Consider the following 57,360-nt stretch of genomic DNA (forward strand, 5'->3'; position numbering starts at 1 on the left):
CATGAAATATTCAAAAGCAACAAATTATGCTTTGCATACGATGCTTCATCTTGTAAGCACTGCTCCTGAGCAGCTGGTTAGTGTACACCAACTTGCAGAATTGCAGAAGGTATCACCAACCTATCTGTCCAAAATATTGACGAAATTGGTTAAGGCGGGCATGATCGAATCGACTTCTGGCGCCAATGGTGGCTACCGGCTTAGTCGTAAAAATCCGGATCCTTCCTTCTTGGAGATCATTCATGCGATTGAAGGTCAGGCATCCTTGTTCGAATGTTCCCAGAATCATAACGCAGGCTGTTTGATCCAGCAGGTGATGGTGCAGGCGGAAGAAGAGATGGAAAGTTTTTTGAACAATAAAAAAATGTCAGAACTGGCTTCCCAGATGAAGGGTGCACATTCCCTGTAACTTGCACTAGAAGTGATCTTTCCCCAACCTCGCGAGAGGTAAGGAAAGATTTTTTTGTATCGTTGTACCTACTAGAACCCGAATGGTACAATAAGGAAGGTATAGTATGCATACATACATGATCCTAATCTTACATCACATTTTACATCTCTGGAGGGACAACACATGAGCCAATCAACGATCACAGGACTGGAACAATTGCTCGCGCTTGAAAACATTAGGAACACCAAGGCGCGTTATTGCCGCTATATTGATACGAAGAAGTGGGATACTTTGGGCGATGTGTTTGCTCCGGATGCAGTGGCCGATTTCAGCACAGAGGGCAATCCAATTCCGGTATTAACAGGCCGTGATACGATCGTACAAGTATTCCGTGATCTGGTGGATGTTGCCGTAACCGTGCATCATGTTCATAGCGCCGAAGTTGAATTTGTATCTGAGAACGAAGCAAAGGTCATCTCCCCAATGGAAGATTGGGTCACGTTCCCGGAGGGCAATGAGAACAAATCCTTCCACGGATTTGGGCACTACCACGAGACTTTTGTCAAAATCGACGGCCAGTGGTACATCAAACATACAAGTCTGAAACGTCTTCGTTTGGACCTGTTTGAATAGTATAATCAGTATAGAAGAATATAGAAGTTGATCAACCGTAAAATAATAGCCCCGAGGAGCGTGATGAACGCGTCCTTGGGGCTGTTTTGTGTTAGTGGGATAGGGCAGCTGACACATGCACAGAAAAATGGGATAGAAAAAAGCCAGGTTCAGAACCCGAGGGTCCCTTCCTGACTTCTTTTGGTTAAATATAATGTTAAATCCGGTTACTTGTTTTCGTGACTTTCCGTGACTGCATTCTTAGATACACCTGAGAGAAAATAACCGATGCGACTGCGACCACAGTCATGCCCCAGAAAATATTGGTGTACGCTGAGGATAACGGCATGTTTTGCATCGCCGTTAATGCTACGCCAGTAACAGCAACGCTGAAGGCACCACTGAAGAACTGACTGAGTTGGAACAGTCCCATACCTGCGCCCACCTGATCCATGGTCAGATTGCCAGACAATTCATTGGAGACGCTGGTGGTTAGGGAAGAGAAGCCAACGCTGAGCAGGACATAGACAGCCATAATGGCGTAGATGTTATTGTCTGCAAATAAGGCGAACAATCCGGCAGCGGCCAGTAGCAACCATGGTGCAAACTTCAGCAGCAACGTATTGCCATGTCGGTCAATCATACGGCCGATCCGGTTGGACAGCAGCATTGACACGACTGCACCCGGGAAGATGACGAGTCCTGATTGAGCAGGGGTCAGTCCATATAGATGCGCCAAAATTTGAGGTAACAGGAACAACGTCGAGAAGTTATTGATGTACGATACAATCCCCAGCGAGCTGAGCATCATATATTTTTTGTCTTTGAACAAAGCAGGTTGAACAAATGGATCTGCCGCGCGCCGAATTCGGAGCCAGAACAGAAGCAGTGCCGCAGCACCGATAACAAGCGTGTACCACTGACGGGAAGTCAGGAATAACAGCACACCTGTAGTACCGATGGCGAGAAGCACGGCACCCAGCAGGTCAAATGAACCTTTTTGCGGTGTTTCCCGCGGAAGCAGTTTGAAGAATACAGGAATCAAGAATAACGTTAATCCCGTAACGATAAACAGGTCATGCCATCCCAGAAATTGTGTAATACTTCCGCCGATGACGGGACCAAGTCCAAGCCCCAGTGAACTGGCGGACATGATGACAGCCATCGATTTACCCCGGCGATCATTTGGAATGTAACGGGTAATCAGCACAATGGCAAGTCCAGGAACAGAAGCAGCCCCCGCAGCCTGAATCAGACGTGCAATAAGCAAAATGATGAAGTGGTTACTAAAGAACCCGAGAACGGATGCTGCACCAAGTAACGTAAGCCCGGTCGTGAATAATGTACGAATGGGTATGAAATCCGATAGACGTGAGAACGTAATCGAGGAGATGGCAAATACAATGGAATATCCTGTAACAATCCAGGAAGAAGCGACGGATGTAAGCATAAATTCGGCTGCAATTTTGGGCAGGGCCAGATTAAACATCATTGTATTCATAACAACGAGTACAACGGTGAAGCCAAGCAAGCTTACAATTAATCCTTCTTGTATTCCGGTCCGTTCCCCTGATGATGCGGTTGCGGTGTTGTTCATAAAAACCTCCTAAAGTGATGTGTATTTCGCAACATTTCAGAAACGGTGTGTAACATTTGCAAAATGTAGTATGATGTCAATCCCGTGCCTGACAGCAGGGGTTACATAACGAAATCATTAAAGTTCGATTGGTATCGAACATTAGAAATATATCATGGATGTGTGTTAAAATACAATGGATAGTCTGAGAAAAGGGGACTACAGTATGAAAATTTTACATCATCCACAGGTGTCAGATATTGAACTTTCCTCCGTATTGTATGCGTTAAGCGACCCGACCCGTCTTGGGATTGTTGTGGAAGCAGCGAGAAGCGGGGAACAGCCGTGCAGTCATTTTCATGCACCTGTTGTGAAGTCAACGAGGTCACACCACATTCGAACCCTGCGGGAAGCCGGAGTTATTCGGGTCAGAGTGCAAGGCACCCAGCATTTTCTCACTCTGCGGTCCGATGATCTGGAAATGCGCTTTCCAGGACTCCTGCAACCGTTATTGCAGGCCGCATCTCAGTCGAGCACAGATCCTTCCTAAATGTTGTCCTTTCTTCAGGTCGAAGAGGGGACATTTTTATTTTCTGAAACACCTCTAATACTGCTGCGACATTCTGTGTCGTACCATGCCCTCTATAATAACGGTGAACACACAAACCATATCGAAAAGAGGTTCACTACCATTGGCAAAAACCAAAAGAGGACGCATCTTGTGGAGTCTTCCTTCCAGAGGCCGGGGAACATGCCCGGTATGCAGCAGTACCCGAATTAAATTGTTGTATACGCGAACGAAAACAGACGGTACAAGTTTGGAGGTATGCAAGAAATGCTTCAAAGCTGTGCAATCCAGAGTGGATATGGCACACGTCTGACATATCAGGCCTGTTCTTCGGAACAGGCCATGTCTTTTGATATAATAAGTGAATTAGGACCGGAAGAGATCGGGGACGGGAAGATGAGTAATATGCATCGGATTCACTGGTTTGACGAACAGATTCGGGGTGGACGTTTTCCTAACAGCAGCTGGCTTGCTCGTGAATTTGAGATTTCTCGTCGTCAGGCTCAGCGTGATATTGAATATATGGCAAACTCCCTGCGCGCCCCCTTGGTATATATGGCGAAATATCGGGGCTATTGTTACGAGGATCAGACCTTTCGATTGCCCCATTTATATATGACAGAAGAAGAGCAGCGTGTGCTGAAATATTTGGCACATCGTTACCGGCATTATGATTATGATCAATCGGACGCGGTGAAACGTGTAGCGCATTTACTGGAGCGTTTTACGCTGGAGGAACAACAGATGGGAAGTAATGAACTTCCAGTGTTTTCGGCGCAACCGAAGCAGCTGCAATCCTTTGAATTATTGTCCCATGCCATAACTGACTTGCGCAGAGTGCATATTCATTACAGGGATCACGATGGAGAACGGCAGTTTTCCTTGTGTCCATTAAAGATGATATCCCAGTTTAACGCCGATTACGTGGTGGGTTATGAAGCAGATCCTGTTCAGCAAGTGGCGATTCGCTTGGAGGGCATTGTTCATGTATCGATCTTGGATGAGAGATTTGAGTACAGGTCAGATGCCCTCCTAGGTGGATGGGAAGAACCACTGCCTGTGCGTAAACCGTTTGTAGCTGAGATTCGCTTGAAGGAATTGCAGCAAATGGACCTATGGCAAGGGTATCGTATCCAGGCTAGGCACGATCAGATTTATTCGATTGAATTTTATGACACGGACGCTTTCTTGCAGCATTTGTTTATTAGCGAATGGGAAGAACTTTTGTCTCCTGGGTGGCTTAGACGCAAGCTTCAGCAAAGAGCAGAAGGGTTGATCCACAGGCTTGGAACATAGAGTGAGTCTGTAAACAGGCAACAAACGAGCAGATGCAGAGCAAGCTGCTGTTTCTCGTAAATACATCAGGAAAACCACCATGGAGAGGAGCTTTTTCTTTGGCTGAAGTCGTGTTAAATAACCTCATCATGAAGCGGGAGTCCAAATCGTACGTGGATAGTCTGCATGCGATACTAACCCATACAGGCCAGTTTCAAGGTTCCAAGGTTGTACTTGCCGGATATACGGGCATGGCTTTCAAGCTGTCGGTGCATCGCAGACTACTTCCCATGTCGGTTACAGCGTATGGACAATGGGGGGAAGCACATCGTCCGGGGGTCGATAACCTGGGAATATTTACGATCTGGGATGGGGGACGTACACGTCATTCCACGTTTGGTTATTACCAGCAGGATGCAGTGAATTGGGTGAGACGGAGTATTGATGAAGGAACTGGTGTGATTTACTGGATTCCTGAGTTCGGTGTTATTCATGGATATGATGACAGTGACCGCATCTTTTATGTGCAGGACGGATGGAGCAAGGAACCGCAGATTTTGTTGTATGACAATTTTGGCTTAAACTTTACCGGATTTTGGTATTGTCAGGTGTTTGGTGATCAGGTCCGCATCCCTGAACAGCAGATGCTGCTGGAATCCCTGAGACTGGCGATTGAGGATTGGGATCTTCCCTATCGTCTGTTACCTGATCAGAATATTGCTTCAGGTAGAAAGGCATATGATGTGTGGGTGCAGGCCCTGCGGAGTGGGGATTTCGATGAATCCGGTGCAGGCTATATCTTGGAATCCTTCTGCCATTCGCGAACCGAAATAAGGATGTATTTGCAGGGTGTTCGAGAGATATGGAACGAACTGGACCATGCTTGTGCATGTTATGAACAGCTTGGGACGTTAATTGACCAAATGAAAGGATATATGGTTCAGCAGGAGAATAGACGTGTCTTGCGACCAGACACCACAGAAGATTTAGCACAGGTACTCGTGAAGGCGAAAGCATTGGAAGAGCAGGCTATTGATTATTTTCGAGTGATATCCAGGAAGTATCCTGACCGTAAAAGGTCCACTATACCACGGTGGGGAGCACATTCAGCACGATAGAATGAGGGAGGAAGGAGTGACGGATGATGGCAGCCAAAGTATTGCAGGACTTGATTCGCTTCCCGCAAGCCCCAACCTTTGCTGATGCACACCTATCATGGAACGGTGTGGGTTCGTATACAGATGCGATGTACCGCATTATATTGCACACACGGTGGATGGATTTCCCGCGCCACATGATTGCAGGTATGACGGCAAGTGCATTCCGATTAGTGGTGGATCGGCGTCTGACCGCAGAATCAATCTCGGCATACAACTGGATGGCAGAGAACTTTGTGGCGGCTGATTTTCTTGGCGTAACAACGGGACAACATGGTGGATTTTCATTTGAACCGACTTTTCCGCTCTATCAGAAGCAGGCAGTGCTTGACATCAAGGCGTCCATTGACCGGGGAATGAGGTGCGATTCTCTGGCATGATCAATTTGTCATTGCTGCCGGATATGATGAGGAGGAGCAGGTGCTGTTTATTGGAGAAAGTGAAGGACATGAAGTCATTCGTCTGCCCTATGATTCATTTGGCAGGAACAGTACACCATACTGGTACTATCAGGTGCTGGAATCTCATGAATCTGTGGATCTATGGGAAGTTTGCAAGGAATCATTAATCCAGGCCGTGTACAAATGGGAAACCCATGACTATATGCTGCCACCCCAAGATTACGCCTGTGGGGCGGCTGCGTATACGGTTATGGCTGCTACTTTGCAGTCTGGAACATATGACACAGAACAAGCGGTAACTGTACTGCGCTATTATGCCAGATCAAGACTGGACATTGCCTCTTATGTTGCAGGGCTGGAGTACCTATCAGCTCGGATGGTTTATGTCATGCGTGAGTATGCATTGCTCGCAGAACTGTATTCGGAGATTGTTGATGTAGTTAATGATTCAATCTCATGGAATACGAAGGAACCAGATTGTGTGCAAAGGGTAATTGAGCTTATCCGGAAGGCAGGGGCTACGGAACAACGTGCCATTGATGCCATTAAACATGCCTTTCCAGAGACGATAGGCAATCGTTTTAAGGATGTTGGATTAAGATGAACGGAGCATGATAGAGAAAATTGAAAAACTCAGCAGGAATAAAACCGGACAAGCCGCAGCCGATCCGGTTTATTTGTATTGAACATATATGCACATCAACTCATGTGATCCACGCTAATAATAACTTTTACAAGAAAAATAACCAAAATTTTAATTTTGGGGTAATCCAAATCCCCTCTTGTTCCGAATATTATATTAGATGGTCTTTTTTGGATGATGATATTCAAGGACAACAGGGGGCGGGAGTATGGTACATAATCCGGAAACCATTCAGGAATGTATCGAACATGCACGGCAAAGGCTCTACCAGATTGCTGATCAATATGCAGAACTATGGCATCCGGAGGTTATTCGTCAATCCATGGTGCTGGATGAATTGATTAATGAATATAACAACGCTATTCGCGGCAGAAAAATTTCAAAACAACTGAAATCATGAGCTATAGAATGCACTTATAGAACGAAAAAGAATCCCATAACGGGATTCCGTGTGTTTGCCTTACTCTTTTACCGCCCCGAGCACAATTCCCTTTACGAAGAAACGCTGCAAGAACGGATATACGAGCAGAATCGGCAGAGCGCCAATAAAGATCTGAGCCGCGTTCACCGTACGTTGAGACATGTTCTGGAGCTGCGTTGCATCCACGTTCATGTTGGAGAAATCCTGCTGTACGATTATGGTCTGCATTAACGTGGCGAGTGGATATTTGGAAGCATCATTCATATAGATCAGCCCGTCGAACCAGGAATTCCACTGACCTACCATCGTGAATAAAGAGATCGTCGCAATTGCTGGCATGGATACAGGCAGATAAATTTTGAACAGGGTCGTGATATGATTGGCCCCATCAATGAATGCGGCTTCTTCCAGCTCTTTTGGAACATTGCGGAAAAAGTTCATCATGAGAATCAGGTTCCAGACAGCCACCGCCCCCGGCAAAATGAGAGCCCACATCGTATTAATCAGTCCAAGCTTCTGGATCAAGATATAAGACGGAATTAATCCCCCGCTGAACAGCATCGTGAAGATGAAAAACCACGCATATAATGAACGTCCCTTGAAGTGCAGACTTTCCTTGGATAACGGATAAGCCGTCAGGAAGACAAGTGTCATACTGAGCAGTGTGCCCAGAACCGTACGCTGGACTGAAATCCAGAGTGCACTGAGAAAGTTACTGTTACCAAATGTTTTGGTGTAGGCGTCCACCGTAAAATCAATCGGCCAAAGTGTCACCAGATTGGCGGATGCTGCCGCCTTACCACTGAAGGAAACCGCCAGAATATGGACCAGCGGCAGGATGCACAGGATGGAGACGGCCGCGATGAATATCAGGTTGAAACCATTGAATATACGGTACCCGGTTGTTTTGTGATACACCTTGATTCCTCCTTAATGCATTATGCTAACCCTTTTAGAAAATACGATAATTGGCGATTTTGTACGCCATCCGGTACGCAGAGATGACCAGGAACATCGCGACAAATGATTTGAATAGTCCAACAGCGGTCGCAAAGCTCATTTTGCCATTCAGAATTCCCATCCGGTAGACAAAGGTATCGATAATATCGCCTTTCTCATATACCAGCGGATTGTACAGGTTAAAGATCTGGTCAAAGCCTGCATTCAGGATATTGCCCAGTGATAACGTACCCACTACGATAATCATCGGCACAAGTGCAGGCAGGGTAATATGCAGTGTCTGTCTGAGTCGTGTTGCTCCATCTACCTCCGAAGCCTCGTACAGTGCCGGGTTAATGCCCGCAAGTGCTGCCAGAAATACAATCGTTCCGAATCCAAACTCCTTCCATACATCACTGACAACCACCGTTACACGGAACCAGTCGCCATCCCCTAGAAAGAAAATTGGTTCAACACCAGCCGCCGCTAACACCTGGTTTACCAGCCCACCTTCCGGTGATAACATATCGAGCAGAATGCCGCCCAGGACAACCCAGGACAGGAAATGGGGCAGATAAACCAAGGTCTGTGAGAAACGTTTGAACGTGGAGTTCCGAACCTCATTCAGTAAAATGGCGAACACCACAGGGGCGATAAGTCCGGCCACAATTTTCATTGAAGCGATCAGTACCGTGTTCCAGATGACCTGAACGCTGTCGGGATATTCGAACATGAACCGGAAGTTGTCCCAGCCCACCCATTTGGAGCCAGTGAATCCCAGCCACGGTTTGAAATCCTGAAAAGCAATAATAATGCCGCCCATAGGCACATAGGCGAACAGTAAAGTGAGCAGTACAGCAGGCAGCAGCATCAGATGCAGCGGCCATGTACGTTTGAAATTCCAGCGGGTACGTTTGCGTGGATGGGGTGTCATTTTTCGCACCGGCGTATTGGTTGTTAACGGTTGTTCCATAGCCATCAGGTCCCTCCTTTATCTCGTCCAGCTCCGGCATGATGAGGCGAGCAAGCCTCTGCGCAGAGTGGAGCAACTGAATTATAGCAATGGAAAAGGGTGGACTATAGAACAACATTTCAATGCGGATGTTGAAATATTAACTTGTTGATGGAAACAGAGAATTACAAGTTGCAGGAAAGCGGGCGAATATAAAATCATATAGAAATGTAAGGGTTTTCAATATAAAATAGGACTTCGGTGTAGAACGACTTCAAATTCAGGGACAGGGTGAAACGATGAAATTCACAGTATTTGCGAAAACGGTCATTCTCTTAATCTGCCTGCTCGTACCCATTCTGCTGCTCTATACGTATGCGAACCAGGCAAATGTGGACATGGTCGTTGAAGAGAAACAACAGTCGAGTCTGAACCAGTTCAATTATTTCAGTTCCCAGGTGGATAAAAATATCGAGCAGCTCTCGCTGTATGGCCTGACATTGCTGCGAGATCCGAGTATCCTGCACTACCGGTACATGACGGACTCAACCAGCCAATATGAGAAAAACAGCATCTATCTGGATATTCTCGACAAATTATCATTGTACCAGTCCACCAGCCGCTGGAAGAACGATATTACCATTGTGCTGCCACAAGCGGAACTTGTGTTATCCACCATGTCCAGCCGGACGGTCTACGATGAAAAGATGTTGACGTTCCCGCAACCTGGCCAATGGCAGCTGGAGCAGGGGAGTTTCACCTACTTTTTCACGGATAACTACGAGTGGAATGAAAAACCGGTGAACACAGGCGTGCGAACGGTGATGGAGATTAATTTTGACCCGATGAACGTGGTCGCCATGCTGGATGATTTCAAAGAAACGCAGGGAGGAGATCCTTTCTTGCTAGTACCAGGTAATGATCCGTTGCTGAACCGTACGGCGGACCACGAACTGGTCGAAGCGATTATGCGTGATATCCCCTTTAACGGGCCGGAGAGAGAAGGAAATCATCAGCTGGAGGTGGGCGGTAAACAATATCTGGTCAGTTACGTGCACTCCAAACAACTGCAAGCAGTATACGTGAACCCGGTGGTATTGGATGATTTGTTAACCCCGATGGACAAGAGCCGAAATATGTTTATTACCTCCATATTGTTACTGCTCGTGCTCAGTATCGGGGCCGCACTGCTTTTGTATCGAAAAGTTCAGGTGCCCATCCATCGTTTGATGAGAGGGTTGCAACAGATTCGCAAAGGGCAGCTGTCCACACGGATTCCGGTCGATCACTCTCGTGACGAATTCGCGTATCTCACCCAGAGTTTCAACCATATGGCGGAGCAGATTCAGGAATTGATCGAGAAGGTATACGAGGAACGTATTCGCTCACGGGAAGCGACATTGAAACATCTGCAATCACAGATCAACCCACATTTCCTGTACAACTGCCTGTTTTATATCAAAAATATGACCCAGCTTGGCAACCGTGAAGCGGTTATTGCCATGTCGCTAAGTCTGGGAGACTACTATCGCTACATTACGCGGGGCGAGAATGACATGACAACAGTTGAAGAAGAGATCCGGCTGCTGAACCATTATCTGTCCATTCAACAGATGCGGACCAACCGGCTGACTTACGAGATTGCCGTACCGCAGCAACTGATGCAGCTCCACATTCCGCGGCTGCTCATTCAACCCATCGTAGAGAATGCAGTGATCCACGGCATCGAACCGATGGAAGGCAGTGGGCATGTCGTCGTAACGGGGATGGCGGTACCCGAACATATAGAGGGTCGCAAATATACAAGATATAGCCTGTTTGTTGACAATGACGGTGTCACGCTAACAGCGGAAGAGATTGCCGAATTGGAACGGGAGATCAATGAACCGATGGGTGAGGAGATTGGAACAGGGACGTGGAATGTGCACCAGCGTCTCGTTACGCGATATGGGCTGTCGTCCGGGCTTCATTTTGGAGCGATTCCTTATGGTGGACTTAGTGTAGAAATTCGATGGTTTGAGGAGGAACAACCGCATGATGAATCTGATGGTCGTGGATGATGAACATTCCGCAGTAGAGTCGATCGCTGTCTCCATACCGTGGAGAGAACACGGGATTGGTCAAGTATTCAAAGCTTATTCAGTCAAAGAGGCACTGGAACATATGGCATCACATCAGGTCCATATTATTATCACGGATATCCGCATGCCGGGTCTGTCCGGTCTGGATCTGGTCAGTCACATCCGGCAAAAGTGGGAACAGACCAAATGTATTATTTTATCGGGGCATGCTTCCTTCGATTATGCGAAGCAGGCGCTCAAACATGGGACAGTCAGTTATCTGCTCAAACCGGTTCGGGATGAGGAACTGATCGAATCCGTGCAGCAGGCCGCTGTGCAGATTCGGCTGGAGGGAGAGAAACAGTTGCTGCATCAGCGGGCCATGTATTCGGTAAGGGAACATCTGCCCGAGAGGCGTGCCGAGCTGATGAAGGATGTACTGTTAGGACATAAATTTGCGGATGCTGAACTCGAAGGCAAGCTGGAGCAATTGGAGATTGGGTTCCGCCCACAGGATAAAATGCAACTGCTGCTCATTCGTTATGATGACCATCAACCCACACATAGAGCATTTCGACTGATGAAGTACGCCATCTCAAATGTGGTGGAAGAGATCTACGGCAGTACTTATCATCTCTGCCATACGGATGACGCCTATGATGATCTGGTCTTTATGGCCAGCCCCAAACAAACCCAAGCCGAACCGGAAGTGCTAATGGGACGACTTGGAGAACGGTTGCTTCACAGTGTGAGGCAGTATCTGAACGCGACCATTTCCCTGTCCGTTAGTCGTATGGGGCGTTTCCCAGATCAGGTGCCTCAGCTATATCATCAAGCCGTCAGTGCGCTTCGCAAGCAGGCCGAGGCAGGCAAAGGACTACATCTGAATGCGGCGGCAGGAACCAATGGGGCCACGTTGAAGTCTCTTGCAGCGCTGTATGAACCGCCGGGTCTGACGACGTTACTGGAAGCCGGACGCATGGAGGATGCACACCGTAAGATTGATCAGATCTTTGCCGAACTTTCGAACAGTGTGTTTCCGGAACATGTGTATGTGGCTTTTCATTATTTGGCGGCGGCATTCTCATATATGGCTCACCGGGAAGGAAGACAGTTAGCCGAAGTGCTTGGCGAGCAGTACCAGCAGCTGCTCAAGGATGGTTATGGCATCTCGCTGCGTAGTCTGGAAACGTGGACTCGGTCTGTGATGCAGCAGTGGGCCGAGAGCACCAGCGATGCGGGACAGGATGCCGGATCCACGCTGATCAGGCAGGTGCAGCAATGGATTGACCATCATCTGGGGGAGGATTTATCGTTGCAGGTCATTGCCGGAGAGGTGCATCTGCACCCGGTATATCTGTCAAAAATGTATAAACAATCCACAGGGGAAGGCATTAGTGATTACATTATCCGTTCCAGAATGGAACGTGCAGTTCATTTGCTGAAACATACGGCGATGAAGATCTATGAAGTCGGTCAGGAAGTGGGGTACAATAACACGCCTTATTTCATTCAGGTGTTCCGCAAACATTATGGACTGACCCCGCAGGATTTTCGGAACGGTTAACAAATCGATATGAACATTGAAATTGTGATATATGTTTGCCTCCCCGGCTGCACTATCCTTTTCATGTAAGGTGCATTTGGCACATAAGGGTATCCAAGTTACCTGAGGAGGGGTTAGTTCATGTATAGAAAAATGATGACAGCATTGCTCGCAATCACGATGGTTGCCGTAACGGCATGTAGTTCGGGGGCCAAGGAAGAACCGGCGAAGGAAGCCGCTGCACCACTTGCTCTGCAAGACGGGAAATATGAACCGGCGGTACAGATGAGTTATTTGCGGGCCTGGAATGATGACACGAAGTTCAAGAATGGGGAAACGGCACAGAACAATGTGCATACGAAATGGGCCAAGGAACGACTTGGCATCGATCTGACCACGCCATGGGCTGTATCGGTGACCAATGATGCATTTTATACGAAATTACGCTTGTCTCTGTCTGCTAACGAAGAACTGCCGGATATCGTATCCATTCGGGGAGACTACAATCTGGTCCGGGAATTAATTGAGTCCGGCAAATTTGCGAATGCAGGCGAGCTATTTGACAAGTATGCTTCGGACACATGGAAACAGGCATCCGAATCTGCACCGGAAGAATGGTATCCATACATGTATGAGGGCGAGCGTTATGGCATTCCAATCTTCGATTATGCGTACAACGGCGATTCGGTCATGTTTATCCGGGAAGACTGGCTGAAGAAGCTGGGACTGGAAGAACCAAAAACCATGGATGAGCTGGTTACGGTCATGGATGCTTTTACAAATCAGGACCCGGATGGGAACGGCAAGAAAGATACGTATGGTCTGACCGTGGGCATGAAAAATGCGCTCAATACCTGGATGACGGAATCCGGCTGGATCTTCGGCATGTACAACACCATGCCTGGACAGTGGAATGATGCCGGAGACGGAACACTGCAATATGGCTCCATTCAGCCAGGTGTGAAGGAAGGCCTTGCGACAATGAAAGATTGGTTGTCCAAAGGTTACCTGCCCAAAGAAGCAGGCGTCTATGACGAGATCAAGGCAGCAGAATTGTTCACCGCAGGTAAAGCAGGCATTATCGTGGGGCCACACTGGATGCCAAACTGGCCGATTGATGATGTGAAGAAAAATGTGGACGGTGCCACGTACAAGGCCATTGCCTTACCTACAGGACCAACAGGCGAGAGCCACCAACATGGTTCTGGTGCAAGCAATGGGGTGGTGCTGATTAACAAAGACATGGCGAACCCGGAGATTTTCTTCACATATCAGAATTATCTGTTCGACAACTTTGCTAATCCGGAAGTGGGCAGCGAGTTCGAACATGGCTTCGCGCAAGGATACGACTATGACATCGTGGATGGAAAAGTTGTTGGTGAAGCTGAAGTGAAGGACGGCGTATCACCCCTCAAATATACAATTACGTATGATGGTGCCCGAATTCCGAATCTGATGATGGATACACTGGCGGAACTTGCGAAGGGCAAAGAGCCTGAGACTCCTTTTGAGAAAAATACGAAAATTGCCAACAAACCCGAAGTATTTGCAGCCGCTGAAGTGGTCGTTGCGAATAAAGATAATGCGATCAAGAACAAGTTCACGGGAGCTCCAACCGAGACAATGAAAATGAAGAAGGACGCGATCGACAAGCTGGAGAAGGATACGTTCAGCAAGATCATCTATGGTCAGGTGGGCATTGAGGAATTTGATGCGTTTGTGACAAAGTGGAAATCCATGGGCGGCGATGATATTACCGCCGAAGTAAACGAGTGGTATAAAACAGTTAATTAATTTACAAAGCAGGGTAGACTGATGAATTCATCAGTCTACCCTGCTTTTTTTGTCTCGAATAACATTTATGGAACAATAGAGCCTTTGGAGTTATAACTAACAATCTATATCATACATGATCGATTATGACTCGCAGCGGACAAAAGTTACTTGTTTTCCTAAAATCACATTCTCCACCTTCCATCCGGCATTTAACCAGGATAGTGCCTGTGTATGATTCATGGAATTATTCACCCACCATTGTTCACGATTATACGCTGTAGGGGGTAACGTAAATCCGAGAATCTCCTCAAGCTCTGCATATGTAAGGGTGATTGAAACTTGATTCAAATAGTTTTCCAAGGGGAAGTATTTGCTGTAGCTCATTTAGTCGGACCTCCTGAAAAGGAATACAATGATTATACAACGTGGGGATGACGATAGCGAGGGCATGCCGAAAGCATACATAGATATGAAAAAAAAGGAATCCGTAGATCTCTCTTACTAGCGAACAACCGTGCGTAAGCCTTATTGTTCCGATTGTACTTGAGAGAGTAAAATAATAGGTAATATACGAACATCAATACGTATTTATAACATAGATGTCCCGGATTGATCCGGGATTCATAGAGGTTCAAGTCGGTTCAAGTGTGGTTGATGAACACATAAGATGCATGGGAAGGCAGGAGATTAGATGAGCACACTTTATGACCAGGCGATGGAAGAGATGATTACGACGATTCATGAATGGTTTGATGAACAGGAAAAACGGGATGACTTGGAAAGTGTTGTGAAGCGAACTACACTGCAAATGGGTATTTTTAATGATATTGTACTGGATTACAAACCTGGACGGACCACGGTAGACAGCCTGGATCTGGGTTTGGATGATGATGTGAAATCAAAGCAGGCAGGAGCCTTTACCGAGGAACAGGTACGTAACGAGATTGGGCCTAAGCTTGTAGAGGTTGTTCAGGGAAGATTGGACAAGCTGGCAGATACTCCGTTGATTGACTACCGCTTCACCTTGCGAGGGAAATTCCCAACAACCGAAGGCAAGCTGCAACTGAATTTATTTGAATGGATAAACGAAGAGAAAAGACAGCTGCTCCTTGAGCGTATTCATACCTATGTAGACAGGAAGCTGGAGAACAGTACATATCCAACGAAGCCATTGGAATCCTTTTTTTTGACGAGTCATCTGCTCGATCCAAAGCTGTTCCCGGAGTTGGATGTAGCATGGACCATCAGGCAGTATGACCGGATTCAAGAGTTGAATCAGGGTCGTCCGGATGCACTTGCGGAACATCGTGGTGAGATTACTCGTGCAGTGACGTCATGGGCGGAGAATCAGTTTTTGCCACAGTATTATGATGTACAGTCTTCGCCTTATCGTACCAATGAATATTCACTTAAGCCCGGAGTAACGCTTCAATCGAATATTGAAACACAGACAGGTCAACATTTGGACGAGCATGGGGAGCAGCAAACAACTGGGACTCAACCAATCGATCTGCTGTTATACGCGGCGGTCATGATTCTACGTTTTGAGCCGAGTTATAGCAAACCCAAAGGTGTGACTTTTCTGGAACTCGCGAAGCAGCTTGGTAGCAAACGTGCCGCACACATGGTGACAGAAGGTAGCGGTACGTATGCGAAGGACGTTATTTATGTGAAGACGGAAGAAGTAGAATGCAAAGCAAATGATGTATTTGCTCTGATGACCATTCACATTCGTAAGGAAGTGCCGGGTACCTATCAACAGGCACTTACCTTTATCACTCATTTATTGAAACAGGGCTTTCCGAAAAGTTATAAGATCAAGCTCAAGTCCAGCGTAAAACAGTATTTGCCGATCAAAGGACTCGCGAAGTCGGATACGCACCGATTCTTTGCCAATGCACTGGAGTACCCGGAGCTACATCCACTGATGGAAGAATATGCACGTGAGGCGATCCAGGAGTTTGAATTTTACGAAGATACCGAGGGAGAGAAAAGCTGTATGCCGGGCAGTTATGCAACCTTTGGGCTGGGGCTTGTGGATGAGCGGTATTTCCCGCTGGTTGAATATTACATGGGCGAAGTGGATGATGAGCATCAGTTGATTCAGGATAAGTTCATTGCGGTATTTGTAGAAAAACAGGGTGTAACGGCTCAATCCATACCTGCGTTAGTCGCCAGCTTGCGTCGTTCGACGGATAGTCTGAAGCTCAAGATTCAGCCCGAACTGGAGAATGAGGAAATACTCGAACGGCTGGTTAGACAGATTCAAGAACTTGAGTATTATGAAGCGGAACGTATACTTTACCCGATCTTTGGCAAAGTGGAGAAGCTCACAACGCTCGCTGGCAAAGCGGAAGGAAGACGGAAGGAATTATTGCTGAAACTGTTGCAGGCCGCAGGGAAATAAAAATGTAAACAAGACAAGTGAGATTGTGCTGTGTAAGTAAAGCATTTTAGAGAAGTGAAAGTGTATAAGGAAGGGTGGGTGAAGTCGTGGAAGCGTTGAGTCGAGACATGTGGCAGGGGTTGAATACTCAGGACAAAGAGGCATGGATGCATAAGCTTGTTCGTCAGTTACCAGTTGGTATGGTATATGAGGGTCTCGAGACATTTGAACGATTCGGTCAGCGGATGGAGACAGGTGTATTTACGGAGGAGGGGCTGAGATTTGTGTTTGTGCCTGGGGATCAGGTAACACTCGGCTGGGAACGTTGGCAGCATGGTATGAACGAAGAGACATCAGCCGACCTGCATGAAACGATCAGTGAGTATGGTGTGGAGGACGTGGATTCGTTTCTGGCGAGTCAAATGTCACCTGTGAGAGAAGTTACTATTGCGCCGATGCTTGTTGAATGCGAACTGATCTCGCTTGGCTGGATTGAAGTGTCCGAGGAGGAAGCATTTGCACAGGAAAATCCTGATTTCCCGTCAGCACTGGAGCAGTTTAAGCAATCGGAAATACGTGAATATGAATTGCATCAACAATTTCGTCTGATTCGCCACAGTGAGAATGAAGTCCAAATCCTGTGGTTCAACGAAGGAATAGAGTTGGAAGACGTTGTGAGGGAGGAAGCCGCGGCGGGTTTTGGTTTACTAACCGAAGACGAATGGGAGTATATTTATGGCGGCGGTTGTCGCACGTTATTTCCCTGGGGTGACAGCTTCGACTATACGATGAGATTGAAGTACTTTGGAAGTCTGGAAAGCGTGGGTGAGATTATGGATGAGTCGGAAGATCTAGACTCTACACTGGTTGAAGAAAAGGATGATCGTCCTTATGATCTGGAACTGCCAAATTTCTTCGGAGTGCAATTTGCTGGTGATCCCTACAAGGTTGAGCTTACACGTGATTCGGCTGGGGATGTGATGCCCAAAGGCGGAGACAGCGGTAGCCTGATATGTGGTGGTACAGGACCGCTTGTTGGTTTCTTGCCTGCTGCTGCGGTCTATTATCGAGACGTTAATGCCAGTGAACTCGATTGGGAGGATTTGATGGATGCGATGGTCTATCGCAGGGTTGTTCGTTTGGCTGAACTGGCATTGTAGTCATGACGAAACGTATCTATCAAGGAAGATCTATAATGGCGAACAATAAACGTTCAAAACCGTATGATGATTCACCTTATGTTATCTATGCGGTAGATGGTATTCGGCTGAGTGCAGGCATACTTGTCCTGTTTTTTCTTAACGTATTTCTGCTTATTCCCGTGTTCAGTGTCCCGTTCCAATCGCTGTATGCGTATATTCTCGTGCCACCGCTAGCCTTTATGAATATATGGGCGATTGCCCTGATTGCTGCCCCACGCAGACTCCAACTAAATTATGTATTGTTCCGAGGCGTATTTGGCATCGTTTGTTCTGTGGGATTTATGGTGATTATACAGAAGTTTGCCTACGGGACACTTGGTCTGTCGACACCTTGGTACGCCATTGGATCATTTGCCGTATATGGTTTTGCCTTGTTCCAGTACGTGAAGTTTCGTTTGCGTAAGCTGCAGCACCCCCCTCAGCGTAAAAAAGGGGATAAGAGCACGGATGTACCTGTTGCCACATTAACGATGATTACGGGCGGAGCATATCTTCTGGCCAATATTTCACTGGCCTTTGTTACACAGCAGACTGTGGCTGTTGTGCTAATGTGTATATACATTATGCTGGCTATTGTGGTGTTCCATTTTATCATGGACTTGCATCGGTATTACTGGCTTCGCCAGGTCATGAACAAGGCAGAGAGTTAATTGCAGATTAGGGACAGACGAACAGGAAGAGGTCTTTGCAGCAGAGCTTGAGCATACGTAACACACACCAAATCAGCCCCAGCTCATAGAGCGGGACCGAAATGATGTTTGTTTATTTTTGTTTATTTCACTTTTTGTACGGATACCGCCATTTGCTCCAGTTGAGTGTGAGTCAATTGGTTATTTGGCGAGCTGATGGTTACATAACGATCGTCCAGCTTGAATGTGAGCATATCCGTTTGATCCGGTGTATACCATTTGGCTGATACGCCATTAGGCAGTTTTACCGTTTTGCCATCATAGCTGAACGAGTAGTCTTTAGGGGATACCGTGACATTCATACGATTGAAAACAAAGTTTACACCATCACCGCCTGCACCTACGCTTTTGAACGTATCTCCAGCAACCATATGTTGTGGGGCATAAGCAGTGGTGAATCCGTCAAACTTCGCAAATGCCTTACGCATGTTATCCAATTGTTGTTTGCTATAGTTCACATCAGCGAATGCAGTGGTCCCTTGATCGTTGCTGCCAGTTGCCTTTTGAACAGAGACAGCGACTTGTTGCAACTGAGTTTGGCTCAGCTTATGATCCGGGGAGCTAAGGGTAACGTAGCGATCATCCAGTTGGAAGGTGAGCATGCCCGTTTGATCGGGTGTGTACCACTTGGCGATAACGCCATTGGACAGTTTAACGTCTTTGCTCATATAACCGTCCGAATAATCTCTTGGAGATACATCCACTTTCATATGGTTGAAAACAAAGCTGACGCCGTCGCCACCTGCACCTACACTTTTAAACGTGTCACCTGCGATCATCTGCTGAGGGGCATAAGCTGTTTCAAACCCATCGAATTGTGCAAAAGCTTTTTGAATTGCCGCTTTTTGTGCAGCGCTATACGTTACATTCGTCAGGGCTGATGGATTGGTTGTTGCTTGGCCAATAATGACCTGTCCTTTTTTGCTGTCATAGGATACAGGTACATGCAGGGCATCGGCAAGCGCACGTACAGGCAGATAAGTAGAGTTGTTATAGGTAATTGGAGCCAGTTTTTTGCCATTGCCATCGGTTGGTGAGTAAGCCGCGCCATCAACATTTAAGCTGATTCCATGGTTAAGGTATGCCGAGATCTTCTCCAGCTGCGTTCCGGCAAATACGCCAGTCGCTCCTGTTAATGTCATGCCCAGTACCATCATCGTTGCTACGGATTTCTTCATGTTTTTTTTCATCATATATCTCTCCTTCAAGTTGGGGTTTGGTTTAATTTAATGGGCTCGCTGTCCCTTATGGCTTTATATTAAACCCCGAACATATCCAGAATAATTCTGAATTATCTCCAACTTGTAAACATGTGTGTATATACAGGAGAATGTTGAATGAAAACGGAAGCTGCTAGGCGTGTTCGAACGTGCCGAATTGAATAACTTTAATTGAAGAGATAGAGGATTAGTCCGCCAAAACCAAGTACAATCGCACCAACATATACATAGGAAAGTTTACTGAGGTTTTGCTTTGTGCGGCGGTCATATTCGGGGTTGCTGGTCTGATTGGCTTTGGAATTTCCGATAATCATGGTAGCAATACCTCCAAACAAGGCGATACCTACAATTAAAACATAAGGCAACCAGGTCATGAATGGACCTCCTTCGCGAATAATATGATATGTCCTTATTGTACTTCAGGATAACCTTTGATGTAAGCTTTAGTTGAGAAAATAAGGTAAATGAAGTATCTGTCTTACAGTATGTATGTAGTCTTGGATCGGAAAGATCACTATAATTTTATATTTTTTTAATTCAAAAAAAACCTGATACATCAGGCGTTTGCAGCTTTCTTCACTGAAGGCTGTAATTTTTTTTGCCCACAGAGTGATCCAGATTAGAGAACCCTGCGTTACACCCTATGAAGACGACGACAAGGAAAGAAATTATACACAAAACATAATCGAGGAGTGAACACGTAATGAAAATGAAAATGAAGAAGTTTATCGCACCTGTACTTAGCTTGACACTGTTGATGCCGGGAATCGCTGGAGCAACTTCCGCCCCACAGACACCAATGACAATGATGAAAGCATCCGTAAATACACCTGCGGCTGACTTGAGAGCAAACCTGGACCACCTGCTGTCCGAGCACTTTGCACTCGCAGTAACGGCAATGGCAAAAGCATATGACGGAGCAAAAGATGCAGATGCAGCCTACAAAGCACTCGACCAGAATGCACTGGAAATGCAACCAGCGATTGCTTCCCTATATGGTGAGGCAGGTGCCAAAGAATTCGAACGCATCTTCCGCGCTCATAACAAATACACAGATGATCTGGTGAAAGCAACCAAAATGGGCAACCAGGCTGGGATCAAACAAGCACAGGCCAACATCAACGGTTTCGTGGATGAGTTCTCCACGTTCCTTAGCACAGCTACCGAAGGCAAATTGCCAAAAGCAGCAGCCAAACAGGCGCTGAAAGTACATGAAGATCTCGTGCAAAAAGTATTTGATGAGTATGTAGCTGGAGATTACGCTGATGCATACAAGGCTTATCGTGAAGGTTTCAAAGAAATGTTCGACGTAAGTAAGGCACTTTCCACAGCAATTACTACACAAATGCCTGAGAAATTCCAAAATACCAAAGCGGATACAAAAGCAGCTGATCTGAGATCTGCACTCAACCACTTGGCTTCTGAGCACTTTGCGCTTTCGGCTCTGCAAATGCAAGAGGAATATGATGGTCGTACATCCGCTTCCAACACACTGATTACAGCTGAAGCTGGAAACACAGCTGACTTCAAAGCAGCGATTGCTTCCGTTTACGGTAACGATGGTGCCAATGCTTTCGAGAAAATTTGGGTAACGAATCACGTTAATGCGCAAAGCGACTATGTAAAAGCCGTTAAAAACAACGATGCTACCGCTCGTGCAGCAGTAGAGAAACGTATTGATGGTTTTACAACAGAGTTCGCTACATTCCTGGATTCAGCAACAGCTGGCAATCTGCCAAAAGCAGCAGGACAACAAGCGCTGACAACACATGAAAATCAAGTGCAAAACGTATTGGATCAATATGCAGCAGGTAATTATGGTGCTTCTTACACAACGAATCGTGAAGGCTTCAAAGTGATGTTTGGTGTAGGTCAAGCCTTGGGTAACGCAATTGTGACTCAATTTAACGACAAATTCCAAGAGCCAGCAACACCTGCACCAGAAATGACAACAGTATGGATGCAACTGAACAGCAAAATGCTGAAAATTAACGACAAAACAACCAACATGGACACCACACCAGTACTTTGGAAAAACACAACCTACATTCCATTGCGTTTCTTGAGTGAAGGTATTGGCGCAAAAGTGAAATGGGACAAAAAAGCACAACAAGTAACGGTAATGGCTGGCGATGATACCCTTGAATTCTGGGTGAACAACAACGTTATGGAAGTGAACGGCGTGAAGAAAAACGTGGGTGCAACGGTATTTGTAAACAAAGATGGACGTACTCAAGTACCTCTGCGTTTCATTGCTGAACTTCTGAACTGGGACGTGAAATGGGCACAAAAAGATGGTTCCATTACGTTGACCAAATCCATGTAATAAGAAGAGTTTAATACGAATGAATTAAAAAGAAGCTGCCCCATACGGCAGCTTCTTTTTGTTATCCTAAGGAAGTTATTGTATTGCGATACATAATTTTATGCACAGGATGACGTACCGTTTGATGTCCATTTTTAATACCTTTGCCAACTGCGATCAGCATGACATCCAAGTATCTATCGGAAATATTCAGGCTGGCTTTTAATTGAGCGGAATCATAACCTGACATCGTGATGGTTTCGAAACCAGCCTCATTAGCGAGTAGAATGAATGACATGGATGCTAGGCTTACATCTCGGGTTAACTCCACCTTGAGCTCTTCATCCGATTTATTTGCATAGTATTGTATTGCCGCATTCGCCAGATAATCTCGGAGTGATGCATCAAAATAGCCCGACTGAAAGCCTTCTTCGTGAATGTTGATGATGTTATCTTGCTCAAATGCCTGATAATCCCCCAACATGACTATCAATGCTGAAGCATCCATCACCTGTTGTTGATTAAAAGCTATAGGCAGCAATGTGCTCCGCAAGTCGGGATCATCAATAATTAGGTACCGGGTGGCTTGAATATTATTCCCATTCGGTGACTTGCTTGCAGATTCAATGAGCGATGTCAGAATCACTGGGCTTATCGTATAATTTGAATCAAAATGACGAACGGAACGTCGTTTTTCCAAAATGGTTTGTACACTCACAAAATCATCTCCATCGTTGTTATTTAGAGCTCCCTTGAATTATAGTAGGCAATAACAAATACGAAAATAACGCACAAAAAGGTGGTATAGCCACTTTAAAGTATCTATTGAGGAGGGACGGCACATTGGTTAAATATAATACCGGAATAAATATTTTCATGGATATCGCTGGGGGGAAGTGGAAGTGTCTTATCCTTTTTTTTCTGAGCCAACAATCGGTGCGAACCAAGGAATTCTATGAACTGATACCTGGAATCACACAAAAGGTCTTAACAGACCAATTGAAACAGTTGGAGAGCGATGGCCTCGTTCATAGGGAAATATTCAAGGAAGTCCCGCCAAAAGTAGAATATAGTTTAACTGATCTGGGACGATCCTTCGTTCCGGTCTTGAACACGATGTGCGACTGGGGCAATACGTACGCAAGGACCAAAGGTATGGAGCAGGATGGACATATTCAATGTGACCATGAATGAACCCAAAAGTTCAAATATTTGGTATAATCATCGAGTAATGACCTACATAACAGCTGGAATAGCCGATGGAGTCTAGAATGATGTATGATCATTTGGTATAAGCAAAATGAAGAGGGGGACAGAGGAATGAGTACATCATCAAAATCGGAGCGTCCAGCGAGAAATGTGGATACCCGGTTATTTGTGGCTTGGGCCGTTTCCGTTATTGCAACAGGGGGGAGTCTCTATTTCAGTGAGATCAAGGGATATCTTCCATGTGATCTATGCTGGTACCAGCGTATATTCATGTATCCACTAACCATCTTGCTGGGCATTGCCTACTTTAAGGATGACGTGGGCATCACGAAATACGTACTCCCACTTAGTTTTGTGGGTGGTGGCATTTCGTTATATCATGTAACAATCCAGCGTATTTTTTCGGCTACAGGTAATGCCGTAGCTTGTGGCAAGGTTCCGTGTTATACCGACTATTTGAACTGGTTTGGTTTCATCACCATTCCACTACTCGCACTGATTGCCTTTATTATCATCATCGTAATGCTGTGGGGTATCGGCAAAACACCAAAATCTTCTTTATAAGAAAGGACAGATGGTGATGAGTGGACAAGCTCGTTGGTTCATGCCCTTCATTGTTCTGGTACTCCTGACAGTGGGATGCTCTTATGAGGAACAGTCACAATCGGGCGAGATGCCAGAGATGATCAAAGTTAAACTTGTCGTTCCAGAGAAGGCTTCTCTTCATAAACCAATACAGTTGCAGGTGAAGCTTACACAGGGAGATACACCGTTAAGCCATGCCGACCACGTGCAATTTCAGGTCTGGAATGAGCTTGATGATCCGCCTTCTGTATCTCCAGAAAAAGGTATGATGACAGCGGACGAACTGGAGAATCAGGGGGCTATTACTGCCAATGAGACAGAGGAAGGGCTATATGAAATCCAGCATACCTTTGAAGAACCAGGCACGTATGTGGTACAGGTCCATGTTACGCACGGAGCTATGCATAGCATGCCGAGAGCGAGAATTGTAGCGGAATGAAAGAGCGGGCAGATACCGCGGATTGGTTCAGGGTTAGCAATAGGTTTATAATAATATCTGTATGAAGAATGTTGTAGGAAAAGAGGCTGTTATGGCAACAATTCATGATGTTGCACTCAGGGCAGGAGTTTCTGTAACTACCGTCTCGCGTGTATTAAACAACCGGGGATATATCAGTCAGAAGACTCGGGACAAAGTGTATCAAACCATGGACGAACTGAACTATCGACCCAACGAAATTGCCCGTTCTCTTCTGCGTAAACAATCCAATGTTATAGGCTTGATTATTCCCGATGTATCCCATCCGTTTTTTGGAGAACTGGCTAACTATGTTGAGTACCATGCATACCAGAATGGATTTAAAATTATGTTATGCAATTCCCACATGGACCCTTCCAAAGAGCGTGAATATGTGGAAATGCTCAAGGGTAATCGCGTGGATGGCATTATTATGGGAAGTCATACACTTGAAGTCGATGAGTATATGAATTTGCATTCCCCAATCGTGACCTTTGATCGTAAGATCGGTGAAGACATCCCTTTTATCTCATCTGATAACTATCAGGGAGGGGTTATGGCTGCTGAATTGCTGCTCTCGAAGAACAGACGGAATCTGGCACATATCTGCGGTAATTTGGAATTGCAAATGCTGTCCAATCGCCGGACGACAGGTTTCGTTGATACATTGCAGGCTCATGGAGTCAAGCCGGTCATGATTCATGAAACCGATCTGAATGTGTTTGATCAGCATCAGTATACGGAATTGGTGGATAAGCTGCTTGCACAACACCCGGAGGTGGATGGGCTCTTTGTAACGAGTGATCTGATGGCGGTGCATGCGCTGAGGCAGATCATGTTAGGTGGGCGCAAGGTACCTGACGATATCGCTATTGTAGGTTATGATGACAGTCGTGCGGCGTCGTATACGGTGCCTGGCATAACAACGATCAGGCAGCCGGTGGAGGCCATGGCTAAGCTGGCGATTGATCTGATTCGGCGCCAGCTCGCGGAAGAGAAGATCGGAATGGAGCATATTTTGCCAGTTACCTTAGTGGAGAGAGAGACGACCTGATACAGGTCGTTTTTTCCTGTTTGTCCTTTTGCCACGAAAAAAACAAGGCACAATATTTTTTTTGAATGGTATGTCAAACGATTGACATGTCAAACCTTTGACATTATAATTCGATTTGTAAGCGTTTCCTTTTAAACTACTGATCGGGGGCCATAACAAGATGAAAAGAGAACAGAGATGGATGATGAAATTATCGGTATTGTCTTTGATTATGATGCTTGTATTGTCGGCATGTGGAAGTAAAGCAGCGACGGAGTCCAACTCCTCCTCAGAGGGGAGCAGCAGTGAGAGTGTCAAAATCACCTTGCTCAATTCCAAGTCGGAAATTAACAGTCAGCTGGAGCAAGCGGCTAAAGACTTCCATGCCGAAAATCCAAATGTCACACTTGAAATTGTACCTGTAGGAAGTGGACAGTCTCCGTTTGAAAAAGCGTCTGCTTTGTATGCTTCCGGCAGCCCTACAACGATGATGATGCTGGATACAGGGGATGTCGAGAAATTCAAGGATCGTGTTCTGGATCTCACATCCGAGTCTTGGATGAAGGACGCTGTGGAGAATAGCACAGCGGCTACAACGTTTGATGGCAAAAATTATGCCTTCCCTTTCTCTATTGAAGGATATGGATTCATCTATAACCAGAATGTTTTGGATCAGGCGGTAGGTGGGACATTCGATCCAAAGTCTGTACAGACCACTGCACAGCTTGATGAGCTGTTCCAAAAGATCGCTGCTACTGGAAAATCACCTTTGATTGTATCTCCGATGGATTGGTCACTTGGTGCGCATTATCTGGGGCTTGCATATGGTGGGCAGTCGCCGGACCGTGCGAAGGTGGATCAATTCATTACGGATCTGAAGGCAGGTCAAGTGGACCTTGCTTCCAACACCGTGTTTAATGGCTTGTTAGATACATTTGATCTGATGAAAACCTACAATATTGACAAGGCTTCTCCCCTGTCCGGAACTTATGAGCGTGGACCTGAGGTGCTTGGCAAGGGTGAGGTTGGCATCTGGTTCCAGGGCAACTGGGCATGGCCGCAAATTTCAAGCTTTGATACAGCAGATGGAAAATACGGCTTCCTGCCGGTACCTGTAAGCAATAATGCGGATGATTTCGGTAATACGCAAATCTCTGCTGCCGTATCCAAACGAATATTGCTGGATAAGGAAAAGAGCACACCAGCGCAGCAGGAAGCTGCGAAGAAATTTTTGGAGTGGATTGTTTATAACGAAAAAGGTCAGGATTTCCTGGTGAATCAAGCCAGTATTATTCCGGCATTCAGCAACATCACACTGGAGCCAACCGATCCGCTTGGCAAGTCCATTAGTGAATACATCAAGGCAGGCAAAATCGAGGAATCAATGAGTACACTTCCTGCGGATCACTGGTCCAAACTGGGTGCATCCATGCAGAAATACTTGGCTGACGTCATTGACCGTGCCGGACTTGCCAGCGAAATTCAGGCATACTGGAGCAACGTGAAATAAAGGAATTAATTTTAGCCCTGAGCAGCACATAGAGAGAGACTTGCGGTACGCCGGAGATGATGAATGTACAGCTTCCACACGAGGTCTGTTCGACTTGTTTCCGGCATAACCGTTAGGCTAATTATTTGGATAGAGTGGAGGTTGACAATGCTGACCGAAAAAGGATTATGGACACGTCTGCGAACCCGCCTGATCTTTACTGGCCCGACATTATTTGCGTTTGCTACAGTGATGATTATTCCATTTCTGTATGGTATTTATTTGACGTTTACGAACTGGGATGGCATTGCCATCGATCAAAACTTTGTTGGCTGGGATAATTATATTGGTGTGTTCAAGGACACCGTGTTCTGGAAATCATTCGGGATGACGCTGGAGTACGTATTTATTACCGTTGTGCTCACCAATGCAGTTGCTTTCCTGCTCGCTTACGCTGTAACCCGGGGAATGAAGGCGCAGGGCTGGTTTCGGGCCGGATTTTTCCTGCCGAATCTGGTGGGTGGAATCGTGCTTGGTTTCATCTGGCAGTTTATTTTTAATCAGGTACTCGTCTTTGCGGGACAAAAAATGAACCTCACTCTGTTTTCCACCTCCTGGCTGGCTGACCCGGACAAAGCGTTCTGGGCACTCATTGTGGTGACCGTTTGGCAGTATGCCGGCTATATGATGGTTATCTACATTGCAGGACTGATGAATGTGCCGAAGGATGTTATGGAAGCAGCCAGCATAGATGGGGCAAGTAATCGCAAAATGCTGGCGCGCATTATATTGCCACTGATGGTTCCTTCGTTTATTGTCTGCATCTTTTTGTCACTGCAACGGGGTTTCATGGTGTATGATCTGAACGTCTCCCTGACCAGTGGCGGGCCCTTCAAGAGCACCGAGATGGTATCCATGCATGTCTATGAGCAGGCCTTTCTTGCTCGTGACTACGGATTGGGGCAGGCAGAAGCCTTTGTGCTGTTTATCCTTGTAGCCGCCATTACACTGCTCCAGGTTTATTTCAGCAAAAAACTGGAGGTCGAGGCATGATGGCTGGACAATCGCGCATTCTCAACTGGATAAAGTTTAGTGCATTAATCGTTGTAATGATTTTGTTTGTATTTCCGTTTGTACTTCTCATCGTCAATTCGTTCAAGGCTAACCAGGCAATTACTTCCGATCCGCTAGGGTTACCAAGCTCCTTTCAATTCGATAATTATGTCAATGCGTTTGACAAAATGGGATATGTATCCGCCTTCAGCAATTCGTTGCTCATAACCATTGCAGGTGTATTACTGATTGCTCTTTTTGCGGCGATGACAGCCCATTACTTTGTTCGTCACAATAGCAAGGTGAATCAGTATCTCTTTTTCCTGATGGTAGCTGCGATGATTATTCCGTTTCAGGCTATTATGATTCCGCTGGTTAAAATATATGGCTCGCTCAGCCTGCTGGATAACAAGTGGTCGCTGATCTACATGTATATTGGCTTTGGCAGTCCGCTCGCCGTATTTATCTATCATGGCTTTATCAAAAGTATACCCCTGGAGCTTGAAGAAGCGGCTCTAATGGATGGCTGCGGCAGAGTGCAAACCTTTTTTCGCATTGTACTGCCGGTGTTACTGCCAACAACCGTGACAATTAGCGTGCTGAATGTATTGTGGATATGGAATGATTTTCTGCTGCCTTCCCTGGTGTTGACTTCATCCGAGCAGCGTACGCTGCCGTTGTCCACGTTTTATTTTTATGGGACATACACAGTCGATTACGGTCCATTGATGGCTGGTCTGGTGCTGACACTACTGCCTGTATTGATCGTTTATCTGTTTGCGCAGAAGTACATTATTCAGGGGGTCATGCAAGGGGCTATCAAATAAGTTCAGTTGGGTGATATAGAGAGAGACAGGAGTTGAAGGGCATATGAATGAGGAACGATACGAGAAACAGGAAATAGACACAAGGCAAGAGACAGACCTTGGACTGACGAGTTCTTCGGCTCAAACGAAGGAGAGTTATACACTCGCCCGGGCCAACACATATATCAAGGAGCATCGACATCAGGTTGATCCAACCTATCGAATGGCCTATCATTTGATGCCCGAGGTGGGCTGGATGAATGATCCCAACGGCTTCATATACTTCGGTGGGATGTACCATATGTTCTATCAGCATTATCCCTACGAGCCGGTATGGGGGCCGATGCACTGGGGACATGCGGTGAGCCGTGATTTGGTTACGTGGTCTTATCTGCCTGTTGCACTGGCACCCGATCAGAGCTACGACAGTGGAGGCTGTTTCTCCGGAAGTGCAATCGTGCAGGATGGCAAGTTGGTGCTGATGTACACGGGGCATGTGGTGACTGGACCCGACAAGGATAACGATTACTTGCAGACACAGAATATCGCTGTCTCGGACAATGGAATTGATTTTGTCAAAAGCGCGATGAATCCGGTCATTCGACTGGATCAAATCCCAGCGCATACCAGTCCCAAGGACTTCCGTGATCCAAAAGTGTTTGAACGAAACGGTGTGTACTATTGCGTCCTCGGATCGAATGATGCTGCGGGCAAAGGTGTCATTCTGTTATACCGTTCAACGGACTTGCAGGATTGGAGTTATGTTAACATTATGGCCCAGAGTGACGGGACGCTTGGCGACAATTGGGAATGTCCCGATCTGTTCACACTGGATGGCCGAGATGTGCTGATCATGTCTCCGCAGCGCATGCCTGCTCAGGGAGATAACTATCGCAACTTGCATTCGACCGTTTATATGATGGGAACGCTGGATGAAGACCAAGGTGTGCTGAAGTACGAGCAGTACGTTCCGCTGGACTGTGGCTTCGACTTTTACGCACCTCAGACGATGGAGGATGCACAGGGGCGACGAATCATGGTGGCCTGGATGGATACGTGGGAAACGGAAATCCCGACACAACAGTCTCATGCCTGGGCTGGAGCGATGACTTTGCCGAGACAACTAATTCGTAGGGGAGAACGATTGATATTCCAGCCGCTTCCCGAACTTATAGAGTACAGGTCGGAAGGCACCGAGCAGTATGGTATACATTTAAATGGTGATGAACATGATTTTGATCTTGGAGTCAGCGGAGACCGTTACGAATTGTATGCTGTATTCGAAGCGGAACAGGCACGACACTTGGGGTTAAAGCTGCGCACGGGTGAAGATGAAGAAACTGTGATTTCCTATGATGTGCAGCAGCGTCGTCTATGCTTAAATCGCGAGCGGGCCGGACAAGGGCCGGGGGGAGAACGTGCTGCGACAGTGGAGCTGCTTGACGGGAAACTGGAACTTCATATTTTTATGGATGTCAGCTCCATTGAGGTGTTCATTCAGCAGGGAGAGCAGGTGATGACAGGGCGGATATATCCTGGGCCGAACTCAACAGGTATTAAGGCTTTTTCGTCCGGAACGTGTACGTTGACCGAACTTCGCAAATGGGATATACGAATTCCTCGATAAATTGTTTCTGAAATTCAGCCTTGACCTTGAAGTATACTTCAAGGTTTATTCTTGTTTCATCAACCATGTTTGGAGGATGAATGATGAAACTAATGGAATGGATACTGGTACTTGTAACGATTGGCGCAGCGTTGTGTATACCTATGTACTCAAAGCGTCGGAAACTTGCGGCAGGGATGTCGGCTGCCTTGATATTAGCATTGCTGCTTCACGGTATATTAGATTCGTTTCGCGTGATGCTGCTGCCAACGTATCTTGTTGCAGGCATAATCTTCATCGTATTAATCATTAAGTTAGTGAAAGAGTATCGTAACAGAGTCACTGGGCATTTTGCAGAGAAGCAGAAACCGAAATGGCGTTCTTGGCTTCAACTCACGCTGGTTGCGATGCTGGCGCTGGTCTCTGGCGCTGGCTCAGGACTACTCACTTGGTATTTTCCGGCATTTACGATTCCTGATCCTACGGGGCAGTTTGCGATCGGTACATTTTCGCAACAATTGGTGGATGAAACCCGTGAAGAGACGTTTACACCCGAAAGCGGGGACAAACGGGAACTGATGATTAACGTATGGTATCCAGTGAACCCGGAGGATGCCAAGGGGATAACTCCTGAGTCTTACCCGTCTGAACTTGGAGAAGCCATCAGTCTGGTATTTGGTATCCCGCCCAAGGTGTTCAGCTACCTTGATACCATTTCGACACATGTGGTTAAAGGTGCAGCCATATCAGAAGCAAGCCCTTCTTATCCGGTGGTGCTGTTCTCTCCCGGTGTCCGTTCTGCCCGTTTCCAGAGCATGACTGCTGTCGAGGAGCTGGTCAGCCATGGCTACATTGTTGTAGGTATGGATCATCCGTATACCTCAGCTCGCGTCACCTTCCCCGATGGGCGTAAAGTGTCTTATGAAGCCGGGCCTGAATTTGCAACGTCAGAAGAACTGTATCAATATAATGTGGAGGGGGTAGGCATTCGTGCAGCAGATGCACGTTTTGTACTCGACACGCTTGAACAGTGGAACCTGAATGATCCCAATCAGGTGTTGGAGGGCAAGCTTGACCTGAATCATACAGGCATTATGGGGCACTCTTATGGCGGGGCTACAACAGCCGAAGCACTCGCACAGGATGAACGTTTACGTGCAGGACTCAGTCTGGAAGGCGGCTTCTGGGGCAGCGTCTCCAAGACGTCATTAAAACAGCCCTTTATGTACATCATGTCTGGTGAAACGGCTAAAAGCTTCGATCCGAATGCTACATCCAAAGATAACGTGTTCTACCCTGAGTTTGAGCCTGATTTGGATCGGGTGATGTCAAATAGTCTTAATGATACCTATTATCTGACGGTGGAGAATTTCTTCCATCAAAGCTTTACGGATATTTCATTAATTTCACCGAAACTATTTGCCAGAGGCATGACGCCAGAACATAATGTGGATATAACTAGATCCTATGCGCTCGCATTCTTTGACCGTTATCTCAAAGGAGAGGAGCAGCCGTTATTGAAAGGCCCTGCATCTCAGTTTTCTGAGGTTACTTATGATGTCACGTATACCAAGATACGCAACAAACAAACACAATAAATTCGCAGAAGGGGTGGAGGAGTAGGCATGGAAACCATGACAAGAGGAATGTTGGCCAAGCGTACCGGTGTGAGTATGGCAACTCTCCGTTACTACGAGGATAGTGGGATTCTGCCTGCTCCCCGTCGTTCCTCCAACGGATATCGGGTGTATACCGAGGATTATCTGGTCAAAATCAAGTTCATTAAGGATGCCCAGTTGCTGGGTTACTCCTTAAAGGAGATACAAGAGACCCTGCAACTGCTCAGCCAGGAAGACATGGAAAAGGATACGTTAAAAACCCTTGTACGCGAACGCATCGCTGACATTCAGACACATATTGACCATCTGGAACAGATGCAGATTCATCTGGCACGACTGTTGCATACACCGGAGGACGATATCGACAATTATATTCAATCGTTCAGGGTGCAAAAGAAAGAGCCGTAATCGCGGCTCTTTTCCTGTTTAGGAGAAAACACTCGTGGACTATCGAGCAGGGAATCGGAGATTTAAAACGAATACATAGTGTAGTTTGCCAATACATAGTGGTGGTTAATGTGATTTTAATATTCCAATAATGAGATTCACACCATAAAAGGAGTAACATTTTCCATGAGGGATTTACAAGGTTTTGTATCCGATTACATCAAAGGAAAGAAACATCTGCATCTTGAGGTTGGCGTTATTACAAAGGGAGATATCGAATATCATTCATTGGGCAACCCCAAAAAGAAGAGCGTGGCTGCTCCTGAACATAGGTTGTTCGAAATCGGCTCTGTAACCAAACTTTTTACATCTATCCTTCTACTAGAATTGGAGCGTCAACAGCAGCTTTCCACGGATGACACTGTTGGCAAGTACATACACAACGGCAAAAACGATTATTTGAATAAGGTTACCTTAAAAAGTCTTGCGACGCATACCTCTGGATTACCCGGAGTTGCCACAAATCTGTCCTCGAAGAAAAACCGATACAATCCGTATTCAAATTATACGGAGGATGATTTACTTACTTTTTTATCTGATGCTGACTTTACGGATCAGATGGGTTCATTTGATTATTCCAATACCGGCGTGGGCTTACTGGGTTATATCCTATGTAAAGTATCAGGAAGTACATATGACGATCTGCTGAAAAAATATATCACAGGTCCATTAAACATGACGGAGACAGCTGTTATGCTGAATGCAGAACAGAACGGCAGATTTGTGGATGGACATACGTCAACGGGGAAAAACATGCCTCACTGGGATACTGGTGTACATGAAGGGGCAGGAGCGATCAAGTCATCTCTTCACGATATGTGTATATTTGTACAGGCCAATCTGAATGAAGATCATCCGCCAGCCTCTGCAATACAACAAAGTCACATGCCTGTAATGATTGGAGATTCGACCCATCATTACGCCTGGTTTAGTGATCATATCTCAGATCAGAATATTCTGTGGCATAACGGCAGCACCTTTGGTTTCTCCAGTTATTTGGCTATAAATAAGGAACAGGGTATAGGCGTCGTATTATTGTCCAATTATTGTTTTGGATCAGCCTCCATTGTGGATGAGTATCTGGATGCGATATTCAAGTTTATAACTAAAAAAGACCTTTATCCACTCATGCCGCTGGACCCTGTGGGTAATAAAATACTGGAAGCCATGATGCAGAGATAAAAAAACACCTCGAACAGAGAGCACCTGAGGATGTACTTCGGGGTCTCTCTGTTCGAGGTTTCTTTTAGTTCTATCTTAATGGTCTTGATCATGACATACCCGCTTCACGCAGAAAATGGTGCACAATTTTCGTCTGATACTTGATACGGGTCGAGCGTTTAAGACTCCAACAGGTCTCCACTGTGACGGAACGGGCTTGTAATAGTCTTGAAGCCGCTGTACGGGCAGATCCCGGCAATTCATGCTGCTTGAGGTTAAAATGACGATCACGAATGGCAATCGACCGATTCATCCGTTCGATAACTCTTCTGCAAGCTGGAATCGTCCGACTGCCGGGATTGGTGATCAACGTCTGTCCAAGCACTCGTGAACTCAGTTGAGACAGGCCGTTGGCTTCATGCAGATCGAGCCACCAGTCGGCCCGATGTTCACGCGCCAGCTGAAAAACTGCCGCAGCGAGCGGATGCTTGGCCTTACCTGACATACGGCGTGGAAACGTACGATTCAAATCGGGCTTGCCTCTGATTTTCTTTGCGTAGGCTTGCTGGTTCACGCGTGGCACGATAATTAACAGCCCTCGCTGAATGGCGTGACGACCTGTCGCAATATCATCTGCGAGTTTTTGCGCAGCGGCCATACTCGCCGTTTCATTCCCGTGAACCCCGGATGTAATGAACATCACGGGTCCCGGCATCATGCCACGTACGATGAAGTAGGGAGTAGCGTGTACGCTGGATGTTAGAAGGACATGTTTGGTCACAAGCATGACGCTTCACCTCCGTTATTACAGTACGCCATGTCCCTCTTTCATGTAACGGCGTAAGAACAGGTCTTCATCCTATTTCCTCACAAAATGGGCCGACTAATACACCCGATGAATGATATCTTCGAAATCGGGTTCTTTCATCTCTACATCTTCAATCTCACCCCAGTGCTCCAACTGTTTCAGAATGTCCATTGTGCTCCATTCCTTCCGGTTCACTTCGACGGTGACAATCTGCCCTTCCACTCCTGTAATATGTATCGCGGACGACACAACATCCGGGATGTGAAACGCTCCTCGGAACGTTACCCGAATCAGCGTAGGTAGTCCGATGGTTTCGCGAAGTGACGAGATCGTGCCGTCATATGTCAGTTGACCATGGTTAATCACCATGACCCGGCTGCATAACTGCTCAATGTCGTCCATGTCATGTGTGGTCAGTAAAATCGTTTTTCCAAACGTTTCATTTAGTGTACGTAGAAATTGACGAATGTTCCGCTTTGCGTTCACATCCAGTCCAATTGTTGGTTCATCGAGAAAAAGCAGTTCGGGATCATGCAGCATGGAAGCTGCGAGATCCGCACGCATGCGTTGTCCAAGCGAGAGCTTCCGGACAGGCGTGGCCCAGAACGATTCAAGGTCCAGAAGCTCGGCGAACTGGGACAGCCGTTTCTTTTTATCCTCGGCACGGACGCCGTACATCTCGGCCAGAATATCATATGAATCTTTCACGGGCAGATCCCACCAGAGCTGACTGCGCTGTCCAAACACAACGCCCAGTCGACCAACGGTCCTGCGCCTGTCCTGATGCGGATTCATACCGTCAAGCCGTACCTCGCCCGAGGTGGGATGCAGGATACCTGTCAGCATTTTGATCGTGGTAGACTTGCCAGCCCCGTTCGGACCGATGTAACCCACAAACTCACCTGGGCCGATATCAAAACTGATATCGCGTACCGCTTCCTTGGACACATATTCACGTGAAAATAACGTACGTAGACCTGAGAAACGTCCTTCACGAATAACAGGAGTTTTGAATTCCTTTTGCAGATGCCTTGCTGTGATCATGTTCATAATTCGTTACGCCTCCTTAGCTACCTGTACTTTGATATTTGGTCATGCTGAATTGCCAGAAACGCAGACTTGCAGCCAAGCTCAGTACGGCAACCGCCGCAACAGCAACAAGGACCCATGCTCCTCCTTCACCCCGCAGTAGATAGAGTGACGGAATATAGTTGACGAATCCCACGGGAATCACCGTTAGCAGAATGCCAGACATCCATTTGGGATATAACGTTAGCGGATATTGGGCAGCCGTTCGTGCTGCATCCTCAGTGATCGTCTGTAATTCCTCGATACGTGTGGTCCAGAATCCAAGTGTGGCGGTAGTAAGTCCGATGGAAAAGAGAATGACTGCGCCCGTCAGGATAATGAGCAGGGAGAAGGGAATGGCGATCCAGCCAATCTGTCCGCTATGCATCATACCTGCCAATGACCAGCAGAGAATGAACCCGCCTTGCAGGACTTCCCCAGCCATGATGCGGAAGTTTTGCGGCAGCAGTGCCAGCAATACAGGCATGGGACGTGTTAACAGTTGATCAAGCTCACCATTAACCAGATATTTTTCCAGATGATGAACTTCGTTTCCGAATGTCCGATACAGTGTTTTGGATAATGTCATGATGGCGAAGAGATAACCGATCTCATGGAGGGACCAGCCTTTAATTGCTCCGAATTTGTGCAGCACCAGAGCAACCATCAGAAACTCGGAGATCTGAATTAAAGCGGCCAGTACGGACGCCATGATGAAATTGAACTTGTATTGCATCCGGCTGCGGATGCTTGTTCGAATCAGCATTTTATATAAATTGAACCAGGAAGTTCGCTTCATCCGCCTTGTACCTCCACTTTACGACGTAACACCTGGGTAATCGCAAGACAGATCAACGTCATGAAGACACACCAAAGCAAGGTTCCCCATAACAAGGAGCCATCTTCGAAACCAAGATAGATTCGGGTAGGTACATAGAGCAGGAAAGGGTAGGGTGATATCCAGGCAATTTGTTCAAGCCAGTCCGGTAGCCATTCCAGCGGAATGAAAAAACCAGCCAGCAGATTCATCATCGCGTGATTGCCCCAGTGAAGCCAGGAGGACTCCGTGGTCCACATCGACGTGGCACCAATAATGTAGTTCATGCAGATGGACAAGTATGCGGCGCCGGCAAGACCAAGTGCGGCATAGAATAGTGTTGAAACGTCTGAGGGCCAATGCAGGGAAAAGACAATGGAGAAGAGCAGGTAGATCGGAATACTTTTGTACACGAACTGGTAGGCAATCTGCCCCCATTCGCGTGCCATCAGGTGGGTGAACAGATGAACAGGCCTCATCAGATCCAGTGCGATCTGCCCTGTCCTGACGGATAAGGGAATACCCAATCCATTCGTGAGAAAACCCGAGATCCAGAGTGAGGATTGCGTGAACGCAATGTAACTGATCATCCCCTGTGTCCCGTATTCTCCGAGATTATGGTCGGCCCCGATGCCGATCCAGAGGCAGGCATACATGTAACCAAACATGGCGCTTGCCAAGTTATGTACCATGTGTGCCCCGCGGTATTGCAGATTCCGGGAGTAGGCTTTGGAAGCCAGAGTGAAATAAAGCATGTGACACCTCCGATAAGTGGATTGAACGGCGTTTCCGTTCACTTCAGTCAAGGCGAAAAAGAGAGAAGGACAACAGCATACCAATTTATTCCTTCACAGGCAAGACATTTTTTTAGCTAATAATGGTATTAACAGGGGTGTTCATGATTGCGCCACAAGACAACGGTCTGTCCGTTCATTTATAATTGAGAGGTAGTATCGCAAACGTTTACAATGTGAAATATTCAAATTTTAAATAAACCGCCGGGCTTGTGCTTGACGATTGAAGATACAGAACAAACAATCCGGCAAGAGAGAAGGATGTCATGAAGAAAATTGCATGGGTCACCGATAGTACCAGTACACTGGATCCCGTTTTTGCGGAGCAAAATCATATCTACATCGTACCGCTACGCATCGTATTTGGAGAGGAATGTTACCGGGAAACCGATGACATTACATCTGAAATGTTCTATGAGAAACTTGTGGAGGCTTCACGTGCGAGCAGTTCGCAGCCACCCATTGGCGAATTCATTGAACTGTATGAGTCGCTCAAAGACAAGTACGATGAGATTATTACGATTCATTGCTCTACAGAGCTTAGCGGAACGCTGCATACGTCCATGCAGGCTGCAGAGATTGCAGGAGTGACGGTGACCGCAATTGATTCAAAGGCAGGTGCCTATCCTCACCGTGAGATGATTATGCAAGGACTGGAATGGCAGAAGCAGGGATGTTCAGCTGCCGAGATCAAAGTAAACATTGAACAGATGATTGATAACATGTCCTTTTACCTCATACCTGCCAGTCTTCAGCATCTTCATCGCAGTGGACGGGTGTCGGGCACACAGCTGATCATCAGTCAACTGCTCAAGATCCATCTGCTGCTTCGATTTGAAGAGGGCAAAGTGGTTGTGAATGAGAAGATTCGCACGTTCAAGCGGACAAAAGAGCGCATGCTGGATATGCTCAAGCTGGATGTGGAGAAAGTAAAGCATGTGTGCATTATGCATGCGAACAATCAGGAAGAAGCCGTCACGATCAAGAAGCAGATTGCCAATCTGCTCCCTAAATTAAAGACCGAAATCATGCCGTTTATCCCTGTGGTGAGTATTCATGCAGGTGCAGGAACCATTGGACTGTGCTGGATACACAGCGAGAACGGATATAGAGACTAGACGTATAAGCACTCATCTATAAAACTCTCATAGACCTGGCAGGAAACACACTTGATGTCAAAGTGTACTTCCTGTCAGGTTTTTTCGTATGTCATTGCCAATTCAAACAAACTGTGAGGTAATAAAGGAAAAATGTTCATGCTGGAGGGGAAATCGTGTCAAGTTACCGCTTGTTGCTTGTTGAAGATGATCGTTCAATTAGTGAAATGGTCGGACCTTATCTGGAAAAAGAGGGCTACGACGTCACTTATGCATATGACGGCTTAGAGGCAGAACGTCAGTTCAGCCAGTCACAACCCGGGTATGATCTGGTTATTCTGGATCTGATGCTGCCCCGCAAAAGTGGGATGGATGTGCTGCAAACCATTCGGGCAGTCAGTCTGGTACCTGTGCTCATTCTGTCTGCGAAGGATGGGGAGGTGGACAAAGCGTTAGGTCTGGGCTTCGGTGCAGATGATTACTTGAGCAAACCGTTCTCCTTAATCGAACTGACTGCCCGCGTCAAAGCTGCGATTCGCCGCGCCAATTATACGACTCAGCCTGTGGCTGAAGTGGCTAAAGATCAGCGTATTCACATTGGAGGACTCGTAGTTGACATGGAGACGTACGAGGTGGAACGTGAATGTATACCCGTCAAGCTGACATCCAAGGAATTTGGTATTCTGAAGCTGTTGGTTACCCATCCTGGCAAAGTGTTCACCAAGGCTCAGATTTACGCTTCCGTCTGGAACGATCATTATTATGGAGACGAAAATATCATTAACGTACATATGCGTCGTCTGCGTGAGAAACTGGAGGCAGATCCTTCGGCTCCCCAGTATATCAAGACACTCTGGGGCATCGGATATAAGCTGGAGGCGGAGCAGGAATGACACTGATTTTTGCCATCACGACAGGTATTCTGGCCATGTCCTTCATTGTATTGTGGTTGAAATTCCGGAAAAGAAACCAACACCTGTCCTATATTCATCAGAAAATATCCGCAATTCTGGACCAAGGCACCTTTGAGCGCTTGCTTGTATTCAATAGTGATGACCAAGTCAGTCAGCTTCTGAAAGACATGAACCAGCTGCTTGACTATGCCCACCGCGCTAAAGCCGGTTATGCGAACCAGGAGAAGGAGATGCGTAATATGCTCTCCAACATTTCACATGATCTGAAAACGCCGCTCACGGTTGTGCTGGGTTATAGTGAGACCTTACTGCACAGCCCATCATTGACCGATCAGGAACGGAAGATTATGACAGAGAAAATACAAGATAAGGCGCAGGAAGTGCTGCGTTTGATCCATTCCTTTTTTGATCTGGCAAAGCTGGAATCTGGAGACACGGAGCTAGTGCTTAGTCGAGTGAATATAAGCGAATTATGCCGGTTGAAGATGCTTTCCTTTTATGAAATGTTGACGAATCTGGGGTTGCACGTGGAGCTGGAGATACCTGATGGTGATATCTTCGTGCAAGCGAATGAAGAAGCATTGGACCGTGTGCTGGATAATCTCATTACCAATGGAATGAAATACGGGGCAGAGGGTAAGGTACTGGGGCTTTCACTGGATCATTCGATCGGTGCACCTGTGACGCTACAGATCTGGGACCAGGGAAAAGGGATTCCTGAGAGCGAGCATAGTCGTGTGTTTGAACGAATGTATACACTGGAGGATTCCCGCAATCGACTCTATCAAGGCAGCGGCCTGGGTCTGACCATTACAAAACGGCTAGTTGAGCGGATGGGTGGAAGTATTCACTTGCATAGTGTGCCACATCAACGGACTGTATTCTCGGTTACCCTAAAGGCTTGGTAGACCCTGAGTTTGGCGTGTCCGGTCAGACTTAAGGTTTTTGTAAGATTTGATTAATAAAAAAGAAGACTTTTCTCTTTACAATATAGATATAGGAACCCGGACAGGGGACGTAAAGGAGAACAAGGACGATGAATTATATCGCACGAACAATAGATGTGACCAAAGTATATGAAGGGGTGGAGGTTGTATCCAACGTCAATATGAATATTAAGCAAGGTGAGATCTATGGATTCCTCGGTCCAAATGGTGCTGGTAAAACAACCATCATGAAGATGCTCACCAATCTCGTCAAACCAACCACAGGGGAGATAGAACTGTTTGGGGAGAAGCTTACGCCGACCTCTTATGAAGTGCTGAAGCGAATGGGCAGCATTATTGAATATCCTTTTTTCTACGATAGGCTGTCTGCTCGCGAGAATCTGGAACTTCACTGTGAATACATGGGATTCTACAACAAAAAGATCATCGACAACACGATGGAAATGGTAGGGCTGAAGGATACGGGCAAGAAACCGGTCAAAGACTTCTCCTTGGGCATGAAGCAGAGGCTGGGACTGGCTCGTGCACTTATAACCACACCTGAACTGCTCATTCTGGATGAACCGATCAACGGATTGGACCCTGTAGGGATCCGGGAGATGCGAGATTTGTTCAAGCGCCTTAGTAATGAGTATCGCATTACCCTGTTGGTCTCCAGTCACATTCTTGGCGAGATAGAGCAGATTGCGGACACAGTTGGTGTCATTCGCGGCGGTCGTTTGGTGGAAGAAGTATCAATGGAGAGCATTCGTGGAAGTCAAAATGAGTACATTGAGTTACAGGCGATGGATATCCGCAAAGCGACCTATGTCATTGAACACCAGCTTGGTTTGAGTAATTATAAACTGGTTGATGACCAAACGTTACGCATCTATGATCCGGGAATCATTCCATCGGAACTGAACACCAAGCTGATTCAACACGGCATTGAGATTGAATCGATATCCAAACGGGCTCATTCCCTGGAAGAACACTTCATGAAGCTTGTGAAAGGGGATGAAGACGTTGCTTAAACTAATCAGACTTGAGATGCGGAAGCACCGTTTTGCACGTAATTTTGCAGGTGCAGGTATTGCCAGCATAGCCATTCTTCTTTTCCTGATCATGATTGGATTCGTGGATGTGGGAGCAGAAGATTATGCCTATGCCGATTACCAGACCGCCTTTATGATTATCGATACTTTTGTGAGAGCGACCTTTATCATATTTGCAGGAGCTTTATTATCCAAGCTGGTGATCAGTGAGTATAGAAATAAAACGATGAACGTCATGTTCACCTATCCCATCCAGCGTCATAAAATCATTGCTGCAAAATTGATTATCGTGTTTGGTTTTACATTTGTGATGATTATGGTTACCGACCTGTTGATGGGTTCACTGCTGTTGATTGTTAATCATTTCTACTCCTTCATTCCCGGATCATTGACAAATCAGGATATATTGGGACTTCTGGTGAAATACAGTATGAGTTCTTTATCGGCTGCGTGTATGGCACTCATCCCCCTATTCTTCGGTATGCGTAAGCATTCTGTTACAACTACAATGGTCTCGTCCATTTTGTTGGTTTTGATTGTCTGCTCCGGATTCAACGGGTCGGAAGTTTCCATTCATTCGCTTGTTATTATCCCTCTGACCCTTGGAGCAATAGGGATATGGATTGCTTCGATGTCCATGGTTCGTCTGGAGACAAAAGATGTGAACTGAATCATTCGGAAAACCATGCTCTGTATGGCTTCAGATGCCATTGACATCCGCTCGTACAAGGGATAGGATAATGTCAACTGAGACACGAAGGAGAATGCAACTACCATGACGATTCCAAAAACATTAACAATAGCTGGTTCGGACACGAGCGGCGGAGCAGGTATTCAAGCTGATTTGAAAACTTTTCAGGAGCTGGGTGTGTATGGCATGACCGTACTGACTACGGTTGTGGCAATGGAGCCCGAAACATGGGATCACCAGGTCTTTCCTGTTGAATTAAATGTAGTTGAAGCGCAGCTTCGCACTGTTCTGGACGGTATCGGTTTTGATGCCATGAAGACAGGTATGCTCGGTTCTGTAGATATTATTGAACTGGTAGCAAAACATATTCGCCGCAGCGGTCTGCCACAGATCGTTATCGATCCGGTAATGGTCTGCAAAGGTACAGACGAAGTACTGCAACCGGAAAATACGGAAGCGATGATCGAATTCCTGTTGCCAGGTGCTGATCTGGTTACACCTAATCTGTTCGAAGCATCCCAACTGGCGAAGAGTGGACCGATTCGTTCCAAGGAACAAATGGAAGCAGCGGCAGCAGCAATTCATGCCCATGGCTCGAAACATGTTCTGATCAAGGACAGAGGTGTCATTAGCCCGGGTAAAGCAATGGATCTACTCTATGATGGAACCAACTATGAATGGTTTGAAGCCGATGTTGTCGGCTCCGGATATACGCATGGTGCGGGCTGCACAACGTCTGCGGCGATTACCGCAGGATTGGCTCGTGGTCTTTCAGTGAAAGAGGCTGTTCGTGAAGGTAAAGCCTTCGTGACCAAAGCGATTGCTGGCGGATTCCCGCTGAACCGTTTTGTTGGCCCGACACTGCATGTGGCACACCGTCTGGAGCAACAACGCTAAGTGTTGCCAGGGAGCGCGCAGTAGCGCATCAATTCTGGATAACACACTTCGATTTCATTCAAGTAGCTGTCAATGAGCAGGAGCTTGCTCGTTGATGGCTTCTTTTTTATGCGAATTTTTATAAAAATTAGTAACTTTTGGCTTATATTAATCGTATATATCATGGGAGCATTCCAAAACATGTATGGACACATGAACGACACATGGAATAGGTATGTTATCATCAGAAATCTAAAAAGGAGAGTCGGCCATGATCAGAACAGTGCTTCTGGTGGAAGATGAAAGCCGCATTCGTGAGATTGTGGCCGATTATTTCATAAAAGAACAATGGAACGTCATAGAAGCAGAACATGGAGTACAGGCACTGGAACTGTTGGCTCTGCATGAGGTGGATTTGGTTATTCTGGATGTTTTGATGCCTGAAATGGATGGATGGACGTTATGTGGGCATATTCGATCCCAATCCACCGTACCTATTATCATGCTGACTGCACGGTCCGAGGATGACGATAAAATTCATGGATTTCAGCTGGGCGTAGACGATTACGTTACCAAGCCGTTTAGTCCACGTGTGCTGGTTGCACGTGCGGAGACATTAATGAAGCGTGTTGAAGGTGCATTTGGACGAGAGCAGGGTATGATTCGCTTCGGACAGGTAACCCTTGATCCATGGGCCAGACGTCTGGAGAAGGACGGAATTGAAGTGGAACTTGCACCAAAAGAATATGATCTGTTGCTTTATTTGGTACGTAATGCAGGCATTGTGTTGTCCCGGGATGCCATTTTGAATCGGATCTGGGGATTTGATTTTGAAGGGGACTCACGTGTTGTGGATACTCACATCAAGAAGTTGCGCAGCAAATTGGGTGATGAAGCCAAGTGTATCCGGACGGTGATTGGTACTGGATATCGTTTCGAGGCAGAAGCATGAGAAGAAATGGCGTAACGATGAAGCTTTTCCTGGTCATGGCAGGATGTCTGGTTCTTCTATATGGGACGACGGTTTTTGCCCAGTTGTTCTGGTTCCCCGACTTCTATCAGCATCAAAAGGTCAGCAGTATGAAGAAAAAGCTGTCCAAGTTCGAACAGCAATATTCCAATGGACATTGGAGTGATTTACAGCTGGCTAAGGAGACCGGGAAGTTCATGCGTCAGAATCAATCACATCTGGTCATTCTGACGAATACCGGAAGACTGGTTAATGACCCGTTCCACATTACGTTGCTTCAAGAGGATGGAAGTCACGTGAAAGTGTCCTTGTCCTTGTTTATCAATAGTGAGAATGCTGGCTGGATTACATCCCATCTGAAATATGGGCAAGAACTGACGGTGAAAGGTCCGGCCAGCGAATCCATGGTCTATCCATTCAAAATCCAGGATGCCACTTCTGCCGCATGGGGAACTGAAAGCTTTCAGGAATCAATTGAACCGGTAAAGGAATGGTCAGGTGTATTGACCGAGGTAGTTCTTCCCAATCTGGCAACGTGGAGTCAGAGGCAGGGACTGCTGGTGCAAGCACTGGATAGCCGGTTCCCTTTGTCCACCGAAGACCAACTGGCCTTGGCGAATGGCAAAATGCTCAATGAAGAATGGATGGATAGCTGGAGCGGTGTTCGCAATGTCATCACCATTGCTCCAGTGCATCGTTCCGGACCCGAGCAACAACTGATCTTCTCGCTCACCTCTCTACAGGAGATGAGGGAAGCGAATGAGGCAACACGTTTGTTCTATGCGTATTTTGGCATAGGGGCATTTATATTGATTCTGTTGCTGGCGTTACTCCTGTCCCGAATTGTAACGAAGCCGCTCTTGGCCTTGAACCATGTCGCCAAGAAAATGTCTACGCTGGATTTCACGGTGAAATCACCCATCCGGCGTAATGATGAAATCGGCAGTCTGTCTAACAGCCTCAATGCCTTATCGGGAACCTTGGGTCAGACACTGGAAGAGCTGAGGCAGGCCAACACGCAGATGCGTACAGATATGGAAATGAAGCAGGAGATTGAACAGCGTCAGCGCAAGTTTTTTGCCGATGCATCACATGAACTTAAGACACCAATCAGCATTGTTAAGGGATATTCTGAAGGGCTGAAGGATGGCGTGAGTGAGAGCAAACGGGAACGTTACATTGAGATCATTGCCGATGAGGCGATCAAAATGGAAACGATGGTTGAAGAGATGCTGGATCTGGTGCGACTGGAATCCTCAGCGGTTCAATTGAATACGGATGCTGTTGCACTGGCTGACATGATTGAAGATATCGCCGGCCGTCTGGGTCCGCAACTGAAGGACAAAGGATTGGATGTGGTGCTTGTATCCACAACAGAACAGACGGTGGAGGGTGACCGAAGCAAGCTGGAGCAAGTTATTTTCAATATCATGATGAATGCTATACGTCATGCAATACCACATACCGATATAACTATTGAGATCAGCAGGCGTGAAGGTTTTGTCCATATTTCCATTGAAAACAAGGGCGAGCACATTGCTGAAGCTGAGCGGCAGTATATATGGGAGAGGTTCTATCGGGTAGAACGCTCACGTAATCGTAAAATGGGGGGGACCGGGCTTGGTCTGGCCATTGCGAAGCAGATTCTTGATCTGCATGGGTGCAGTTATGGAGTGGAGAATACACCGGATGGAGTCCGTTTTTATATTATTTTTCCTAAAGCCTAGTACGAAAGGGAGTCAACTCTTATGAAGTCTTTACCATCGATTTTAACCTTGGGGAATCTGAGTTCAGGCATGCTGGCAGTCATTATGGCTATTCATGGTGAATTTGCCCTGGCTGTGATGATGATATGGGTAGCGATGTTCTTTGATCTGTTTGACGGATTTGCGGCTCGTAAATTGCATTGTGAGGGTGAGTTCGGCAAGTCCCTGGACTCGCTTGCGGATGTAGTTTCATTCGGAACAGCACCCGTGCTGATTCTGTACCTGAATTCCATGCTTGAAGTGAGTGTGCTGGGGATGGCCCTGACTGCATTGTTTCCGGTTTGTGGTGCTTTGCGTCTGGCCCGTTATAACTGTCAGAAGACAGCAAGCAGTGGTTTTGTCGGGATGCCGATTACATTTGCCGGAGGTCTGATGTCCTTTTTCGCGCTCTGGAGTCCTTATTTCACACATGGTGTAGCTTATCTTGTCATTATTGTATTATCCGGTCTCATGGTGAGCCAAATCCGATTCCCGTCTCTAAAACAAGTGCTAGCCTCACATGAGAAGGATATTGTGGAACCGAAATAAGGAGCGAGTCAGTATGGAATTTGCAAAAGAATTTATTGGTCAATATGGTTATTTCGCAATATACGGACTACTGGCTCTTGGCGTTATTGGCATGCCGATTCCGGATGAGGTGATGATGACGTTTGTCGGTTATCTCGCCTCCATCTCGGTATTGAATTACTCCGTATCCATCGCCGTCAGTTTCGGTGGCGCATTTACCGGAGGGCTGCTCAGCTACATGATTGGCAAGAAGGCAGGCAGGCCGCTGTTCGATAAGTATGGCAAGTGGATTGGCGTGAATGCCAAACGATTTAGCAGGGTGGAGTCGTGGTTTCTAAAATATGGATACTGGTCAATCATCCTCGGTTACTTCATTCCGGGCATTCGTCATCTGATGTGTTGTTTCTCAGGGATGAGCCGCATGGCAATTGGCAGATACGTAGTTGTATCGGGCATTGGTGCATTCGTCTGGTGTGTTGTCTTTATCTCAATTGGTTTTTATGTTGGTGTGTTAACTTAAAATGGACAGCCTGTTGTAACAACGGGCAAAGATGGAAGACCTCTTGAGTGTAAGGTGGTCTTTTTTTGTTTTCTACGATATAGCGAACTTGAGTGAGTAACGAATACGTATGACTTGTAAAAATGCAAAAAAAGCCGCTCTGACCATCTCTAACCTTCATGTTGAAGGGAAAGAATGGATCAAAGCGGCGTGTGCTTCACGACCATATTGAATCTTCTGAAGAAGATATAGCCAATATCTCCCGAACTAAAAAATATTTCACAAAGCCATCAGGTAAGCTAAACGTAGATATCTTTTACAGTTACCCGCTTAAATGTGATTCTTCAATTCCTCTTTCGACTTGCTTTTCACCCTTTTTGTGTGCAAAGGTAATTTTGAGCAGAGGTGGCGTAACAAGTGTAGTGATTATGACCATGATTACTACGCTCGTAAAGTATTCCGGATCAAGTAAACCGGAAGCAAGGCCCGTTGAAGCGATAATGAGTGCAACCTCACCTCTTGAAATCATTCCTGAGCCAATGGCCAATGAAGATGACATATTAAATCCAGTCAGTCGTGCACCAGCTCCGCCACCAATCAGCTTGGTTACAATAGCAATGAGGCTTATAACGACAATAAACCAAATTTGTGAACCCACACCATCAAACGTGACATTCAAACCAATACTGACAAAGAACACCGGAACAAAAATTCCGTAGGCGATCGGTTCCAGTTTGGTTTCAACTTCATGTTTGAAGTTGGTTTGGGAGATGGCGATACCAGCGGCAAAAGCACCAATGATTCCGGCAACACCCATCCACTCCGCAAAGTAGGAGAATCCAAAACAAATAATCAGCCCCGCAGTAATGACGGTCTCGGTTACTTTTAACGGTGCCATCCACTTCATGATGCGTGGTACAAGGAACCAGCTGGCAGCAATAATAATAACAAAGAATAACAGCTTCTTGCCAATAAGCAGAGAAATCGAAGTGTCTCCTCCGCCTGTACCCAGCAAGCTCATCATAACAGCAAGAATGACAACGACCAGAACATCATCGACAACAGCTGCACCAAGGATTGTTGTACCCTCACGAGAGCTGAGTTGATCCATGTCTTTTAGTGTCTGAACGGAAATGCTGACGGACGTGGCACAGAATAAAAGTCCAAAGAACAATGCGTGTGTCTGTGACATACCGAACGCCATGGCCGAACCGTATCCTCCGATGAATGGTAAAATAATACCACCCACAGCAACGGCAAAGGCTGCTTTCCAGTTTTTCTTCAATTGTTCCAGATCGGTTTCCAGTCCAGCGATGAACATCAACAGTAGTACCCCGATTTCGGCCATATAATGGACGAAATCACTCTGCTGAACCCAACCGAGAATTGCAGGCCCGAGGATGACACCCACAATCAATTTCCCCAGTACCGACGGCTGACCCAATCTGACGGACAGATCACCGGCAAGTTTGGTAAAGATCAAAATAAGTGCAAGAACCAAAATAAATTCCATAGGTGTGCTCCTCTCCAGCAGTAGCGTTTATAGGTTTACCCGCCCAAGGGGGAATCATTCCAAGCCTTTAGAACAAAAAAAGGCATAAAAACAGCGCTTGTTAAGCGTGCCGCTTTTATGCCTAAAAAGACAAAGAGGGGCCCTTGGTGACAGGCTCCTCCAGTTTCAACGCGTATGTGATTAATTGCATTAATTATACCACAAATAAAGACTTGGGTAAATGGGAGCTGGTGTGGATTTGATTGAAAATAGCCGCAAAGGGGCATTTTATAGGGGAGTGCAACGGTTTTTGTTCAGAGTGTTGTCACTTAACAGCCCGGAATTGCCGAGATATAATGATATAGAACATAGAAGTTAGGATATGAGGAGGATTTTGCATTGGGCAAAAATAACAAAGGGGAACCGAACATTCCATCCCCGACGAGCAATAAAAATTTCGCAGGCATCATTATCACGATTTCCATTCTCGCTAATGTCATTATTTTATTATTGTTCTTCGCACCATCCATTGGTTACAAAGGTGATGTAACCTTTGATATTACGGTGTTGCCGCGGTTTAATGCCGTGTTTAACAGCTTTACCTTCATCTTCCTGCTTGCAGCGCTTATTGCTATTATCAAGCGGAATGTGAAGCTGCACAAACGATTTATTCTTGCTGCATTCTCAACAACACTGTTATTCCTCGTGACCTATCTGACGTTTCATTACCTCTCTCCAGAGACGTCCAAATACGGCGGCGAGGGCATCATTCGTTCCATCTATTTCTTCATTCTGATTACCCATAGTATACTGGCAGCCCTCATTGTTCCATTGGCATTGTTCACACTTGTGTGGGGTTGGACGAATCAATTGAAGAAACACCGTAAAATTGCACGTTGGACTATGCCAATCTGGCTGTACGTCAGTTCTACAGGTGTCGTGGTATATCTCATGATGGCACCATATTATTAATGTTATGAACGTTTCACTGTGCTAATTAGTTTGACTTGCGGGTAATGTTTCCATGGAAGGAGGTTTCACGTTTATGTACAGAGTTGTTTTGATTCGCCATGGACAGAGCATGTGGAATGTAGAGAATCGTTTTACCGGATGGACAGATGTGGATCTGACGACGGATGGTTACGCAGAAGCTCGTAAAGCAGGGAAGATCATGAAGGAACAGGGATTTGATTTTGATTACGCCTATGCATCTGTGCTGAAACGTTCTATCCGAACACTCGATATTGCGCTGGATGAAATGGACCTCATGTGGATTCCCATTACGAAGACTTGGAAGCTGAATGAACGCCATTATGGTGCGTTGCAAGGACTGAACAAACAGCAGACTGCTCTGAAGTATGGGGAAGACCAAGTAAAGGAATGGAGACGATCCGTGAACGTATCTCCCCCGGCACTGGACGAAACCGATGACCGATATGTGCAGGATCTGGACAAGTACAAACGGCTCGGATGCACCATCCCTTTTACGGAGAACCTGATGGATACCTCGAAGCGTGTACTGGAGTACTGGAATGCGGAGATTAAACCGATGGTGTCTGCTGGCAAAAGAGTGCTGATCTCTGCGCATGGAAACACGCTCCGTTCACTCGTCATGCATCTGGACCAATTGTCCGAAGCAGACGTGATGGCGCTCAATATCCCGACAGGCATTCCGCTTGTCTACGAATTGGATGAAGATCTGCATCCCATCGGACACTTTTATCTGACCGCCGATGGTTCGACCTACAAACATGAAGAAATGACCCATGTGGCAACGCCATCTGATTAACGGGTGTGAGCGTTTATGCCTCAAAAGAGCAAGTGAAAGATGACCGCTGAATTTTAATTCGGAGGTCATCTTTTTTTCTGCGATCAAGCCTGCACTTCGTTTCGTTTTGCTCCCACAGGGTAATTGTCAAACAAGACACGATGTACATTTATCCTGAAGGAGGAGAAGCACATGTCTAAAAGAAGAGGATTACTCATGACGGCTATCGGCGCAGGTGTGACTTATCTGATGAGGAACAAACAAGCAAGAGATAAGCTGTTTAGCACGGTCTCGGGTATGATGAAAAGCTCCAATTCGTCCAACGGAACAAGTAAAGCCAGACCACGCGTGGAAGTGAAATAGATTGCGATAGCTCGTTTATCGATTGAATTCAAATGATGATCATGAGAAACCTGGAGATGAAGTCATTCCAGGTTTTTTTTGTGCAATCAAAAGCAATCCCTTGCTTTTGTGTGTAATGCGATTTTTGCCAGCAAGAATGATACAATGGATACTTGCAGAACGTATGGAGGGAGAGGCACATATGAAGAAAAATCGTCTGGGTACATCCGAACTGATGGTGTCTGAGATTGGGCTGGGATGTATGTCACTTGGAACTGAAATGGAGCACGCTGTGGGCCTGGTTCATGAGGCTCTGGATCACGGTGTTAATCTGCTGGATACTGCCGATCTGTACGACGCAGGGCGTAATGAAGAGATTGTAGGACAAGCTATTAAGGGTCGTCGGGACCAAGTCATTGTGGCGACCAAAGTAGGTAATCGTCGTATGCCGGGTAAAGAGGGCTGGTCATGGGACCCGTCCAAAGTCTACATTAAGCAGGCTGTACATGAAAGTCTGAAGCGGTTGCAAACCGATTACATCGATCTGTATCAGCTGCATGGCGGGACCTTGGACGACCCCATCGAAGAGACGATCGAAGCGTTTGAGGAACTAAAGAAGGAAGGACTTATCCGATATTACGGAATTTCCTCCATTCGTCCCAATGTGATTCGGGAGTATGTAAAGAGGGCATCAATCGTCAGTGTGATGAACCAGTACAGCATTGCTGACCGCAGAGCGGAAGAAGAAGTGCTGCCTTTATTGGAACAAAAGGGGATCAGCGTAATTGCCCGTGGGCCCGTAGCTAGCGGAGTGCTTGCCGATTCCGGATCTGCCAAGGCAGACAAAGGTTATCTGGACTATACGCCAGAGCAACTATATATCATTCGGCAAGGGCTAAGTCGTCTTGTTACAGACCAACGCAGTATGGCTCAGACAGCTATTCGCTACGCGTTATCCCATCCTGCCGTAGCAGCAGTTGTCCCTGGTGCCAGTTCAAAAGAACAGTTACTGCACAATATTGCTGCTTCGAATTCGCCTGAACTCACCGCTGCTGAAATTCAGGAAATACGAGAACTCAGTCCCGCTAATCTGTACAAGCAGCATCGTTAACTCTATTAAGCCTATTTTCAATTGTAACCATACGAGGTACAATGAAGATCAGCCAAAAAAGGAACATATAAGGGAGAGAAGACATATGGAAAGAATTCAAAGTGAACAGCAATATTTGGATACAATTAACTCTGATGGTTTTACCGTCATTAAATTTGATACAACCTGGTGTCCGGATTGCAAAAACCTGGATCGTTTTATCGGGGATGTTATCGACCAACATACGGACAAAACCTTCTATGCCCTGGATGCAGAGAAGTTCCAGCCGTTTGCCGAAGAGAATGGTGTACGCGGCATTCCAAGCCTGCTCGTCTTCCAGAACGGCAAGAAAATTGCACATCTGCATAGCAAATGGGCTAAAACACCTGCTCAAATCTCCGAGTATCTGGAGACCCTTGAATCCAAAGTTTAAGTGTACGAAGGCATCAGCAGTTTGTTTAATTTTTAACTTAGCTAAAGAGACCTCTTCTTGTCCTGCGACAGGAAGGGGTTTTTCTGTTTCATTCCAGTCCGCATGATGTGCATTTGAATAACAGAAGTTGAGAACCAACGCTTGTTTAGAATTTGTTCAGTGCTCCCATGTATACTGTGAGAACAAACTGAATATTTGGAGTGAACAAGATCCGTATGAAGAATGAAATTTTTGAAGAAATGCACCAATTAAGTCACAATGATGACCGAAGATACCGATTGTTGATGATCGGGGTGAAGCAATTGCTGCAGGAACAAAAGGAGAATAGATATAATCTGCGTGAGAGATTAAAGAATCGAAAGAAACACCGAAACTTTCAAGTAAAAGAGTGGTATTAGACAGGCTGCTTTTCAGAAGTGAACATAAATATGGTTGTCCATGATACATAGTAAACCTAGTCGGCATCACCAATGATCCAACCCACTAAAGAAGGAAGTAATGAAGAATCAGGCTTCTTCTAATTACGGATATTCCTGTCTTTGAAGCAGCAACAGAATCGTGAAGCAACAGAAACATAATTCAGAATATAAAATATGGCGGCCTCGCTTCCCAAGGGAACGTGAGGCCGCCATTGATTTTGCCTGTCTAATTACTTGAATTGTAATGCTTACATCAAAATAATAAAGAACACGGCTGCCAAGACAAAGCGATACACAGCAAAGACGGTCAGGCTCAATTTTTTCAAAATGGACAGGAACGTCTTGATCGCAAGCATGGCGACGATGAAAGCAGCGATGAATCCAATCGCAAAGATTGGGAAATCACTGCCGTTCAGGTGATCGATACTTTTGTACAGGTCATATCCCGTAGCACCAATCATAATTGGCACAGACACGAGGAATGTGAACTCCGCAGCGGCTACACGGCTTACCCCTGCAAAGAGACCGCCTGAGATCGTTGACCCGGAACGGGAGAAGCCTGGCCACAATGCCAAGATCTGAAATATACCCACCGCGAATGCCTGTTTGTAGGAAATATCATCGACATCATGGGTAGTAATCCGTCCACTCTTCCGGCTCCAGCGTTCGGCCACGATCATCAATATACCACCTATAACGAGACTGTACAGCACTGTTTCCGGACCAAACAAATGTGCTTTGATCCAGTCGCGGAATACAAGTCCGATGACTACGGCAGGAACCATCGCCAGGAAGATATGTCCCAGATTGAGGCGACGGGAGTAAGGTCTGCTCCCTCCGGTGAAGCGGAACATATCAATGAATTTGTTCCAATACAGTACAACAACAGCAAGTACAGCCCCAAGTTGAACAACCACCTCAAACGTTTTGACTGACTCGTTGTCCTCCGATAAACCCAGCAAGTGGGCAGTCAGAATCATGTGTCCAGTAGAGGACACGGGCAAAAACTCAGTCAAACCTTCGATGATGCCCATAATAATGGATGATATAATGTCCAATTCTCTTCCTCCTTGAAATGCAGGTGACAGCACAGGCTGTCCTGCTTGACCATGCCTGTTCATTTGAACAAGGCTATCACCTATTATGATCACAAATGCACTCAACTTCAACTTATGCTTGTAACCATTTGTTTAAAACTATATTGACAAAAACCTAGTTATCCCATAGGATATAACTTAACTGACTGACTGATCAATCGGGAGGGTTACATGAATGACCAAAATTAACGGTTTGGAACCCGGTGAAGAACGCCGGGACCAAATAATACGCATAGCGATGGAGCGTTTTGCAACCCAAGGTTACCATCAAACGAAAATTTCCGATATCGTCCGCGAGGCTGGTGTGGCGCAAGGGACGTTCTACTGGCACTTCAAGAGTAAAGAAGCCATTGCTTCGGAGATTGTTTTAACGGGTAAGGAGGAGTTGCTTGAGGCGATCGGACAAGGGTACCGCAAGGATGCAGGATCGGTAGAAGATATGGTGAAAGCATCGGAAAGGCTGTTCACTGACTTGTTCTTGTTTGCCGCGCAGAATCGCTATTTTATGGAACTGTTGCTCAAAGGCATCGTGACGGAAGAATCCGTACAACGCCTGGTTGAGGAGACACGTAATGCTGTCGAAACTGCGTTTCGTCACAATATGGAACGAGCCATCGAACTCGGCATGTTGCCTAAGGGCATGGATGTACCTCTTCGAGCAGCGTTATTGGTAAGCATGATTGAAGGCATGATATCGCGCTGGTTGTTCGGTTCCGATGAGTTGCACAGCAAATTCTCAGCCATGACAGCTTCATCGCTGGCAGCTGAGGCAGCAAGCTTTGAGTTTTACGGACTGTTAGGCACATAAGATTCACATGATTAAACAAATAGCAGGGAATAATGGGTACAACTGCGGTTTAGTCACAATAAAGTAACCAAATGTACACCCAGATTAATACACGACTGAGAGGAAGTTAACGTAATGAACAAAACATATGGATCGAAAACTCGTAAAGGCTGGTCTTTGACAGCAATTCTGCTGATGACCGTGCTGGTACTTAGTGCTTGTGGAAGTAAAGCAACAGATGGTGGAAGCACAAATGGTGCACAGGCAAGCAATGAATTGGAGCAGATCAAGTCTGCTGGCGTTATCAAAGTGGGCATGATGGGCACATACGCACCTTACAACTTCCTGAACGATAAGAAAGAAATGGACGGCTACGATGCCGATATCGCACGTGAAGTTGCGAAGCGTCTGGGGGTAGAAGTTGAATTTGTATCCCAAGAGTTCTCCGGTCTGACACCAAGTCTGCAAGCCAAAAAGCTGGATGCCATTATCAGCCAGATGACCATTACTGATGATCGTAAGAAAGTACTGGATTTCAGTGATCCGTATATCACGAACCAAGTCAAAATCATTGTGAAAAGTGACAATAACGATATTACCAAGCTGGAAGACTTCAAAGGTAAGACGATTGGCGTAGGTCTGGGTACAAATGATGAATCATATCTGCGTAATGAAGTGTTGCCAAAAGTGGGAGACTTCACCATTAAGACGTATGACGATGTCATCTCTTCACTCAAAGATCTGAATGCTGGGCGGATTGACGCAACAATCAACAATATGTACGCTCTGAAACCGATTGTGGATGCCAATGGCTTTAATATCAAAGCTGTAGGTGAAGCTATTAAGAGTGACCAGGCAGGTATTGCTGTTCGCAAAGATAATCCGGAACTCGTAGCAGCACTGAATGATGCTCTCAAAGGCATGAAAGATGATGGCACGTACAATACCATTTTCAAAAAATGGTTTGGTGAAGAGCCTGCGCAATAATGAACCTGCAAGGCGAAGGGGAGATTTGACCCATGGAACTGGTATTTGAGAATATCCCCTTCTTTCTGAAGGGGGCTTACTATACGCTGTATGTAACTGTGATCTCCATGTTTTTTGCGTTCATCATCGGGGTGCTTGTTGCGATTGCTCGTCTGAAGGGACCGATGTGGCTTAGGTTGATCGCAAGGTTTTATGTATCCATCATGCGGGGAACCCCGCTGCTGGTGCAATTATTCGTTATTTATTACGGATTGGTCGATTATGGAGTGACCTTGGGATCACTCACGGCTGCCTGTCTGGGACTGAGTCTGAATGCAGGTGCGTTTCTCTCAGAGACCTTCCGTGGAGCCATTCAGGCTGTACCAAAAGGACAGACAGAAGCTGCATACGCAACGGGAATGACTCCGGCTCAAGCGATGAGACGGATTATCTTCCCGCAGGCTGTGCGCATTGCGATTCCGCCGATGGGGAACACCTTCATTGGCATGCTGAAGGAAACATCACTTGTGGCGGCCATCGGTGTTACCGAGTTGTTGCGTTCAGCACAGCTACTGGTATCACAATATGCATTGAATATGCCTTTTTATCTGGCCATCGGTGTGATCTACTGGATTATGAGTATCGGCTTCTCGGCCATTCTGGAACAAGTGGAGCGCCGGCTGGCTCGGGCTTACTGATGGGAGGAGAGAACCGATGATTACAACAACCGGACTTACCAAACGTTTTCAGAAAAATGAAGTACTTACGAACATCGATCTTCATGTCGATGCCAAAGATATTGTTGTATTGCTCGGCCCAAGTGGTTCAGGCAAAAGTACCTTGCTGCGCTGTCTGAATGGGCTGGAAGAGTTGTCTGGAGGACAGATTGAAGTGAACGGCATTGTGGTTAACAGTGCAGATCCGCTGCGAGTCCAGCGTGCCCGGGTACTGGAGATTCGTCGCCAGACCGGCATGGTATTCCAGCAATTCAATCTGTATCCGCACAAGACAGTGCTGGGTAATGTGATGGAAGGTCTCGTTACGGTAAAAAAAATCAAGCGTGACGAAGCGGCTGAACGCGGCCGGATTCTTCTGGATCGGGTCGGCTTGTCGGATAAGCAGGATGCGTATCCATCCCGATTGTCTGGTGGACAACAGCAGCGGGTAGCCATTGCACGTGCACTTGCAATGGAGCCGGAAGTGATGCTGTTTGATGAACCCACTTCTGCCCTTGATCCTGAGCTGGTCGGAGAGGTACTTTCCGTCATGAAGGAGCTGGCAGAGGAAGGCATGACGATGCTGGTCGTGACACATGAATTGAAGTTTGCCCGTAATGTGGCGAACAAAATCGTCTTTATGGCGGATGGATCGATTGTGGAAGAGGCAAGTCCACAGGCCTTTTTCGAACAGCCGAAGCAAGAGCGCACCCGTCGTTTCTTGCAGCAGATAACTGAATTTTGATGAAGATAACAGCGATCGGAAGAACGAACGTACCCTGAGCGGGTATTTAAGGTCGTTAACGATATCAGTTCAACTAAATTTTTTGCACAAGAACGGAGAGGACAGAAGAAACCTGAAGAAGCGGAGCGTGCGCCTTTATCCCCTGATTTTTCCCTTGAAGAAGGGAATCAAAAAAATCTGGGGATAACAGCGATCGGAAGGTTATTCTGTCATCGGAGTGGCAAGTGCAAACCTTTTTCGCTTGAACTTAAACTATTGTGAGAAAGAAGGATAACATCATGAATGTAACAACCGTATGGAAAGGCAAACGCGCGTTTACTTCCGAAGGACCCTCTGGCTACGCTGTTGGCATGGATGCCACTGCTGCTTATGGTGGTGACAGCAAGGGAGCTACCCCGATGGAATTGTTACTGGCGGGTCTCGGGGGCTGTATGGGAATCGATATTACAATGATTCTGGATGCTTTCCTGGACAAAATTGAGTCGATTGAGATTGAAGCGCAAGGCACACGCAGTGAAGAGATGCCTAAAGGGTTCACATCCATTGATCTGATCTTCAAAGTCGATGGGGATATCCCGGATTATCGCATCTGGAAAGCCATCCAGATGGCTGAGGAAAAATATTGTGCAGTTTCCGCTTCGCTGAACGCCGATATTCATCCTAAACTGATCCTCAATGGGGTAAGTACACCTCGTCCTTAATAACACACGAGCAGATTCTATACTGAGAGGCACTTCCAATCGTGGGAGTGCCTTTTTTTGCCTTTCTAACCTATCAACAGTTCGTAGGTAAAGTCAGGCTGAATGTTGGGCAAGGTTCCAGATGCCCATGAATTCCGTGATAGCCTGATCGATCGTTGCATGAGGTACACCGTCGCGGGCTTGTGTAGAGATACCTTGCATAAAGGTATCAAATACGGTGGTCAGCATGGCTACATTCGTGGAAGCAGGAATTTCACCGACATCCACAGCACGTTGGATGCAATCCTGCAGACGGTTGCGAGTCAGCTTTCTTTTCTCAGCGGCAATGTCACGGATATGATTGTTTTTGGAAGAACATGTGCTGGCTGACAGCACAATTAAACAGCCAGATGGATGTGTGCTGTCTGTTTGCATTTTTGCGGTACTTCTTAA

The 57,360-nt window shown here is 46.4% G+C and carries 62 protein-coding genes (1 of these 62 cut by a window edge); 48 read left to right on the plus strand and 14 right to left on the minus strand.

Features of this window, described 5'->3' with window-relative positions; all coding sequences use genetic code 11:
* Position 1: 1 nt before the first annotated feature.
* Both J2X75_RS25465 and J2X75_RS25470 read left to right on the plus strand, forming a co-directional pair.
* Complete coding sequence (locus J2X75_RS25465; RefSeq protein ID WP_017692155.1) at positions 2 to 409, plus strand: RrF2 family transcriptional regulator; 408 nt, start codon at positions 2 to 4, stop codon at positions 407 to 409.
* A gap of 165 nt (positions 410 to 574) precedes the next feature.
* Positions 575 to 1,024 (plus strand): nuclear transport factor 2 family protein, encoded by a 450-nt coding sequence (locus J2X75_RS25470; RefSeq protein ID WP_310341492.1) that lies wholly within the window; start codon positions 575 to 577, stop codon positions 1,022 to 1,024.
* Positions 1,025 to 1,220: 196 nt separating this feature from the next.
* On the opposite strand, the gene J2X75_RS25475 is transcribed toward J2X75_RS25470, so the two are convergent.
* Positions 1,221 to 2,600 carry an MFS transporter gene (locus J2X75_RS25475; RefSeq protein WP_307541992.1) on the minus strand — a complete coding sequence of 460 codons (1,380 nt, stop codon included), beginning with the start codon at positions 2,598 to 2,600 and terminating at the stop codon, positions 1,221 to 1,223.
* Positions 2,601 to 2,805: 205 nt separating this feature from the next.
* On the opposite strand from J2X75_RS25475, the gene J2X75_RS25480 reads away from it, so the two are divergent.
* From J2X75_RS25480 to J2X75_RS25510, 7 genes are all read left to right on the plus strand, one after another.
* Positions 2,806 to 3,129, plus strand: coding sequence for an ArsR/SmtB family transcription factor (locus J2X75_RS25480; protein WP_310341498.1), 324 nt, complete (start codon positions 2,806 to 2,808; stop codon positions 3,127 to 3,129).
* A gap of 142 nt (positions 3,130 to 3,271) precedes the next feature.
* On the plus strand, positions 3,272 to 3,460 hold the full coding sequence (locus J2X75_RS25485; RefSeq protein WP_310341499.1) for a hypothetical protein: 189 nt from the start codon (positions 3,272 to 3,274) through the stop codon (positions 3,458 to 3,460).
* Positions 3,415 to 4,443, plus strand: coding sequence for a helix-turn-helix transcriptional regulator (locus J2X75_RS25490; RefSeq protein ID WP_310341502.1), 1,029 nt, complete (start codon positions 3,415 to 3,417; stop codon positions 4,441 to 4,443). Before J2X75_RS25485 ends, J2X75_RS25490 begins: the two co-directional genes overlap by 46 nt.
* Before the next feature lie 98 nt (positions 4,444 to 4,541).
* Positions 4,542 to 5,540 carry a cysteine peptidase family C39 domain-containing protein gene (locus J2X75_RS25495; RefSeq protein WP_310341505.1) on the plus strand — a complete coding sequence of 333 codons (999 nt, stop codon included), beginning with the start codon at positions 4,542 to 4,544 and terminating at the stop codon, positions 5,538 to 5,540.
* Between the two features lie 23 nt (positions 5,541 to 5,563).
* On the plus strand, positions 5,564 to 5,959 hold the full coding sequence (locus J2X75_RS25500) for a hypothetical protein (RefSeq protein WP_310341509.1): 396 nt from the start codon (positions 5,564 to 5,566) through the stop codon (positions 5,957 to 5,959).
* A 40-nt stretch (positions 5,960 to 5,999) separates the two neighbouring features.
* The gene (locus J2X75_RS25505) at positions 6,000 to 6,584 is read left to right on the plus strand and encodes a hypothetical protein (protein ID WP_310341511.1); all 585 of its coding nucleotides are present in this window, start codon (positions 6,000 to 6,002) and stop codon (positions 6,582 to 6,584) included.
* A gap of 247 nt (positions 6,585 to 6,831) precedes the next feature.
* On the plus strand, positions 6,832 to 7,023 hold the full coding sequence (locus J2X75_RS25510) for an aspartyl-phosphate phosphatase Spo0E family protein (protein WP_307542007.1): 192 nt from the start codon (positions 6,832 to 6,834) through the stop codon (positions 7,021 to 7,023).
* Between the two features lie 60 nt (positions 7,024 to 7,083).
* Here J2X75_RS25510 and J2X75_RS25515 read toward each other — a convergent pair whose 3' ends face one another.
* Both J2X75_RS25515 and J2X75_RS25520 read right to left on the minus strand, forming a co-directional pair.
* Positions 7,084 to 7,962: a carbohydrate ABC transporter permease gene (locus tag J2X75_RS25515; protein WP_017692164.1), complete on the minus strand. Its 879-nt coding sequence runs from the start codon at positions 7,960 to 7,962 to the stop codon at positions 7,084 to 7,086.
* Between the two features lie 34 nt (positions 7,963 to 7,996).
* Positions 7,997 to 8,917 carry an ABC transporter permease gene (locus tag J2X75_RS25520; protein WP_124118238.1) on the minus strand — a complete coding sequence of 307 codons (921 nt, stop codon included), beginning with the start codon at positions 8,915 to 8,917 and terminating at the stop codon, positions 7,997 to 7,999.
* 317 nt (positions 8,918 to 9,234) lie between these two features.
* Here J2X75_RS25520 and J2X75_RS25525 point away from each other — a divergent pair, with 317 nt between their 5' ends.
* From J2X75_RS25525 to J2X75_RS25535, 3 genes are all read left to right on the plus strand, one after another.
* Positions 9,235 to 10,995: a sensor histidine kinase gene (locus J2X75_RS25525; protein WP_310341517.1), complete on the plus strand. Its 1,761-nt coding sequence runs from the start codon at positions 9,235 to 9,237 to the stop codon at positions 10,993 to 10,995.
* Positions 10,970 to 12,562, plus strand: a complete 1,593-nt coding sequence (locus tag J2X75_RS25530; RefSeq protein ID WP_310341520.1) for a response regulator transcription factor — start codon at positions 10,970 to 10,972, stop codon at positions 12,560 to 12,562. The genes J2X75_RS25525 and J2X75_RS25530 overlap by 26 nt, the downstream gene beginning before the upstream one ends.
* A 120-nt stretch (positions 12,563 to 12,682) precedes the next feature.
* Complete coding sequence (locus tag J2X75_RS25535; protein ID WP_310341523.1) at positions 12,683 to 14,335, plus strand: extracellular solute-binding protein; 1,653 nt, start codon at positions 12,683 to 12,685, stop codon at positions 14,333 to 14,335.
* Positions 14,336 to 14,458: 123 nt separating this feature from the next.
* On the opposite strand, the gene J2X75_RS25540 is transcribed toward J2X75_RS25535, so the two are convergent.
* Complete coding sequence (locus J2X75_RS25540) at positions 14,459 to 14,701, minus strand: DUF7662 domain-containing protein (RefSeq protein WP_124118181.1); 243 nt, start codon at positions 14,699 to 14,701, stop codon at positions 14,459 to 14,461.
* Positions 14,702 to 15,008: 307 nt separating this feature from the next.
* Between J2X75_RS25540 and J2X75_RS25545 the strand changes: the two genes are divergently transcribed.
* The 3 genes from J2X75_RS25545 (at position 15,009) to J2X75_RS25555 (ending at position 18,555) form a co-directional block, all read left to right on the plus strand.
* Positions 15,009 to 16,724 carry a DUF6138 family protein gene (locus tag J2X75_RS25545; RefSeq protein WP_310341528.1) on the plus strand — a complete coding sequence of 572 codons (1,716 nt, stop codon included), beginning with the start codon at positions 15,009 to 15,011 and terminating at the stop codon, positions 16,722 to 16,724.
* A gap of 86 nt (positions 16,725 to 16,810) precedes the next feature.
* Entirely contained in the window at positions 16,811 to 17,863 is a 1,053-nt protein-coding gene (locus tag J2X75_RS25550) for a hypothetical protein (protein WP_310341530.1), read from the plus strand.
* Between the two features lie 35 nt (positions 17,864 to 17,898).
* Positions 17,899 to 18,555, plus strand: coding sequence for a hypothetical protein (locus J2X75_RS25555; protein WP_310341533.1), 657 nt, complete (start codon positions 17,899 to 17,901; stop codon positions 18,553 to 18,555).
* A 122-nt stretch (positions 18,556 to 18,677) separates the two neighbouring features.
* Here J2X75_RS25555 and J2X75_RS25560 read toward each other — a convergent pair whose 3' ends face one another.
* Entirely contained in the window at positions 18,678 to 19,787 is a 1,110-nt protein-coding gene (locus J2X75_RS25560) for a stalk domain-containing protein (protein WP_310341536.1), read from the minus strand.
* 194 nt (positions 19,788 to 19,981) lie between these two features.
* A complete protein-coding gene (locus tag J2X75_RS25565) occupies positions 19,982 to 20,188 on the minus strand; it encodes a hypothetical protein (protein WP_017692174.1) in 207 nt (68 codons plus the stop codon).
* Positions 20,189 to 20,523: 335 nt separating this feature from the next.
* Between J2X75_RS25565 and J2X75_RS25570 the strand changes: the two genes are divergently transcribed.
* Complete coding sequence (locus tag J2X75_RS25570) at positions 20,524 to 22,140, plus strand: copper amine oxidase N-terminal domain-containing protein (RefSeq protein WP_397384317.1); 1,617 nt, start codon at positions 20,524 to 20,526, stop codon at positions 22,138 to 22,140.
* A 61-nt stretch (positions 22,141 to 22,201) separates the two neighbouring features.
* Here J2X75_RS25570 and J2X75_RS25575 read toward each other — a convergent pair whose 3' ends face one another.
* Positions 22,202 to 22,837, minus strand: coding sequence for a nitroreductase family protein (locus tag J2X75_RS25575; RefSeq protein WP_310341543.1), 636 nt, complete (start codon positions 22,835 to 22,837; stop codon positions 22,202 to 22,204).
* Positions 22,838 to 22,962: 125 nt separating this feature from the next.
* Between J2X75_RS25575 and J2X75_RS25580 the strand changes: the two genes are divergently transcribed.
* From J2X75_RS25580 to J2X75_RS25630, 11 genes are all read left to right on the plus strand, one after another.
* Positions 22,963 to 23,313 (plus strand): winged helix-turn-helix transcriptional regulator, encoded by a 351-nt coding sequence (locus J2X75_RS25580; RefSeq protein ID WP_307542026.1) that lies wholly within the window; start codon positions 22,963 to 22,965, stop codon positions 23,311 to 23,313.
* A gap of 126 nt (positions 23,314 to 23,439) precedes the next feature.
* On the plus strand, positions 23,440 to 23,892 hold the full coding sequence (locus J2X75_RS25585) for a disulfide oxidoreductase (RefSeq protein ID WP_307542028.1): 453 nt from the start codon (positions 23,440 to 23,442) through the stop codon (positions 23,890 to 23,892).
* Between the two features lie 16 nt (positions 23,893 to 23,908).
* Entirely contained in the window at positions 23,909 to 24,352 is a 444-nt protein-coding gene (locus J2X75_RS25590; RefSeq protein ID WP_307542030.1) for a FixH family protein, read from the plus strand.
* 91 nt (positions 24,353 to 24,443) lie between these two features.
* Positions 24,444 to 25,424, plus strand: coding sequence for a LacI family DNA-binding transcriptional regulator (locus tag J2X75_RS25595; protein ID WP_310341549.1), 981 nt, complete (start codon positions 24,444 to 24,446; stop codon positions 25,422 to 25,424).
* A gap of 160 nt (positions 25,425 to 25,584) precedes the next feature.
* Positions 25,585 to 26,913, plus strand: a complete 1,329-nt coding sequence (locus tag J2X75_RS25600; RefSeq protein ID WP_310341551.1) for an ABC transporter substrate-binding protein — start codon at positions 25,585 to 25,587, stop codon at positions 26,911 to 26,913.
* Between the two features lie 147 nt (positions 26,914 to 27,060).
* Positions 27,061 to 27,945: a carbohydrate ABC transporter permease gene (locus J2X75_RS25605; RefSeq protein ID WP_310341554.1), complete on the plus strand. Its 885-nt coding sequence runs from the start codon at positions 27,061 to 27,063 to the stop codon at positions 27,943 to 27,945.
* Entirely contained in the window at positions 27,942 to 28,772 is an 831-nt protein-coding gene (locus J2X75_RS25610) for a carbohydrate ABC transporter permease (protein WP_397384290.1), read from the plus strand. Before J2X75_RS25605 ends, J2X75_RS25610 begins: the two co-directional genes overlap by 4 nt.
* Positions 28,773 to 28,815: 43 nt before the next feature.
* A complete protein-coding gene (locus J2X75_RS25615) occupies positions 28,816 to 30,378 on the plus strand; it encodes a glycoside hydrolase family 32 protein (protein WP_310341557.1) in 1,563 nt (520 codons plus the stop codon).
* An 80-nt stretch (positions 30,379 to 30,458) separates the two neighbouring features.
* The gene (locus J2X75_RS25620) at positions 30,459 to 31,955 is read left to right on the plus strand and encodes an alpha/beta hydrolase family protein (RefSeq protein WP_310341559.1); all 1,497 of its coding nucleotides are present in this window, start codon (positions 30,459 to 30,461) and stop codon (positions 31,953 to 31,955) included.
* Between the two features lie 27 nt (positions 31,956 to 31,982).
* The gene (locus J2X75_RS25625; RefSeq protein WP_127546637.1) at positions 31,983 to 32,384 is read left to right on the plus strand and encodes a MerR family transcriptional regulator; all 402 of its coding nucleotides are present in this window, start codon (positions 31,983 to 31,985) and stop codon (positions 32,382 to 32,384) included.
* 165 nt (positions 32,385 to 32,549) lie between these two features.
* A complete protein-coding gene (locus J2X75_RS25630) occupies positions 32,550 to 33,605 on the plus strand; it encodes a serine hydrolase domain-containing protein (RefSeq protein WP_310341564.1) in 1,056 nt (351 codons plus the stop codon).
* An 88-nt stretch (positions 33,606 to 33,693) separates the two neighbouring features.
* Here J2X75_RS25630 and J2X75_RS25635 read toward each other — a convergent pair whose 3' ends face one another.
* From J2X75_RS25635 to J2X75_RS25650, 4 genes are all read right to left on the minus strand, one after another.
* The gene (locus J2X75_RS25635) at positions 33,694 to 34,371 is read right to left on the minus strand and encodes a succinylglutamate desuccinylase/aspartoacylase family protein (RefSeq protein ID WP_310341567.1); all 678 of its coding nucleotides are present in this window, start codon (positions 34,369 to 34,371) and stop codon (positions 33,694 to 33,696) included.
* Between the two features lie 96 nt (positions 34,372 to 34,467).
* Positions 34,468 to 35,436: an ABC transporter ATP-binding protein gene (locus J2X75_RS25640; protein WP_100529915.1), complete on the minus strand. Its 969-nt coding sequence runs from the start codon at positions 35,434 to 35,436 to the stop codon at positions 34,468 to 34,470.
* A gap of 22 nt (positions 35,437 to 35,458) precedes the next feature.
* On the minus strand, positions 35,459 to 36,259 hold the full coding sequence (locus tag J2X75_RS25645; RefSeq protein WP_310341569.1) for an ABC transporter permease: 801 nt from the start codon (positions 36,257 to 36,259) through the stop codon (positions 35,459 to 35,461).
* Complete coding sequence (locus J2X75_RS25650) at positions 36,256 to 37,032, minus strand: ABC transporter permease (protein WP_310341571.1); 777 nt, start codon at positions 37,030 to 37,032, stop codon at positions 36,256 to 36,258. The genes J2X75_RS25645 and J2X75_RS25650 overlap by 4 nt, the downstream gene beginning before the upstream one ends.
* 305 nt (positions 37,033 to 37,337) lie before the next feature.
* On the opposite strand from J2X75_RS25650, the gene J2X75_RS25655 reads away from it, so the two are divergent.
* The 10 genes from J2X75_RS25655 to J2X75_RS25700 all read left to right on the plus strand — a co-directional run bounded on the left by J2X75_RS25655 (position 37,338) and on the right by J2X75_RS25700 (position 46,393).
* Positions 37,338 to 38,189: a DegV family protein gene (locus J2X75_RS25655; protein ID WP_310341573.1), complete on the plus strand. Its 852-nt coding sequence runs from the start codon at positions 37,338 to 37,340 to the stop codon at positions 38,187 to 38,189.
* Positions 38,190 to 38,395: 206 nt separating this feature from the next.
* Positions 38,396 to 39,061: a response regulator transcription factor gene (locus tag J2X75_RS25660; protein WP_397384319.1), complete on the plus strand. Its 666-nt coding sequence runs from the start codon at positions 38,396 to 38,398 to the stop codon at positions 39,059 to 39,061.
* Positions 39,058 to 39,990: a sensor histidine kinase gene (locus J2X75_RS25665; RefSeq protein WP_310341578.1), complete on the plus strand. Its 933-nt coding sequence runs from the start codon at positions 39,058 to 39,060 to the stop codon at positions 39,988 to 39,990. The genes J2X75_RS25660 and J2X75_RS25665 overlap by 4 nt, the downstream gene beginning before the upstream one ends.
* A gap of 128 nt (positions 39,991 to 40,118) precedes the next feature.
* On the plus strand, positions 40,119 to 41,042 hold the full coding sequence (locus J2X75_RS25670; RefSeq protein ID WP_124118159.1) for an ABC transporter ATP-binding protein: 924 nt from the start codon (positions 40,119 to 40,121) through the stop codon (positions 41,040 to 41,042).
* Complete coding sequence (locus J2X75_RS25675; RefSeq protein ID WP_222215817.1) at positions 41,035 to 41,733, plus strand: ABC transporter permease; 699 nt, start codon at positions 41,035 to 41,037, stop codon at positions 41,731 to 41,733. Before J2X75_RS25670 ends, J2X75_RS25675 begins: the two co-directional genes overlap by 8 nt.
* Positions 41,734 to 41,838: 105 nt before the next feature.
* Positions 41,839 to 42,651 carry a bifunctional hydroxymethylpyrimidine kinase/phosphomethylpyrimidine kinase gene (thiD, locus tag J2X75_RS25680; protein WP_017692191.1) on the plus strand — a complete coding sequence of 271 codons (813 nt, stop codon included), beginning with the start codon at positions 41,839 to 41,841 and terminating at the stop codon, positions 42,649 to 42,651.
* 250 nt (positions 42,652 to 42,901) lie between these two features.
* Complete coding sequence (locus J2X75_RS25685) at positions 42,902 to 43,582, plus strand: response regulator transcription factor (RefSeq protein WP_310341585.1); 681 nt, start codon at positions 42,902 to 42,904, stop codon at positions 43,580 to 43,582.
* Positions 43,579 to 45,327: a sensor histidine kinase gene (locus J2X75_RS25690; RefSeq protein WP_310341588.1), complete on the plus strand. Its 1,749-nt coding sequence runs from the start codon at positions 43,579 to 43,581 to the stop codon at positions 45,325 to 45,327. The genes J2X75_RS25685 and J2X75_RS25690 overlap by 4 nt, the downstream gene beginning before the upstream one ends.
* Before the next feature lie 21 nt (positions 45,328 to 45,348).
* Positions 45,349 to 45,894 carry a CDP-diacylglycerol--serine O-phosphatidyltransferase gene (gene pssA / locus J2X75_RS25695; RefSeq protein ID WP_124118155.1) on the plus strand — a complete coding sequence of 182 codons (546 nt, stop codon included), beginning with the start codon at positions 45,349 to 45,351 and terminating at the stop codon, positions 45,892 to 45,894.
* A 13-nt stretch (positions 45,895 to 45,907) separates the two neighbouring features.
* Positions 45,908 to 46,393 (plus strand): DedA family protein, encoded by a 486-nt coding sequence (locus J2X75_RS25700; protein ID WP_091019228.1) that lies wholly within the window; start codon positions 45,908 to 45,910, stop codon positions 46,391 to 46,393.
* A 301-nt stretch (positions 46,394 to 46,694) separates the two neighbouring features.
* Here the strand turns inward: J2X75_RS25700 and J2X75_RS25705 are convergent, their stop codons facing one another.
* Entirely contained in the window at positions 46,695 to 47,885 is a 1,191-nt protein-coding gene (locus tag J2X75_RS25705; protein ID WP_310341591.1) for a cation:proton antiporter, read from the minus strand.
* A gap of 378 nt (positions 47,886 to 48,263) precedes the next feature.
* Here J2X75_RS25705 and J2X75_RS25710 point away from each other — a divergent pair, with 378 nt between their 5' ends.
* The 6 genes from J2X75_RS25710 to J2X75_RS25735 all read left to right on the plus strand — a co-directional run bounded on the left by J2X75_RS25710 (position 48,264) and on the right by J2X75_RS25735 (position 51,895).
* Entirely contained in the window at positions 48,264 to 48,836 is a 573-nt protein-coding gene (locus J2X75_RS25710) for a DUF420 domain-containing protein (RefSeq protein ID WP_017692198.1), read from the plus strand.
* 73 nt (positions 48,837 to 48,909) lie between these two features.
* Positions 48,910 to 49,653, plus strand: a complete 744-nt coding sequence (gene gpmA, locus J2X75_RS25715) for a 2,3-diphosphoglycerate-dependent phosphoglycerate mutase (RefSeq protein ID WP_076328872.1) — start codon at positions 48,910 to 48,912, stop codon at positions 49,651 to 49,653.
* A gap of 171 nt (positions 49,654 to 49,824) precedes the next feature.
* Positions 49,825 to 49,995: a hypothetical protein gene (locus tag J2X75_RS25720; RefSeq protein WP_310341595.1), complete on the plus strand. Its 171-nt coding sequence runs from the start codon at positions 49,825 to 49,827 to the stop codon at positions 49,993 to 49,995.
* 181 nt (positions 49,996 to 50,176) lie between these two features.
* Positions 50,177 to 51,085: an aldo/keto reductase gene (locus tag J2X75_RS25725; protein WP_310341597.1), complete on the plus strand. Its 909-nt coding sequence runs from the start codon at positions 50,177 to 50,179 to the stop codon at positions 51,083 to 51,085.
* An 85-nt stretch (positions 51,086 to 51,170) separates the two neighbouring features.
* A complete protein-coding gene (locus J2X75_RS25730) occupies positions 51,171 to 51,497 on the plus strand; it encodes a thioredoxin family protein (protein WP_017692202.1) in 327 nt (108 codons plus the stop codon).
* Positions 51,498 to 51,712: 215 nt separating this feature from the next.
* Positions 51,713 to 51,895 (plus strand): hypothetical protein, encoded by a 183-nt coding sequence (locus J2X75_RS25735; RefSeq protein WP_124118151.1) that lies wholly within the window; start codon positions 51,713 to 51,715, stop codon positions 51,893 to 51,895.
* A 269-nt stretch (positions 51,896 to 52,164) separates the two neighbouring features.
* On the opposite strand, the gene bacA is transcribed toward J2X75_RS25735, so the two are convergent.
* Positions 52,165 to 52,974, minus strand: a complete 810-nt coding sequence (bacA, locus tag J2X75_RS25740; protein ID WP_017692204.1) for an undecaprenyl-diphosphate phosphatase — start codon at positions 52,972 to 52,974, stop codon at positions 52,165 to 52,167.
* A gap of 214 nt (positions 52,975 to 53,188) precedes the next feature.
* On the opposite strand from bacA, the gene J2X75_RS25745 reads away from it, so the two are divergent.
* From J2X75_RS25745 to J2X75_RS25765, 5 genes are all read left to right on the plus strand, one after another.
* Entirely contained in the window at positions 53,189 to 53,821 is a 633-nt protein-coding gene (locus J2X75_RS25745) for a TetR/AcrR family transcriptional regulator (protein ID WP_124118149.1), read from the plus strand.
* A 114-nt stretch (positions 53,822 to 53,935) separates the two neighbouring features.
* Positions 53,936 to 54,787 (plus strand): substrate-binding periplasmic protein, encoded by an 852-nt coding sequence (locus J2X75_RS25750; RefSeq protein WP_124118148.1) that lies wholly within the window; start codon positions 53,936 to 53,938, stop codon positions 54,785 to 54,787.
* 32 nt (positions 54,788 to 54,819) lie between these two features.
* Positions 54,820 to 55,464: an amino acid ABC transporter permease gene (locus J2X75_RS25755; RefSeq protein WP_017692207.1), complete on the plus strand. Its 645-nt coding sequence runs from the start codon at positions 54,820 to 54,822 to the stop codon at positions 55,462 to 55,464.
* Positions 55,465 to 55,480: 16 nt separating this feature from the next.
* Positions 55,481 to 56,227 (plus strand): amino acid ABC transporter ATP-binding protein, encoded by a 747-nt coding sequence (locus tag J2X75_RS25760; protein WP_047841601.1) that lies wholly within the window; start codon positions 55,481 to 55,483, stop codon positions 56,225 to 56,227.
* Between the two features lie 278 nt (positions 56,228 to 56,505).
* A complete protein-coding gene (locus J2X75_RS25765; protein ID WP_017692209.1) occupies positions 56,506 to 56,928 on the plus strand; it encodes an OsmC family protein in 423 nt (140 codons plus the stop codon).
* 93 nt (positions 56,929 to 57,021) lie between these two features.
* Here the strand turns inward: J2X75_RS25765 and J2X75_RS25770 are convergent, their stop codons facing one another.
* Positions 57,022 to 57,360 carry the 3' portion of a TetR/AcrR family transcriptional regulator gene (locus J2X75_RS25770; protein WP_310341613.1) on the minus strand. 273 nt of this gene lie beyond the right edge of the window, so only the last 339 of its 612 coding nucleotides appear in the window; its start codon lies beyond the right edge, outside the window — the gene reads right to left on this strand; its stop codon occupies positions 57,022 to 57,024.

The organism is Paenibacillus sp. 2003, assembly GCF_031455635.1.
GTDB classification, from domain to species: Bacteria; Bacillota; Bacilli; order Paenibacillales; family Paenibacillaceae; genus Paenibacillus; species Paenibacillus amylolyticus_B.

Coding starts and splice junctions, on each gene's coding strand:
- J2X75_RS25735 (WP_124118151.1), top strand. CDS start 51,713: ATGAAGAATGAAATTTTTGAAGAAATGCACCAATTAAGTCACAATGAT.
- J2X75_RS25480 (WP_310341498.1), top strand. CDS start 2,806: ATGAAAATTTTACATCATCCACAGGTGTCAGATATTGAACTTTCCTCC.
- J2X75_RS25540 (WP_124118181.1), bottom strand. CDS start 14,701: ATGAGCTACAGCAAATACTTCCCCTTGGAAAACTATTTGAATCAAGTT.
- J2X75_RS25685 (WP_310341585.1), top strand. CDS start 42,902: ATGATCAGAACAGTGCTTCTGGTGGAAGATGAAAGCCGCATTCGTGAG.
- J2X75_RS25705 (WP_310341591.1), bottom strand. CDS start 47,885: ATGGAATTTATTTTGGTTCTTGCACTTATTTTGATCTTTACCAAACTT.
- J2X75_RS25530 (WP_310341520.1), top strand. CDS start 10,970: ATGATGAATCTGATGGTCGTGGATGATGAACATTCCGCAGTAGAGTCG.
- J2X75_RS25660 (WP_397384319.1), top strand. CDS start 38,396: ATGGTCGGACCTTATCTGGAAAAAGAGGGCTACGACGTCACTTATGCA.
- J2X75_RS25525 (WP_310341517.1), top strand. CDS start 9,235: ATGAAATTCACAGTATTTGCGAAAACGGTCATTCTCTTAATCTGCCTG.
- J2X75_RS25725 (WP_310341597.1), top strand. CDS start 50,177: ATGAAGAAAAATCGTCTGGGTACATCCGAACTGATGGTGTCTGAGATT.
- J2X75_RS25760 (WP_047841601.1), top strand. CDS start 55,481: ATGATTACAACAACCGGACTTACCAAACGTTTTCAGAAAAATGAAGTA.
- J2X75_RS25655 (WP_310341573.1), top strand. CDS start 37,338: ATGAAGAAAATTGCATGGGTCACCGATAGTACCAGTACACTGGATCCC.
- J2X75_RS25650 (WP_310341571.1), bottom strand. CDS start 37,032: ATGCTTTATTTCACTCTGGCTTCCAAAGCCTACTCCCGGAATCTGCAA.
- J2X75_RS25510 (WP_307542007.1), top strand. CDS start 6,832: ATGGTACATAATCCGGAAACCATTCAGGAATGTATCGAACATGCACGG.
- J2X75_RS25625 (WP_127546637.1), top strand. CDS start 31,983: ATGGAAACCATGACAAGAGGAATGTTGGCCAAGCGTACCGGTGTGAGT.
- J2X75_RS25745 (WP_124118149.1), top strand. CDS start 53,189: ATGACCAAAATTAACGGTTTGGAACCCGGTGAAGAACGCCGGGACCAA.
- J2X75_RS25585 (WP_307542028.1), top strand. CDS start 23,440: ATGAGTACATCATCAAAATCGGAGCGTCCAGCGAGAAATGTGGATACC.
- J2X75_RS25665 (WP_310341578.1), top strand. CDS start 39,058: ATGACACTGATTTTTGCCATCACGACAGGTATTCTGGCCATGTCCTTC.
- J2X75_RS25670 (WP_124118159.1), top strand. CDS start 40,119: ATGAATTATATCGCACGAACAATAGATGTGACCAAAGTATATGAAGGG.
- J2X75_RS25645 (WP_310341569.1), bottom strand. CDS start 36,259: ATGAAGCGAACTTCCTGGTTCAATTTATATAAAATGCTGATTCGAACA.
- pssA (WP_124118155.1), top strand. CDS start 45,349: ATGAAGTCTTTACCATCGATTTTAACCTTGGGGAATCTGAGTTCAGGC.
- J2X75_RS25570 (WP_397384317.1), top strand. CDS start 20,524: ATGAAAATGAAGAAGTTTATCGCACCTGTACTTAGCTTGACACTGTTG.
- J2X75_RS25620 (WP_310341559.1), top strand. CDS start 30,459: ATGATGAAACTAATGGAATGGATACTGGTACTTGTAACGATTGGCGCA.
- J2X75_RS25600 (WP_310341551.1), top strand. CDS start 25,585: ATGAAAAGAGAACAGAGATGGATGATGAAATTATCGGTATTGTCTTTG.
- J2X75_RS25605 (WP_310341554.1), top strand. CDS start 27,061: ATGCTGACCGAAAAAGGATTATGGACACGTCTGCGAACCCGCCTGATC.
- J2X75_RS25630 (WP_310341564.1), top strand. CDS start 32,550: ATGAGGGATTTACAAGGTTTTGTATCCGATTACATCAAAGGAAAGAAA.
- J2X75_RS25500 (WP_310341509.1), top strand. CDS start 5,564: ATGATGGCAGCCAAAGTATTGCAGGACTTGATTCGCTTCCCGCAAGCC.
- gpmA (WP_076328872.1), top strand. CDS start 48,910: ATGTACAGAGTTGTTTTGATTCGCCATGGACAGAGCATGTGGAATGTA.
- J2X75_RS25635 (WP_310341567.1), bottom strand. CDS start 34,371: ATGCTTGTGACCAAACATGTCCTTCTAACATCCAGCGTACACGCTACT.
- J2X75_RS25720 (WP_310341595.1), top strand. CDS start 49,825: ATGTCTAAAAGAAGAGGATTACTCATGACGGCTATCGGCGCAGGTGTG.
- J2X75_RS25690 (WP_310341588.1), top strand. CDS start 43,579: ATGAGAAGAAATGGCGTAACGATGAAGCTTTTCCTGGTCATGGCAGGA.
- J2X75_RS25545 (WP_310341528.1), top strand. CDS start 15,009: ATGAGCACACTTTATGACCAGGCGATGGAAGAGATGATTACGACGATT.
- J2X75_RS25465 (WP_017692155.1), top strand. CDS start 2: ATGAAATATTCAAAAGCAACAAATTATGCTTTGCATACGATGCTTCAT.
- J2X75_RS25470 (WP_310341492.1), top strand. CDS start 575: ATGAGCCAATCAACGATCACAGGACTGGAACAATTGCTCGCGCTTGAA.
- J2X75_RS25615 (WP_310341557.1), top strand. CDS start 28,816: ATGAATGAGGAACGATACGAGAAACAGGAAATAGACACAAGGCAAGAG.
- J2X75_RS25555 (WP_310341533.1), top strand. CDS start 17,899: ATGGCGAACAATAAACGTTCAAAACCGTATGATGATTCACCTTATGTT.
- J2X75_RS25475 (WP_307541992.1), bottom strand. CDS start 2,600: ATGAACAACACCGCAACCGCATCATCAGGGGAACGGACCGGAATACAA.
- thiD (WP_017692191.1), top strand. CDS start 41,839: ATGACGATTCCAAAAACATTAACAATAGCTGGTTCGGACACGAGCGGC.
- J2X75_RS25750 (WP_124118148.1), top strand. CDS start 53,936: ATGAACAAAACATATGGATCGAAAACTCGTAAAGGCTGGTCTTTGACA.
- J2X75_RS25640 (WP_100529915.1), bottom strand. CDS start 35,436: ATGATCACAGCAAGGCATCTGCAAAAGGAATTCAAAACTCCTGTTATT.
- J2X75_RS25730 (WP_017692202.1), top strand. CDS start 51,171: ATGGAAAGAATTCAAAGTGAACAGCAATATTTGGATACAATTAACTCT.
- J2X75_RS25700 (WP_091019228.1), top strand. CDS start 45,908: ATGGAATTTGCAAAAGAATTTATTGGTCAATATGGTTATTTCGCAATA.
- J2X75_RS25565 (WP_017692174.1), bottom strand. CDS start 20,188: ATGACCTGGTTGCCTTATGTTTTAATTGTAGGTATCGCCTTGTTTGGA.
- J2X75_RS25595 (WP_310341549.1), top strand. CDS start 24,444: ATGGCAACAATTCATGATGTTGCACTCAGGGCAGGAGTTTCTGTAACT.
- J2X75_RS25560 (WP_310341536.1), bottom strand. CDS start 19,787: ATGATGAAAAAAAACATGAAGAAATCCGTAGCAACGATGATGGTACTG.
- J2X75_RS25610 (WP_397384290.1), top strand. CDS start 27,942: ATGATGGCTGGACAATCGCGCATTCTCAACTGGATAAAGTTTAGTGCA.
- J2X75_RS25755 (WP_017692207.1), top strand. CDS start 54,820: ATGGAACTGGTATTTGAGAATATCCCCTTCTTTCTGAAGGGGGCTTAC.
- J2X75_RS25520 (WP_124118238.1), bottom strand. CDS start 8,917: ATGACACCCCATCCACGCAAACGTACCCGCTGGAATTTCAAACGTACA.
- J2X75_RS25765 (WP_017692209.1), top strand. CDS start 56,506: ATGAATGTAACAACCGTATGGAAAGGCAAACGCGCGTTTACTTCCGAA.
- J2X75_RS25590 (WP_307542030.1), top strand. CDS start 23,909: ATGAGTGGACAAGCTCGTTGGTTCATGCCCTTCATTGTTCTGGTACTC.
- J2X75_RS25535 (WP_310341523.1), top strand. CDS start 12,683: ATGTATAGAAAAATGATGACAGCATTGCTCGCAATCACGATGGTTGCC.
- J2X75_RS25490 (WP_310341502.1), top strand. CDS start 3,415: ATGCTTCAAAGCTGTGCAATCCAGAGTGGATATGGCACACGTCTGACA.